The sequence below is a fragment of the Nitrosopumilus sp. b2 genome (genome assembly GCF_014078535.1).
GTDB classification, from domain to species: Archaea; Thermoproteota; Nitrososphaeria; order Nitrososphaerales; family Nitrosopumilaceae; genus Nitrosopumilus; species Nitrosopumilus piranensis.
The window spans coordinates 224,059-277,004 of record NZ_MU078705.1 but is presented as its reverse complement, the minus strand read 5'-3'; the positions used below and the strand labels follow the sequence as shown (position 1 = coordinate 277,004).

Genomic DNA, 52,946 nt, shown 5'->3' with positions numbered 1-52,946 from the left:
GTGTGGTTTTTCAGATATTTTTGCCATAATTCTAAACGTATTTTCAATCTCTACAATGCAAAAATACGCTTCATTATGCACTGAATACTCCAAGATTTTGCCCATAAAATCTCCTTTTTTTAGAGACACTGTTCCCATGCAATTATTACAAAACTCCGCAGGAGGCCATACAATTTTTTCACATACAGTACATTCTGGAATGAAAAATTTTCCTTGAGCAATCTCTGATTCAAAATTCATTTTTCCAACACCAAAACAGTTGAAGATGTTGCAGCAGCTGACATGTTGTGTACTAATCCTACTTTAGCATTTTCAATTTGTCTATTTTTTGCATTTGATTCTAATTGTTGAGTAATTTCTATTGTTTGTGCAATTCCTGTTGCTCCAAGTGGATGTCCAGAACCTATCAATCCCCCTCTGGGATTAATTTTGTAATCTTTTTTGTCATACAGTTCTTTAACCAAATTTAATCCCTCTCCATTTTTTGAAAAACCAATTGCTTCTAATGCCATTGGTTCACATACTGAAAATGCATCATGTATTTCTGCTACATCAACATCTTGAATTTTTTTATTTGCCATCTGTAATGCTGTGTGACTAGCTATTTTTGTTGATTCCATTGAATTAAACGATTCATTTTTTGTAAATCCTGCTGATGTTGTTTTTTGTCCTATCCCTGAAATCCATATTGGTTGATCAGTAATTTGTTTAATCATCTCATCTGATGCTAAAATGATTGATGCACTGCCAGTACATGATCTTGAGCAATCAAGTAATTTTAGATCACCTGTGATTATTTTAGAATTAATCACATCTTGTATTGAATATGTTTTTTTTGATATGGCATTTGGATTATTTTGTGCCTGTGCATGGTTTTTTACAGATACTAAAGCTAGTTGTTCATCAGAAACAGCAAACTGTCGTTTATAGGAACTTGTAAAAATTGATGCCCAAAATATTGGATGTTTAAATTCTCCACGAGAATTATCCCATTCTAAAATCTGACCTGGACTGTCATATCTTTCAGCCCCGCTTACTAATACCATATCTGCAAGACCTGAGGCAACATATGAAAATGCAGACACTATGGAATTTGTGCCTGAATTACACAAATTTTCTACTGAATGAGCAATTTTTGGTTGAATGCCCATCATTTCTGACAAAATAGGTGAGAGGTATTTTGAATTATTATTTGTCGATACTAGTACTGCATCAATGCTGTTTTTTGAAATTTTTGGGTTGTTTTCAAGCAGAGATTTTGTAGATTCAAAAAGTATGGATTCTATTTTTTTATTTTCTTTGGTAAAAGGGGTAATTCCATATCCTGCAATTCCTACTTTTTTCATTGCTACTCATCCAAAAATGTTTTTTGTAATAATCTAAATGATTCCATAGTGTCATCTATTGGATTGAATTGAATAATTGGTAAATCAATCCCTGTTTCTTTAAATTCATCAAGTTGTTTCTTACATTCCTCAGGTGTTCCACATATTGTAAGTTTTTGTAACATGGAATTTGAAACTAATTCATGATTTGATGAAAAACCAGATTTTTTGAACTCTTCATATATGTTTGATGTCTCATTTTTGAATCCATTTTTTGCTAAAAACTCTCTATACACTTTACCTACAGATATATAAAATGCCAATGTTTTTTTTGCACGTTCAATTGCCTTTTCAGAATTTTCTGAAACACATGTGATTATTTGACACGTAACATCGATTTTTCTTTTTGACTGCATTTTTGTAATAGTTTCTTTCATTTCATTTTTTGGTCTAAGATAAAAAATTACTCCATCTCCAATACTCCATGTTAAATTTACCATCTTTTCATTAACTGCTGCAATGTAGATTGGAATTGATTCTCTTTGTGGTTTAATTAGTAATCTAAAATTTTTTAAATTGAAAATGTTTCCTGAATAAGTGATTGCTTTTCCAGATGAGATTAGTCTAATTATTTCCACATATTCTTTCATTCGCTCTAATGGTTTTTCAAATTTGTATCCGTGAAAAGTTTCTACTATTGGGAGACTGCTAGTCCCAAGACCTAGGATCAGCCTTCCATTTGATATGGTGTCTACTGTGACTGCACCCATTGCAATCGCTGCAGGACTTCTAGAATAGATGTTGATAATTGATGAGCCTATTTTTTGAGTAGATGTTTTTCCAGAAACTGCGGTTAACATGGAAAAATTCTCCATTCCCCATGTTTCAGGCACCCAAATTGTCTCTGTTTGAGTATTAGACATGATTTTGGCACAATTTAATATCTCATTTACTGAAAGCATTGAGCCCAAACTGCATGCAATACGCATGAAGACCATACGATGTTTGGATATTCTAGTGTTCTGTTTTAGCATTGGGTTAATTTTCCTTGAGGCGCCGTATTATCAGAAAATCCCTAAAATACAACTTGATGAGTGAACAAGTATTTGTACAAAAACCATCTTATGAATCCAATTTTTGGAATGACGCTACAAAATATGCCTCTGCTAGCAAAGATGAATCCTTTGTTGAAGAAGTGGCATACATGATGGTTACATTGCACAGAACTGGTGCCTAAATTAAAATTTTATTTTATTATTTTCTTTATTTCTAGCGCACATTCTTCCATGTCTTTGAATGAGTCTACTGAATACCATTTTGCATTTTTGAATTTAACTGTGTTTAGTATACCTTTTTTTGCATATTTTGGAAAAACTGTTTTTTCAATATCTCCTATATCTGGAAGTTCTTTTAGGACTTCTTTTTGTAAGTGATAAATTCCTGCATTCATCCAAGTATCTGAAATTTCTTTTTTTTCTCTGAAATTCAAAATTTTATCATCATCTGTTTCTAAAATACCATATTTTGTCCTTAATTCAATTGCAGCAATTGCATTTTTCTTTTCTCTTAATTTCTTTAAATCAATGTTTGTAATTGTATCTCCATTTAATACAAAAAATGATTTTTCTTTAATCATCTTTCCAGCTTTTTTAATTGCTCCTCCGGTACCTAAAGGAGTTTTTTCTATAGAGAATTTGATTTTGATTCCAACATCTTTCATATTCAAGTGATTTTCAATCATTTCTGTCTTATATCCTGTACAAATAATAACCTCATTAATTCCAAATTTTTTCAAATATCTTATTTGCCATTCAATTATAGGGACATTTTTTATTGGAACTAGGGGTTTTGGCACATAATCTGTTATTGGTTTTAGACGTTTTCCACGACCGCCAGCTAAAATTATTGCTCTCAATAAAACTATTCTATCTATACAGTATATGAAAATGTCTACTCTTGTTTTTTTGATTCATTAGATTCTACAACTGCATCCATTTTTTTTGCAAATTCATTGTAGATTTTTTCTAAATCTTTTAAAGGTATTTCAGTTCCTAAAAGTTTCATAGTTTTATGCCAAGACTCGATATATTTTTCATCATCAAATCCTTTTCCTAATGTTTCTGCAATGGAATTGAGTCCTTCGGTTTTACCTAGAGCATAAATTGCTATCTCTCGTTCAGTTAGCATCGTTTTCACTTTCTGTCATATAGTAGTGTAGTTCAGTGTAACACTCTACACAATATTCTTCATAGTCTGTATGATCACAATCATATACTTTTTTTACATCATTGTTACATTTAGCACAAATTGGCATGATGTTCTCAGTTAAGATTTTGCTATTTTAATTCCACCTAAAGCCAACTGGATTATTGCAGGGGCAAACAACATTGCAGTAGATGCAACAGGATCTCTGTCTGAGGCTTCTGCTCCCGGGGCAGGATTTGCTAAAACCACAATTCCACCTATAATGATCAAAATTCCTGAGATAACGATCATGACTCCTAATCCTTTTGATGGTTCTTTTCTAGAAATAAAGAATGCAATAATTGGTAAAATTAATGCAGGTCCACCTAAGCCAATACCTCTTTGCATGTGATCAAGTGGTAAAAATCCGTTATCGCTATCTGAAGACATTGCAACTGCTACATCTGCCGCATAAATTACAAGTAATGCTATTGCGATTCCTGTAATAACTAGTGCAGCACTTAATGCCATAATGATTTTTTTTCTTCACAATTAATAAACTTAGTTAGACTGATTGTACTACTGCCCTAGGTTTAATGGATTCTAATTTTTTGAGTAAATCTTCAATTGATTCATTGTTAGTTGAAATGAGATTAAAATGACCCAATTTTCTCATGGGTTTAGAAATTTTCTTACCATACATTTTAAGAAATAAATTTTCATCAAGAATTTCTAATGGTTTGTATTCTCCTTCAAATGATTTTGTTCCCAATATGTTATACATGATTGTTGGACGTAAAAGTTTGGTGCTACCAAGTTCTAATCCCAAAATTGCACGCAAATGTTGTTCAAATTGAGATGTTTCACTTGATTGTAAAGTATGATGTCCAGAATTGTGTACTCGTGGAGCAATTTCATTAATTGCTATTTGATCATCTTGTGTTACAAACATTTCTATTCCAAATACCCCTGCTCCTTTTAACACATCCATTGTTTGATTGGCAATTTTTTCAGCCTTTTCGGTTACATCTGAAGAAACTCTTGCAGGGGCAATTGTCTCACGTAAAATGTTTTCTTCATGGATATTTTCAACTAGAGGGTATGTTTTGATTTGACCTTTGGTATTTCTAGCTGCAATTACTGATACTTCCATTTTAAATGAAACAAATTTTTCTAGCATTAATTTTTGGCCCTTGAAATAATCAAATGCTTTTTCTACATCATTTTCAGAATTTATTTTAAAATTACCTCGTCCATCATATGCATCACGTCTTGCTTTTAGTAATGCAGGAATTCCAAATTTTTTCAATCCATCTCTCACATCATCGGTATTTGAGATTTCTATAAATTCTGGAACAGGAATATTGTGTTCTTTTAGAAATGTTTTTTGTAAAAATTTGTCTTGAATTGTATGTAGTGTTTCTGGCGAGGGATTTATCTCAGCATTTTTTTCAACGGATTTTAGTACATTACTGTCTCCCGACTCAATCTCATATGTAATGATATCTGATTTTTCAGAGAGCTCAATTATGGCTGCCTTATCTTTGAAATCTGCAAGTATTTGCTCAGCTCCAACTTGGGTAGCGGGGCAATTTTCAGTTGGATCTAGCACTATGATTTTTGAAACATGTTCTGGCATCTTTTTAGCTGCTTCAGTAATCATCATTCCAAGCTGTCCACCTCCTATAATCCCCAGAATTTTTGTCATTATCGTATTCAATATTTATCGAACAAATATAGCTAATGCTGTTTTGTTTTTCCTATTCTTTTTGTAACAGTTATTGTTAATTACTCTCTAGTTTTTTCTAATACTGTGACATATTCAAAAAAACCATTAGTTGGAATAATTATGGGATCTAGTTCAGATAGCAGAATCATGAAAGGTGCGGCTGAAATTTTTGATGAATTTAAAATTAAGCATGAAGATCAAATAATTTCGGCACATAGAACTCCTTCCAGATTGGCAGAATATGCACAACATGCTGAAAAGATGGGATTTAAAGTAATAATTGCAGGTGCGGGAGGAGCTGCACATTTGCCTGGAATGATTGCATCTCATACAATCATTCCTGTGATTGGAGTTCCCATTTTAGTATACAATGACAAGCACCCAAAGAAAACAGATGCCGCAAAGTTTTCCGCATTTGGGGGTTTAGATTCACTATTGTCCATCACGGAAATGCCTTCAGGGTCACCAGTAGTTTCTGTGGGAGTCAATAAAGCTGGAAATGCTGGAATTTATGCAATGAAAATTCTTGCAAATGAATTCCCTGAATTAAAAAATAAATTGAAACAACATAAATCTGATCAACACAAATCAGTTCTTAAAGAATCTGAACAATTGAAAAAACAAGGCTTATCAAAATTTACTAAAACTAAATTCAAATGATTCAAGTTAATAATGTGAATTGAACATCCTTCTTTCGTAATGCCTCAATTAAGGCATCCGCTTGCTCTTTTCCTTGAGTTTCTAGATTCATAGTAACTGCTGCAGAACCAGCATTAACATTTGAGCTTAATCTATCATGAACGACTTCAACGATGTTTGCATTGGCAAGGGTGATTTCATCCACAATTTCTTTGAATGCTCCTGGTCTATCAGGCAACAAAACTGATAATTTTAATAATCTACCCATAGCAGCTAGTCCCTTATCAACAATTTGGCCTAATAGATACATGTCTACATTACCTCCTGCTAAAATCGCAACAACTTTTTTTCCTTGTGCCGGTTTTTTAGAAATTAGATATGCCAGACTTGCAGCGCCAGCTGGTTCAACCACAAATTTCATTCGTTCCATTAATAAGAACATGGCTTTTGTAATTTCAGTATCATCTACTAAAACAACCTCATCAACCAATTGGTTAATTACACTAAATGTTAATTGTCCCGGGATTTTTACAGATATGCCATCTGCTATAGTTCTTGCACCTCCGGTTGCAGTTATTGAACCTTGTTTAACTGATTCATACATAGATGGAAATGATCTTGATTGAACACCTACTACTTTAACATCAGGATTTTTTTCTTTAATGGCAATTAATACCCCAGCTGCTAGACCCCCACCACCTATTGGAAGATAAACCTCTTCTACATCTGGTAACTCTTCAAGTATTTCTAATCCGATGACTCCTTGTGCTGCTATGATTTGTGGATCGTCAAATGCATGTATCATAGTTGCACCTGTTTCATTTGCTATCTCTTTTGCTTTGGCAGATGATTCATCATAGTTAATTCCCTCTAAGATTACTTTTGCGCCATATCCTTTTGTTGCTGCAACCTTTGCAGGAGAAGCATTTTTTGGCATAACTATAGTACATGGAATTTTTTCTAATGCCGATGCGAGTGCAACACCCTGTGCATGATTTCCGGCAGATGCAGCTACTACTCCATGTTTTTTTTCATCATCAGACAATGATTTGATTTTATAGTATGCTCCACGAATTTTAAATGATCCAGTTTTTTGCCGAAATTCTGCTTTTAGAAAAATCTCTGAATTTGTAAGTTCACTAAAAGTAGGAGAATGAATTAAAGGAGTCTTTTTTATTTCATTTCCTCGCATAGAGTTTGCTTTTTTTATCTCATCATATGTTGGGTTCATTGGAAATGTTGCTAAGAAAACGATGTATTTGACTTCTTCTATACAAAAATTATTTTTTTAGTCAAATTTTATACGTAAATTTCCAGGAATGCCTAAATACTTTAGAAATCCCGTTGAAAATATATCAAGGAATCAGAAACTCCCCTTTGAGAAAATTTTCTCATTTTCTGGTTCCTTGATCTTTATGAATTTATGATATCTGAAAACTCATCTAATCTTTTTATGATGTTTTCTTTTGTAGAGTTCGACATTTTTCGCGGATCAAATAACCCTTCTTTAGTATTATTTTTTACAAATTCTAAATCAAATGTACATAAACATCCTTCTTCACCTGTAACGAGTTTTGAATCATCAATTAATGTCGGAGTTGTTTGATATGTTTCAACTAAAAGAGAATCTAATTCATTAAATAATTTTGTCTTTTTTTCAGACAGTTTTTGAAAATCAACACCTGATTGTTTTTCAATTTCGGCGAAAATTTTTTCCCTAAACTCATCATTTTCATAAAACACTTCAAATAATTTTTGATGATCAAAATCCTTGTACCCCATCTCTTTTAATTTATCTAAAACAAATTGATCACTATTATCTGAAAACTCTTGTTCTTTGTTTTTTGTCATATCAATTATCTCTGCTAACTCTTTTTGACAATCAATTACTCTTTGAACTGGTTTGTAATATAGCAAAACATGAAATTGTATTGAAATGTGTCCTGAAATTAAATAATTTCCTTCCATGATTTCAAATTTCATAAAAATCCTTCTAATGTCTTCATTATTTGATATTGTAACATCTTGAATAGACCATTCCTTTAGATTTTTACTTATATTTTGAAAATAATCCATCACTAGTTTAGGATCAAATGTTTTTTGTTCAGACACGGTAGAGTCTCCTAACATCACTTTAACATCGATCATTTTTGTCATATCGGAAATTTTTGATAGAAATGATTTTTGGATTGATTCATTTTTTTGATTCAAAAGTTGAATAAATTCATTTGGAGATCTTGTTCCTAAACGCACAAGAATTACCAAATTATTGTTCTCCTTAAACCTTCATCAATCTCTAAATACAGAATAAGGTGATTCTAGGCATGAGGGATTCCGATTTCAGGTGTCATGATTGCAAAGGAGAGATTGTAGAGTATTATCATGAAGGATATAAGGGAAAGAGAGGAAAATGTCTTCAATGTGGGCATGAATTCCCACTAGAATAGGTGATGAATATTGGAAGAAAATAATGTCGAAAAAAAGTCAGATTCTAATAACAAGAAAGAGGTAGTAGATATGCTACTTAGTTCTGCATCTGAAAAAACATTGGATTCAGAATCTATGATTTTAGAAACCCAAAAACGAGTTTGGGGGGCATTAAAAAAAGGATACCAGTATTCTGGAGTTGCAAATGAATCTGATAAATTTTTACGAAAAAATGTATTTTCAAAAGTGGATTTAGTTGTAATCTATGTTGATCTTGTTGGTTCAACTACCATGACTTTAGAAATGCCTGAAGAAAAAATTGCGATAATAATTAGCTCCTTTGCACAAGAAATGGCAGCAGTAATTAGACAACATGAAGGATATGTCTTAAAATTTGTAGGTGATGCAGTTATCGGATATTTTGATGCTCAAAGTAACGGATTGCTTGCATCAGATAGTGCTGTTAATTGTGCAAAATCAATGATTTCAGTTATTCAAAAAGGAATTAACCCAATTCTTAATCAATATGATTATCCAGATTTGATGGTAAAGATTGGAGTGGATTTTGGACAAAACATGGTGGTAAGATATGGAGCTGATGCTGAGCATTCACATGTAGATTTAATGGGGCCTGCCATGAATATTGCTGCTAAAATTCAAAATATGGCAAAACCTAATCAAATTTTGATTGGCAATGATGTGTATCAAAGATTACACCCAAATCTTCAAAGAGACTTTGTGAGTGTTGTGTGGAAAAAGGATGAATGGAAATATCGTTCCAGAGTAACTGGGGAAATTTACAAAGTTTATGAATTCAAAGGATAGTCTGAAATTTTTATTCATACTGTGAAATTGTCAGGACATTCTACATGTTCATAATGATGTTCTGTGAATTTTTCTTGAACCACGTAGATTACTATCTTATGTAGTTCCTTTTCTCCAATGTCTTTTTTACATCTAAGACATGTCTTTTTTGATTCGACCATGCGTACCTGCGATCTAAACTGGGAATCTATAAGGATCTGCGATCAACTTGAATTGAGCAAAAACGACTCAGATTTTACTAAACGGTATATCAAATGCCTAAAGCAAGGCAGAAATATAGCAAATTCAAACCAATCTCATGGAAAACTCAGTGAATAAACATCTTCAAGACCTGTATGGATTGAATCCAAATATTCCTCATATGGCATTACAATTTCCTAGATTACCACCTGGATTGACACATCCAATGTTTAAGATACATGAAAATCCAGTAAAAGAACAATTTTCAAGAGATGTAGAAACAGTTAGTCAAAAGCTTCAAGGATTCCAACATATGTATCAACAATATGCAGCAGGGTTATTATCAGGTCATCCAATCATCCCTCCAAGCCATCCATTATACACTAAACAAAATTCGGTGCAAACACTAAAAGCTGAAAACGATAAATTGCTTAAAGAAAATACCGAATTAAAGAAAAAATTAGAAAAAAAATCTAAAAAGTAAAATTGAAAATGTGGCAATTCATATGTTGCAAATGGTAAGAATCCTTATTAATTCCAAATCCAATTTTTAATATGGGCAAAACTCCTGCAGATAAATGGAAAGATACTGTAGTCAAATATCGAAAACAATGTCAACGAATCCTAAAAGTGTCAAAGAGCATAAGATATGCAGGTGTAATCAATGTATATGGTAGAACTCTAGCTGGAATGGTACAACCAAATCTTAAACCTCTATTAAAATCTGAACAAGTAAAAAATGAATTTTTTATTCTTTCAACTTTGATGTCTTTGCGAAAAAATACTGCAAGTACTGTTGGAAAATTAGAACATGTTATTTTACAACATCAAAAAGTAACAATTGTCATTTTGCAAAAAAATGACATTACCTTTTATGTTTCTATTAATAGAAAAGAAAAAGGCTTAGAAAAAATTATTTCTTCAATAAAGAAGATAGTCTAAGCAGGTGTAAATCCGTGGTATCCGCCAGTTTGTTCAGCTTTATCTGAGAAACTTGGCTCAAACAAGGAAATCAAATAATCATCAGGATCTGAAATTACAGCATTTTTTCCTGCATCTTTTTCAACAATTTCACGATGGATTTTGACTCCTTTTTCTCTTAATTCTTCAACTGCGGATTTTACATCTCCAACTAGAAAACCGATTGTGATTCCACTTTCAAGAGCATTTCCATGTTGTTCTGTTATGGAAGCTGGATGGAGACTCAGTAAAGCTCCTGAAGTGCCCAAATCAACCCATGTTCTTCTCTGATTTTTTATTGGGAGTCCAATAATTTCATTGTAGAATTGAACTGATTTGTCTAGGTCCTTTACGGCCAAAATCACATTTCCAACTTTTTTAATATTCACAGATATGCTACCTCGAAGTTCTTTAAATTAATTGTCATTGAACTTCGACCATGGTTTCAGTTCGTTCAACTCCGTTGATTTTTTGGATTTGGTTGGCAACTTCTTTAATTTGTATTAATTGGTTAACATCAATAATAGCGACTGCATCAAATTGACCACTAGTAGGAAATGAATCAGACACTGAATTGATCTTACGTAATCTTGCCGCAATTAATTTTTTGGGAGATTTTACTAAAATTATGGCCCTTACCATCCCAGATTTACCTCCACCTCAATTAGAGTTTCAGTAGTTACAATATCTTTGATTTTCTTGAAATCTATTACCATGTTATTGATGTCTTCGATTCCTCCTTGTAAAAGAACACTAATGTCTGCACGACCTGTTACTACCATAATCTGTTTGACCACCTTTCTTTTCTTTTTTAGAATTTGGACAACAGAGTCTACTTTTCCTGGTTTTACAGTAATTAGACATAATGCACGCATACAGGTACTATGTTATTGAATCGGATAAAGATTCCTAGTCAAATGCTTCCTGAGACCTTGCTTCTTCTAAATATGCACGTCTTTCTTCATTGACTTTTTCCTGATCAATTTCAATATCATCATCTACTATAACTATCCCCATATCTCCAACAGGTTCATCTTTTTTGGTTTTTGATTTGGTTGCTTTAGCCTTAGATTTTGTAGTTTTTGCCTTAGCCTTTGATTTGGTTGCTTTAGCCTTAGATTTTGTAGTTTTTGCCTTAGGGTTTTTTGATTTAGTCTTCTTTACAGATTTTTTTTCAGCCATGAATGTCGAAAATCTAGAGGTCGCCTTATTTTTAAATATTTTGTAGAATTGGTTTTTTGGGGATTTTGTACAAATATTTTCCGATCAACCAAACTTTTTGTTAATGGTAGATGAAAGTAGCCATCTGAGTCAAAAATTTACTTTAAGATCAATTTATCAAAAGTATCTTAATCATTAATTTTGGGAGGTGAAAGAAGATAGCAACGTTAGCAGATTATGCAACTATTGGCGATTCAGTCAGCTTGGCAAAAATTGGCGATAAAGCGTTTACCATTACATTCATTGAAGATTCAGATTATACTCAAGGAGACATAATCACAAAAGGAGTAAAGATTACCACTAAAGAAACTTTTGAAGTTGAAGGTAATTTTGTAAATAAATTCCATACAACAAGAGTAGCAATTGTTAAAAAATTCAGTAATGAGAAATTACGTTCAGATGTAAATAATGGAAATGCTTTGGGACCAGTTAAATGCGTCTCTGAAAAATCCGCTTCTGGAAAGAGTTTTTATAATTTAGTAGATATATGATATTTTAAAAAAATCATGATCACCATACTTAATATTTTTTTTAATATTAAAACAGTGCCGGGCGGGATTTATGAAATCACATGAGTACTCTAACATTTCAAAAAAATTAAAAAAATTTTTTGAAAAATTGAATTTTTTGCAAAACGTGTTCAGTGCCACTACAGAGTATCCCAACGCCACAGTAAATTCCCTGATAGGGATTTGAACGGAAACAATGGTTTCAGACTATCATGTCGATAAAAATCATGGTCAAAGATACATCAGAAAAAACATTGATTATTCCCGATATTCATAATGATTACAATACAGCAAAAAAATTATCTCAAGAAAATCCTCACAAAATTGTATTCTTGGGAGACTATTTTGATGATTTTGGAGATAAAGTACAAGATGCAACAAACATTGCTAAATGGCTCAAAAAATAATTACAGCAAGAAACCAGGATTCATCTGATTGGAAACCATGTTCTGAGTTACATGTCTGACAATCACAACCACTCATACATTTTACTTGTTTGCAATCTGAACACATCTGTCTATGGTTTCATACTGGTGCTGTATTCATAATTTTATTGTCTGTTTCAGACTTTTAACACTTTGATAATTTGTAATCTGTAGTTAGACTATGAAAGTTCTCAAGTTTATCTAAAATGAAAACCATATGATAGTGTGAAGGTACTTGTTCTATTAGTTGTTGTTTTACTTGCATTCGGAGTAATTATCGAAGCTAGTGCATATGGAAACTATCAACTAGAATCAGAATATGAATACCTGCTTGTTGAATCCGACAAAGAATCTTATGTGATTGGTGAGGTGATAAACATTACGGGCGCGGTTGAGAAATACCATGAAAATGAATCCGTCCAAATAATCCTTTATGCTCCTACTGGAAAGATAGTATCGCTGCTGAAAACGGATGTCAGTCCAGAGAAAAATTTTTCAATATTTATTGATACGGCTGATTTCAAAAAAACTGGCGTATATACTATTAAATCTAATTTCGGACGGTATTCTGAAATCGCAGAGATTAGCTTTGTAATTAATTCGTATGAGAAACCTAACCTCAATCAAAATATTGGCGTCAATACTGATATTTTTACAACAAATTCTGAATCACAAGAACTTATTCCAGGATGGGTTCGTAGTACTGCGAAATGGTGGTCATTGAACCAAATATCTGATTTTGAGTTCATTGAAGGCATCAAATATCTGATAAAGCAAAAGACAATTGATTTTCCAAAAGACGTATCCATGAAAGGTAAAGACATGCGAAAAGATCTTGCAGAGATTAGAAAAAACTCTGAATGGTGGAGTGATGGCCGTTTATCAAATTCTGAATTTTTAAAGTCACTTCAATATTTACTTGATGAAGACAGCCCAAAAAATCCAGCTACTCTTTTTATTACTCCTAAAAATTATCGTTTTGGCCAACCTGTCACAATTACTCTGATTGATCCTGACTTGAACTTGAACAGTAACCTGCAAGATATTTACCTGGTCGTAAATAATCCTAATTCTCCATTTGTTGATACCGTTGGGTCCGCTAGTGGTGGAATCTTATTAGAAGTTAGAATCAAAGATGTGAGGTATCAAAGATGTACCGTTGATGGCATAGAACATGGAGGATTGGCATCTACAGGGTTTACGCTTGTTGAAACAAGTCCAAGTTCTGGAATATTTGAGGGCACCTTCAAAGTGCCAACTAAAATCTGCAATAAATCAGGTACTGAATTAATTTCTTCTGGAGGGGGAAGCATTAGTCTGCGCTATCATGATTTCAGAGATTCTTTTGGCCAACCACACGTTCAACAGACGCGATAATTTGGATTTCATACTCCTATACAAGATTACGAAAATTTAGAATAATCCATTATTTTTCATGTAAGGGCACTAATGTGATATTACAATGCCGGGGGCGGGATTTGAACGCGCGACAGCCCGGTCTTCAGCCGAGTGCTCTCCCAGGCTGAGCTACCCCGGCACTCAAAAAATGTTGCTGGTTGAGGAATTAAAGTGTGTCCATCCGTCTAGATTTTCATAATAGTATTTTTCTAATCCCAAATACATTATGTTTAATCCAAGTTTTTAATCCAACATAATCAAACGTATTATCGTATCTCTAATTTTTCTAGAATTTTTTCTTTATTGCCTAGTAATTTTTTAACTATTTGTTCTATATCTGCATCAATGTCAGTACTGATTAAAATTAATGTTTTATCAGATAATTCAATTGTTGCTCTCTTTACTAATTTATAGACAGTCATAGTGTAAACTGGAGATCCTAATTTTGAAGATAATTCCTTACGCTCGTTCCATCTTCTCAGTGCGTTTTGGAGAGATTTTTTTGTTTCTTCTTTTGTCATATAACTTTCTAAACCCCATTTCATCTGTCCATCTAAATGATCATGATGATATATGCCGATAAATCTAATTTGGGAACTAATTTTGAATATGAAATTATAAAAATCTAGAGAAAACTTCATTGTTGTTATCTAGAATTTTTACATTAAAGAAATTATATTGTAAATATTGACAAAAAAGTCACGGGTTTTTAATAATTTTGTTGACTAAACTGCATTTTGGTTTTTTCTTCATTTAGTGTAAACATTATGTTCTGAAATTGGCATTTCAGTTATTTTTTCGACCAAGATACCGTTTACAGTATTCATTTGATTAACATTTGATATTATGTATGGGGGGAATGTTAAAATAAAATTTTGATTCAAGGGATGGTTTAAGGTTAATTTTTTTTTAATAATTCATTATTTTTGGGATTGTATAATGGTCTTTTAGAGTATTATCATAATCAATTATTATCATAAATGTATGTTCACCACATCTGCATCCCAAAAAGAATCCGTTGCAAGAGTTATTGCATTTCATTCTCTATGGTTTCCAGAGGATGTCCTTTTTCCCCTGTCTTTTATTGATTAGACGACCTAGAACAAAAAACAGATCAGATAATCGATTAAGGTAAATTAAGCAATTAGTGTTAATTTCATCTTTTTCTGCAAGATCTACTGTTAAGGTTTCAGCTCTTCGGACAATTGTTCTCGTAAATTGTAATTGAGCTGCCGGAATTGCCCCCCCTGGCAAAACGAAATTTGTCAAAGGCGGTAATTCTAATTCGAATTTATCAATATAATGTTCTAATTCTTGAATCATTTCCAGTGTAACTCTATTTTTTACATCATTAAGATTGGGATTTGACAGATCAGATCCTACAACAAACAAATCATTTTGAATTTTTGTAAGACAATTAAAAATATCCTTATCTACTGAATTTGCTAAAACAATTCCTAACGCAGCATTTGTCTCATCTACTGCCCCATAGGCAATAATTCTGGGATGAGATTTGGATATACGCAAATTTCCTTGAATACCAGTATTTCCATCATCACCTGTTTTGGTGTATATTTTCATATGATGGTATAATCCAACTCAACTATTATGTTGTTCGAAAATCTCAAAACTCTTTAGGAGAATACTTTGTATTAACTTACAATGATAGAAGATTTTTTAAAAATTGCTGTAAATCTGAAAAACGTACCACGGCAGGGATGGATAGACAAATTATCAATCAACAACCCTGAATCTGTTGCAGATCATACGTTTTCTATGAGTATTATAGGAATGATAATATCTGATTTAGAGAATCTAAATTCGGAAAAAATTCTAAAAATGATTTTATTGCATGATTTGGCTGAATCTAAAATTGGAGATATTGTTCCAGAAAAAATAAACGAAAAAGAAAAAGAAAAACTAGAAAACTCTGCATTTGACGAAATTATCCAAACTTTGCCGGATGCAACAAGTTCACAGTATTTTGATATGTGGAGAGAGTATCAGGAAAATTCTACTGCAGAAAGTCAAATTGTTCATCAAATTGACAAGTTGGAGATGGCACTTCAAGCAAAAATGTATCAATCTCAAGGACTTTCTAAAGAAAAACTGGACACTTTTTTTGAATCTGCAAAAAAAAGCATAACCCATCCAAGATTAAAAGAATTATTTACAAAGATTGTAGAGAGTAATTGAATGTCAGAATCTGAAAAAGATGAATTAATCGAAGCACAAAAACAGATTATTGGAATATTATTTGAAGTGATTAAAAGATTACAAGCCAACAGTGATTTAGATGAAGAGTATTTTGAGTTAATTACAAAAGAAAAAAAAGATCAATCAAGATTAGATGAGATTCTAAAAGAACGACAAGAAAATGCAAAGATTGTAGGTAGACTGTTAGAACAACTCGAAACCTAATGACCGCAACTACAATCATCATCAGAAAGTATTCTTAGATGAGCAGTTTGTTGGTATTTGTCTTGAACATAGTTTGAAAGATTTGCAATTCTTACCCGAGATTCTTTATTTTTCCAACTACCTTCATTTTCAAACCAGAATTCAATCTCATCAACATCATATCTCTCTCCACTTTCAACTAGCCCTTTGAATATTGATTTTATTTCGTCAACTTCGGATTCAGATAATTTTGATTTATCCTCAATCATAGTTGTAATTTCATTTAATTTGATTATTACATTATTTGTAAGAGGCATCGATTTGTTTAGAATAATATTCTATAACTATCTTTTGTGGCAATACTGTTTTTATAACAATTAGATACTTTGCCAAATATGCAATATTTTCAGGCATTAAAGCTTGGCCAAAAAAGAGTAGCAGAAGCAAGAGAATATCTCAATAAGTTAACTGATGGAAAAGCAATGCCAGCATTGGCGTTAACTGATACAAAATCCAATGTTTGGAAGCCTGTAGGTGAAGAAAATCTTTATGCATTTGTAGATGAATCAGCAGGGTTTGTTTTAACAGATAACAGCGGTTACATCTTGGCTTTAGTTGATAATAGCGGAGCATCTAAAACTATTGTTCAAGGAGTTACTCAAGAACAAAAAGAAAAGTTAGAAAAAATGTTCCAGTCAGATAATATTCCAAAATTTGAGGGAAAGGTAATTCTTCCTGTATAATTTTAGCCTCAAATAAAACGTAAAGCTTTAGTTATGATTGTGTCAAGAATAATAAAATGAGTAAATTTTCTCAAGAGATCGAAGTCAGTGGCCATTTGATTGACTCGTTAATTTTAACCAAAATATTTGATAAAATTATGGATTTGCAAGGTGAATTTCAAGTACAAGAAATCAGTATTGGGAAAAGAAAAAAAGATCAGTCCTATGCAAGATTGCTAGTCAAAGGAAAAAACCAAAAACATCTTGATGAAATTCTGCAAACAATTTACAGAGAAGGAGCAGTATCTAAAATCCAAAAGGAAATTAAATTAAAAAGATCTCCAAAAAACTATGTAATGCCCGATAATTTTTACAGTACTACCAATAATCACACCCAAGTTTTTCACAAAGGCAAATGGATTCAAGTAGAAAATATGATGATGGACAAGTGTATTGTTGTAAAAAACAACAAGGCATTTTGTGTTCCTGTAAGGGATGTCAAAAAAGGTGATCAAATCATCGTAGGTGAAGATGGGGTTAAGATTAATCCTCCTGAAAGACCTCGAGAGGGCTCCAACGTCTTTGAATTTATGGGAAGTTCAAGTTCTAGTGAAAGACCAACGCAACATATTGCAAAAAAAGTAGCAGACGACATATACAATACAAAAAAGAATGGGGGAAAAATCGTCATAGTAGGAGGTCCAGCAATTGTTCATACAGGTGCATCTGATGCAGTATCTGAGCTAATCAGAGCAGGATATATTGACGGAGTACTAGCAGGTAATGCTTTGGCAGTACATGATATTGAGTATGCTACTTTGGGAACATCACTTGGAATGAATGTTCATGATGCAACTCTAGCATATCGTGGTCATAGAAACCATATGGATGCAATTAACTCTGTTTTCAAGGCAGGATCTATTGCAAATATGGTAAAATCAAAAAAACTTACCAAAGGGATCATGTATGAATGTGTAAAAAATAAAGTCCCATTTGTTTTGGCAGGCTCAATTAGAGATGATGGTCCACTGCCTGATGTAATTACCGATGTAGCACAAGCCCAAAGAGAATACAAAAAAGTTCTAAAAGATGCAAAGATGGTCATAATGATCTCAACCATGCTTCATTCAATTGCAACTGGAAACATGCTACCTGCAAATGTCAAAGTCATTGTTGTTGATATCAACCAGCCAACCGTAACAAAACTTATGGATAGAGGAACATGGCAAGCACTTGGAATAGTTTCAGATGTAGGAGCATTCTTGCCCATGGTTGCACAACAAATTAGAAAAAAGAAATAATCAAATATCATGTTTTGAAGTTTTTTATCTAAATTTATGCTTCATCTTATATTAGGCAGAATTTAATTTCATTTTTAAACCGTAAAGGTATGCTTAGACCATCTCTTTTACAATAAAGACATTCTTCAAATTTGCCCACAAAATTAGATTGTTTTTAATCCAATTATCAGAAACAAATCTTTAGAGAAAATTCAGGTAAGACTAGCTAAAGGAGAGATAACAATAGAAGAATTTGAAATGCTAGAAAAAAAATTGAAAAAGATTTGATGTTTTGTAAAAATACAAAGTATTAGAGCGCGAGTAAATATTAACTGATTTTTGGAATTTCCTCTAAAATGTTGGGGTTTTCTAGAGAGGATAAATCACCCATGTCCATTCCCAAAAGTTTTGATTTTAAGAGCCTTCTCAGGATTTTACCAGTTCGAGTTTTTGGTAAATCACTTAATTGGAAAACAAATTTGGGTTTTGCAACTTTGCCTATCTTGTTTCCAATATAATCTGAAATTTCAGATTCCAAACCAGAGTTAGTTTTCTTGTCAGATACAATAAAAACAACAATTGCCTCACCTGTTAAATCATCAGGAATTGCAATAGAGGCAGCATCAGAAATTTTTTCATGTGAAATTACTGTGTGTTCAATTTCAGCAGTACTCATTCTGTGACCTGAAACATTGATTACATCATCAGTTCTTCCTCTCATGAACCAAAGATTATCATTATCAGCAAAAACATAATCGCCATGAAACCAAATGTTATCAAATCTAGACCAGTATGTTTCAATGAATCTCTGATCATCATTTAACAATCCTCTAGTCATTCCAGGCCAAGGGGATCTTATCACCAAATATCCATTTTGGTTTTGAATAGAATTCCCATCATCATCAACTACGTCAAGATTCATTCCAGGAACAGGTATTCCTACGGTAGATGGCTTAATATTCATTCCAGGAAGTACAGACAACATTGCACCACCAATTTCAGTGCCACCAGACAAATTCATTATCGGTATTTTTTTCTGACCAATTTTTTCAAACAGCCACCACCAAGAATCTTCATCGAGTGGTTCACCAGTAGTTGGAATGTTTTTAATTTTATCAAGAGAGTAGTTTCTCAAAGGCTCCTCGTTATTTTTTTTAAATAATCTTGTTGCAGTGGGGGAAATTCCAAATATTGTAACATCATATTCAGATAAAATTTTCCAGACTCTGTCAGAATTTGGGAAATCTAGCGCACCATCATAAATTACTGCACTGCCCCCCATAATCAGCAAACCATAAACATTCCACACTAAACCTGTAATCCAACCAATATCTGCAGGCCAAAACAGCACATCCCTAGGCTGTAAATCTATCAAATATGCTGCCTGATGACCTGCAAAAACAGAAAAACCTCCATGAACATGTACAACACCCTTTGGTTTACCAGTAGTTCCAGAAGTATACAAGATAAAGAGAGGATCTTCAGAATCCATTATTTCAGTATCACAGTTTGAATTTTGATCTGAAACTAATTCATCATAAAAAACAATATTTTCAGACTTTTCATAGACATCAACATCACCATATTTTACAACAATTATTTTTTCGATTTTTGTTTGAGATGTTGCTTTTTGAACAATTTCTTTTTGAGAAATTGATTTTCCTTTTCTAGTAAATCCATCAGTGACAAAAAGAATCTTTGCATTACAATCTTGCAATCTAACATGTAGAGATTCTGTGCTATACCCAGAAAAAATTACTGTTTGAATTGCACCAATTTTTGCTGATGCTAAAATTGCCAATATTGCTTCTTCAACCATTGGAAGATAAATTGCAACAACGTCACCTCTCTTTACACCTAGAGATTTTAGACCATTTGCAAGTTTTGATACTTTATGATCTAATTCTAAATAGGATATTTTTGATATTTTTCCACCTTCTGAAATAAAATGATATGCAGTTTTGTCTGGGGATATTTTTGCAAATTTTTCAACAGTAGACTTGCAGATGTTTGTCTTTCCATTTACAAACCACTTGGACCACATTATTCCTTTGGAGGAATCTAATGTTTGTGAATACATACTATCCCAAACAACTCCAATATCTTTATCGACTTCTTGCCAAAACCATTCTAAATTGTTTTTTGCTTTTTCAGATAATTCAGATAATGAGTTGATATTATGTTTCTGCATAAAACGAAAAATATTTGATTCTTCAATTTGTTTTTGTGTTGGAACAAATTCAAAATTAGACAAGATTCAATTGTTAAAATGATATTGAGTGTAAAAAGATTTCAGATTAAGATATGTCAATTCCTAGTCGTCTAGCACATGCAATCGCAGCTTTTCCTTGGTCTTCAGTAATTCCTGCCTTTTGAAATTCATCAGTCCAAGTGGTTCCAGTAAATTGAGTATTTTCACGGTAATATTCCCTTAAAATTACGCCTATTTCTTCATCTAGTCTCCTCCTAATTGCCTCAGTCATGCCTGCCTGAAGGATTGTTGCATCAGAAGTTGCCAATATTTTGATAAATTCAACATTCTCAAGTGAAAGCATAGTTATTCAATTTTCTTTTTTAACAGTTCCAATGTCATTTTGGGATCTGCCTTGCCTTTTGTTTTTTGCATAACTTTTCCTACAAGATAGTTAATGGTTTGAGGATTTGTTTTTGCTTGCTCTACTGCTCCTGCTTCTTCAGATATTACTTCATCAATAGTTTTTGTTAACTCTGATTCATCAGAAACATTTCCCAAATCTAAATCAGAGATTACTTGGGCCAAGTCTTTTCCGGTTTTTACAATTTCATACAATGCATTTTTTGCAGAATTTCTTGAAATTTTTCCAGATTGTATTGAATCAGCTAAATCTCTAAGATGATTAGGTGTAATTTTTGAAGATTCACGTTTTTCTCTTGTATCTACTAACCCCATCAAATCAGTGGTAATGATATTTGCAATCTCTTTTGCGTTTGATTCTGTATATGATTGTTCAAATAAATCAGAATAGAATTTATCTGATGATAAAACATCAGCGACTTGATTAGGGATATGGTGGTTAGAAACATATCGTTCTTTTTTAGAACTAATACTTTCAGGCATGTTAGATTTTAATTTCTCAAAAGTTTCTGAATCAATTTTTACCCAAGGAATATCTCCTTCTAAGAAATATCTATAGTCAAGTGCTTCTTCTTTTGAGCGAGACGATATTGTGATTTTACGTTTATCATCCCAATGACGAGTTTCTTGAACAATCTCAATATCACGTGCATGTAAGCTCTCTTGTCTAGTTATTTCAAAATGCACCGCTTTTTCTAAATCATGAAATGAACCGATATTTTTTATCTCAACTTTTTTTTCGCCTTCAATTGAGACATTGGCATCAGCCCTCATTGCACCTTCCAAACTAGGATCAGATATTCCCAAATTCTCAAGTAAATCAGACAAAATATTAAGAAATTCTCTTACTTGTTTTGGATTCTCAAAGTCAGGCTCTGTTACAATTTCTACTAAGGGTGTGCCTGCTCGATTATAATCAACTAATGTTATCTGATTCTTAGATGAATTTCCTTCGTAAATCAATCTACCAGGGTCTTCTTCTAGTTGGATTCGAGTAATTCTGATTTTCTTATCTCCAACCATGACAGAACCAGCACCACCAATACTAGTATCGCCATAGATGTTTAATTGAGTAATTTGGAAATTTTTGGGCAAGTCTGGATAAAAGTAATTTTTTCTAAAAAATGCAATTTTCTCAGGAGTTGAACAGTTTAGAGCCATCGCAATCATTGTTGCTTTTTTTACTGCTTCTTGGTTTAAACGAGGTAAACTTCCTGGCAAACCCATGCATATTGGACAGATGTTAGTGTTAATCTCATATGAACGATAATTTGCCTTACATGGACAAAATAACTTGCTCTCAAGATTTGTTAATTGACAATGAATTTCAAGCCCTATCTTAGTCATATTGGAACCTCAGGTAATTTCACAGTACTTTCAAGTGCAAATGCTGCTTGCAATAGTGATTTGTCTTCCATGGTATTTGCCATGATTTGCATTCCAATTGGTAAACCATTTGAGACATCAAAGGGTACGGAGATTGCAGGTATGCCAGTAAGATTTGCAGTTACGGTATTAATATCAACTAAAAATAGTGCAATAGGATCATCAATCTTTTCTCCAATCTTAAATGGTAATATTGGAACAGTGGGAGCTATAAGATAATCATATTTTTTAAATAACTCTGTAATTTCTCTAGTTAGTTTTTGTTTTACTTTGAGTGCTTTGAGGAAATACTTTCCTGCATGTCCTGCTGACGGAACAAACCCTCCGAGAATCATTCTTCTAGTTACCTCTGGTCCAAATTTTGTTCTGGCCTTTGAAATATAGGAATTAAACTCGTAACCTTCCACTGGAAAATCATAACCATATAGCAAGTTGTCATATCGTGCCAAATTACTTCCAGCCTCTGTTGCAGTAATTGTATAGTATGCGGCAACAGAGTATTTTACCATATCAAGTGAGACATACTCACAAGTAGCACCCAACCCTTCAAATTTTGAAACAGCATTTTTTGTAGCAGATAATACTGCAGGATCAATTCCATCTCCAATCATCTCTTGAATTATGCCAATTTTTTTACCTTCAATTCCAGCATCTATACCAGATAAGTAATTTTGATTTGAATTGGATATGGTTGTATCATCATTAGGATCTTGTCCAGAAATAATATCAAGCAAAAACGCTGTATCTTTTACAGTTCTAGTCATCGGTCCGATTTGTTCTATGCTGTTAGCATAAGAGATAAGTCCAAACCTGCTAATCAAACCGTATGTTGGCTTGTATCCCACAATGCCACAAAAACTTGCAGGGTTTCGTACAGACCCACCAGTATCAGAACCAAGAGACGCAACACATTCCAGTGCGCCAACAGATGCACCACTTCCGCCAGATGAACCTCCAGGAACACAATCAAGATTCCAAGGGTTGTGCGTAGGTCCATATGCACTAAATTCAGTTGTCAACCCCATTGCAAATTCATCCATGTTTGCTTTTCCAATAAATACCGCATCTTGTGCCTTAAGTTTTGAAATTACAGTTGCATCATAGGGCGCAATAAAGTCGTGCAACATTTTTGATGCACACGAAGTTCTGCTATCTTTGATGCAAATATTATCTTTAATTGATATTGGCATTCCAAAACATCCACCAACATTTTCACCAGATTTTATTTTCTTATCTATCTGCCTTGCACGTTCTACTGCATCTGAATTAACATCCAAAAATGCATGTACTTTGTCATCAATTTGGTTGATTCTTTCAACTGTTTTTGCAGTAAAATCTTCAGCAGAAATATTTCCATTTTTAACTTCTTGCACATACTCTAAAGCAGAAATTTTCAGATTCAATTATACCATCTTTGGGGCTCTAACGTAGGTTCCTTTATAGTGATTTAGTTTTTCAATTAGTTTATCAGGATATGGAATGTGTTCATCTTTTCTCAAAGAGGAAATAGAAATATCATCCATAACAATCTCTTCACCTTCAACTCCTGCTGAATCTAGAATACCAAAATAATCAATCATCGTATGGACTTTGTCAATGAATTCCTTATGATCATGTACATCAATTTTCATCATCTTTGTTACAATTTCAATTTCTTCTTCACTTACCACAACAATTCACCTAAAGTGCTAATTTTTATCCACATATTCTAAGGTTTTTGAGTCTGATCGAGTAAATTGTGCCCAAAAATCAACACAGAACTGCTTCATTCTTAATTCAATTTGAGATTGAATTTCTTTGATATAATGCTAGTGATTAACATTAGAAACTAATTCAAAAACTATGGAGTTAGTCTATCGACATCTCGTGGATAAAATGTAACATCACGAATGTTTTCTGTTCCAGTAAGTGCCATAATTAACCTCTCAAGACCAATACCGCATCCAGCATGTGGAGGTACACCATAATCAAAAGCACCAAGATGATATTCAAATGCATCAGTGTTCATACCTTTGTTTTTCATTCGCTCAGCTAATTCATCTCTTTTTTCTATTCTTGTACTGCCAGAAGATAATTCTAAATCACCAAACATCAAATCAAAAGATTCGGAAATTTTTGGATTAGACTTACTATCCTTAACATAGAATGGTTTTGGTGCCAAAGGCCAGTCTTTGATAAAGTAAAATCCTTCTAGCCCGATTTTTTTAAGGTTTGATGGATACAGATCATCACCCCATTCAGTTTTAGCTCCTGCCTTTTGCATTCTATCAACCAAGTCATCATATGAATATTGAGGAATGGATTCTGGTAATGATGGAATAGTAAATTCTGTGTCAGGATTGTTTTTTGCATATTCACTAACAGCCTTGATTGAAATTTTAACAATCTCTTCAATTCTAATCATGACATCATTGTAATCTACAAATGCCTCTTCTAAATCAATAGATATTGCTTCAGCTAAATGGCGATTAGTTCTAGAAGGCTCTGCTCTAAAGATTGGTGCTATCTCAAATACTTTTTCAAAGCTCATCGTTAATTGTTCTTTATACAGTTGCGGACTCTGAGCTAAGAATGCCTCTTTGTTATAGTAAAATATTGGAAACAATGCAGCACCACCTTCAGTAGCTGTTGCTATCATTTTTGGAGTATTGATTTCAACAAAATTCTGAGTATTGAAATATTCTCTAATGGATTTTAAAACTAAACTTCTAGTATTGAAGATATGTTGCAAAACCTTTCGTCTAAGATCAATTGGTCTTACCTCAAGTCTAGTATCAATATTTTTGACAGTCTTTGCAATAGGCTCAAAAGGAGGTATTTTTTCAACCTCAGAAAACACTCGAAGTTCTGTTGGAACAATTTCATATCCACTCGGGGATTTCTCAGAAGATTTTACTTTGCCAGTTATTGCAATTGAGGAATGTGCTTTTAGAGAAGATATCTTTTCTCTAATATCATCTGGACAATCTCCTTTCTTTGCAACTACAGAAACATCACCATTTTTATCTCGGATCGTGGCAAAACTGATGTTGCCATGTCCTCGAATAGTCAAAACCCATCCCATTACTGTTACTTGTGTACCATCCATTGAGGAGTTAATTTCATCAGAATAATGTGATCTACGTAATGTTCCTAATTCAGTTTCAATCATAATTTACATTACTCAATTGGATGGTGTAATTAATTTTTATATAATTTAACTAATGAACACATTAATTTTCATAATGCTTATAGCCAGCACTAATTCCACAACAAAACAAGATGGACATACTAATGGGCATTGTAATAGCATTTATCATAGTCGTAGCAGGATTTGTAGGATATCATGCCTCCCAGCAGGTAGATGATGCAGAAGGACACGACATGAAACTAGAAATTCAATCAGCCAATGAGAATGAGAATTCCCTTCAAATTCAAAATTTGAACTATCAAAATCCATCACCTAAACTAGTTTTACATTAAATTACCAGTAATTTTTACAAATTTTATGACTCTATCAGATAAAGAGAAGATTGTTGCAGTTATTTCAAATGGAATTGCAGTATTTTCATTGTTGCAAGAAAGAGAAGAGATTCCAAAAAATACAACCATGTATGATTTTGTTTTAAAAGTAATTCCTGAAGATATAAAATCAGAACTTAGTGCAGAGTTGATAGATGAAGTATTCCAATATGTTACATCCGCACATAGTTCATAAAGTACAAAATACTAGAATAGGCATAAAATGACCTCGATTGCAACATTAGGCTCTCACTGCTCACTTCAGGTTCTCAAGGGCGCAAAAGATGAAGGGTTAAAAACAATTCTAGTATGTGAGAAAAAACGAGAGAGGCTTTACAAAAGATTTCCATTCATTGATGAATTGATCATAGTTGATAAATTCAAAGAGGTTATTGATGAAAAGTGTCAATCAGTTCTAGAGCAAAACGATGCGGTGCTAATCCCACATGGAACATTAATTGCACAAATGAGTTCTGAGGAAATAGAATCAATCAAGACACCAATTTTTGGAAACAAGTGGATTCTAAGATGGGAATCAGACAGAGAAATGAAAGAAAAACTCATGAGAGAGGCAAATTTACCAGTTCCAAAACCAGTTACAGATCCAAAAGACATTGAAAAACTCTCTATTGTGAAAAGACAAGGTGCCGCAGGAGGAAAGGGTTACTTTATGGTGGCAAATCAAGACGACTATAATACAAAAAGAAATCAACTGATTTCAGAAGGAATCATTTCAAAAGATGAAACACTATACATTCAAGAATATGCAGCAGGTGTTTTAGCTTATTTACAATTCTTCTATTCACCATTAAAAGAAGAGTTGGAATTTTTTGGAGTTGATCAAAGACATGAATCAGATATCGAAGGACTAGCTAGAATTCCATCAGAACAACAACTAAAAAATAACAAAGTGCCATCTTTTAACGTCATAGGAAATAGTCCATTACTTTTACGGGAATCACTTTTAGATGATGTGTATACAATGGGGGAAAATTTTGTTGAAGCTGCAAAAAGAGTTGTCCCACCTGGAATGAATGGTCCGTTTTGTATTGAAGGAGTATATGATGAAAATGCAAAATTCACATCATTTGAGTTTTCAGCAAGAATCGTAGCAGGAACTAACATCTACATGGATGGGTCTCCATATTATTCATTATTATTCAATGAGAACATGAGTATGGGTAAAAGAATAGCAAGAGAAGTAAAGACTGCTCAAGAATCTAACCAACTAGATAAAATTACAACCTAAGATTACGTATTTTTTGCAGTTACTTCCATTCCATGTTGTGATTTTATGATAAACTTGTCTCTAATCTTGACACTAATCCAATCAATAATTAATACAACTACTAAAACTACAAGCATAAAGATTGCAGCTTTTCCATATTCAAAGAATTTAATATAATTAATAATATAAAATCCAATTCCACCAGCACCAACCAATCCAAGAATACTTGTTTGACGTACATTGTAATCAAACATGTAAAGCATTTGACTTAAAAGATGAGATGCAGATTCTGGAATTACAACATATCTGATTAATTGCCATTTTGATATACCTATAGAACTAACTGCATCCATAGGATCAGAATCAATTGTTTCAATTGCTTCGTATTGTAATTTTGCTACAAATCCAATTGTATACATAATAATTGCAAGAACACCTGCAAATGGGCCTAATCCAACCATTATCACAAACAAAATTGCCCATAATATTGAAGGGAATGTACGAATAGCAGCTAATAATGCCCTAATTGGGGCATAGATATATTTGCTATTTAGATTTCTTGCAGCAAGCATACTCAAAGGCAATGCAATTGCAACACCCACAATTGTTCCAATAAATGCCATCTGAACTGTTTCAAACATTGCCCAAAGAGCTGTTGGCACATATTTTGGTTCAACTACAAGCATTTCTTCAACTACAATTGCAATATTTGGCAATCCTTGAACAAAATCAACAGGATTTGCATCCACATTGTAGGATGCAACTACTACCAAGGCAACGATTATTCCAATGAGAATATTATTTTTGGGTGTCATCAGCATACATCTCCATAATTTCTTCAGTAGTCATATCCCCCGTTTGAAAATCAACAATAGTATCACCCTCAACACCTATCTCAAGAATTTTTTGTCCTTCTTTGATAACAGCAACACGATTTGCATATTCTAAGGCAAGTTGCATATCATGGTGTACCATTATTGCAGTGAGATTCATTCTCTTTTGAGCATCTGCAATTAAATCCATAATTTCACGAGCAGTTACATGATCCAACTCTGAAACAATTTCATCTGCTAACAAGATAGTGGGTTTTTGCATTAATGCTCGAGCAATTGCAACTCTTCTCTTCTCACCACCACTTAACATGTAGGCCTTTCTTTCTTCTTTACCAGACAAACCAACTTGAGAAATAATTTTTTTGGCATCGTGAATCTCAGATTCTGGAAAATTTTTTAGAAAAGATTGGATTTTCCCTATTCTAGGTAAAGAGCCAATCAAAATATTTTCAAGAACAGTACTATTTTTTACCAATCCAAGGCTTTGAGGAATATATCCAATTGAATGCATCATTTTTTTGAATTTTTTATCATTCATGTTTGGTGTTACATAATCAATTTTGATAATCCCTTTACTGGGAACCATCATGCCATTCAATAGTTTTAACAAAGTGGATTTTCCAGAACCCGATTGTCCTACTATGGCATAATTTGTACCTCTGTCAATTGACATGTTAATTCCTTCCAATGCAAAGTTCTTAGAATCATAAGATGTCCAAACATCATTCATTTGAATAATTTTCTTTGTAGAGATTAATGAAAAAGAAGGGTTTTTGGTCATCTGAATTTGAATCATTTTCAGAATTCCTGTTTTTATTTGCTCTTGTTGTATTTGTCTAGAATCAACTGATCAAGTCCTGTTAATGCGTTGATGAATTCTCCAAATTCGCCTATATGCATCGTAGTTGTTGTTGGAACTAGTGCTTCAGCACCATACAAATCCCTCAAAATGGAATTGTGCTCATCATAGTTTAGTTGTATGAGAGCATCAACTAGTGCATTTTTGGTAGAGTCTGACATATCAGCACTTACCATAAACACATGTGATGGTACTGGTCCAATAGTTGTTATCGGACGTAATTTCTTTTGATCCTCTAATTCAAGATACTTTTGTGGGGCGATATCAGAACCAAATGCAACATCAACATTTCCATTTAGTAATAATTCTAATGCTGCTTTGTATCCTCCTGCAAAGGTATAACTTTCAAAGTTTTTTGCCAATGCAGATTCTAGTGCAACTATATCGTCACCTTCAATTGTTACATGTCCATCAGTTACCAAAGTTCCCATTGGTCTAACAAAACCAGAGGAACCAGTAATGCTAGTAAATGCAACTTTTTTGCCAACAGTATCTTCAATTGATTGCAAAGAATCATTGTCTGCCAGGGTCCAAACTGTTGCCTGGTAGTTCACTTTTCCTTTAACAAGTTCTGCCAAAACTGCTTCTGCTCCTGTTCTTTCATGAGTGATCCATGCAGGACCAGTATCCATAAAGGCAGCATCTATGTGACCAAACCTCATTCCTTCAATAATGGTCTCATAGTTTGTTGGTACAACTACTTCGACATCAACACCTAACTCATTTTCAAGGAATGCCTCCAAGGCTTGTGCTTTTGGAGTTAATTCATCAGCCTTTTCGACTGGAATGAATCCTATTGTTAGTGTGTCAACATCAACAGATTTTGAATCAGATGAAACATTGATGATTCCATTTTCAATTAGGAATTCAATTCCATTTAGAAAAGTGGTATCATCTACAGCACCTTCGGCCCACCAACCAGCATTTGTTTTAATCCAATCAGGAATAGAACTCTGTGCTTGTGCAGTCTGGCTCAAAGGAATTGTTGCTATGCCAATAGCTACAAATGCAACAATAATTGCCATGGTTGTTTTTTGTTTCATGATTTCTAAAAAAATTAGGAGTAGCTAAATTATTTAAACTGAATTTTCATTCCAAGAAATCATTCCAAATCTCTAGAATAAGAATATCTATAGGTTTGATTTTGGATTGGTAGTGTTAGGATATAGATTCAAGCTGGGCTCTAGATCATCTAATGTAATCTCAACTTTTCCAATTCTACTACGATACAGTTTAATTTTTTTACCTTCAGGTGAAATTACATACTTGTCCACTTCAGCTAAAGCAAGAACTTCAAGATTGGAGAGTGTTTTGTATACTGTTGAAAGAGAAAGTTTCAATTCATCTGCAATTTGCGTTGCATCTTTTGATTCATTTTTTACAGAAAACAATACAGCTCTTGTGCAAACATTGCTTAGAGATTCAATAATTTTTTGAGTGATATCGAATTCTGATAATTGAATAATGTTGGGTTTGGACATTCATATCACTTGTTTGGTAGTAACACAAGAACAGGTTCAGGTTTTTTAATAGAAATATCTGCTTTGCTGATTCTACTTCTATAGACTTTGTATTTTCTACCTTTATCAGACAACATCCATTTTTCAACTTCAATTAGAGTAAGTTCTTCAAGGTCAGATAATTTTTTGTATACAGAGCTAAGAGGGATTTTGAGTTTGTCAGAAAGTTCTGCAGCTGTATTTCCTTTCTTAATAATAGAAAATAGTATTGCACGAGATTCTGAATCAGCTAGTGCCTCTATTACCTTTTGAGTGATATCATATTTTTTTAATTGCGGTAAAGTCAATTTTCTGGACATATTGTTGCAAAATTATTTGGTGTATTTAAAACTAGATATTTTATTCTCATTCTAGAGATTTAGAATAACTAGCTGTATGATTGAGGGGTTTCTTGTTTAGTTAAAAGTCTATTCCACAATAACCCAAGAATTATGCCAACAGATATCCAAAATGATGTTACTCCAAGAACAGACATTATCCTAAATTCATTGACCAAATTCATAGGGGCTGTAATCTCATCAGGGTTTTCTGGCATTGCAAGAAATACTGCAGAAATAAAAACGCCATAACCCAGTAACGCAAGGAGTTTTTTGTTATTTTGTAGTTTCTTTGATAACTGATAAAATCCCACGGCCCCAAATCCAGAAATAGCAATAAATGTCAAATACAAAATTGCACGCAATACAACGGTTTCAGTATCACCCACTGTTGGAGGGTTTGCAGGGTATTTGAGAAAGGGTATAAAATAAAGAGTAAGCCACATGATGCCAGCCAATACAAGTGATTTTTTGACATCATTACTTCCAGGTAATGAATTTCTAGACAATGTAAAAACTATTCCAAACAAAGAGCCAACTGAAACACCTAGAATCACTCCAGCAAGAATCTGTCCACCTTTTTGCCAAGTTCGATATCCTTCATATTCTACCCAAAACTCAGGGGTGTCTTCTTCTTCACCAGTTGCAAATAGATTTTGGTTTTCAATTCCAATTGCTTGATCAAGATATGGTTCTACAATTGCAAAATTAACAGTTCCATGAACAAAACCTGCAAACGCACCTGAAATTAAGACAATTATGATAAAAAGAAATGTTTTCATGATTAAAGACCTCTAATGACAAGGAAATCCAGCAGCGTGTCTCATATCATGAGTAAGTTCATGGATGTAAAGATCTGTAAATGCTTGCTCACCATAAACTAGACTAAAGATGTGTCCTTGATCAAAGCCTACAACAAACAATCCGGCTGCAAAGATAATTCCTAATGCAAGTAATGCAAGTTTAGGTACGCTTGTTTTAGACACATTAATTTGTCTTGTTTCAGACATGAGATTAGCATCAGTTGAGCGTATTTAAGCTCTTGGATGATTTATCCAATTTATAAATAATAATACAAAAGGAAAAAAACTGAAAAAAACTATTCAAACATTACAAAACATAGTATCAAGAAAGGGATCTAGTAAAATACTCACATTTAGTATTCCGCATGTATTCAAAGCCCTTCAATTATTATCAGAAGAAAAATTTGTAAGCAGAGCTACATTGGGAAAAGAAATCCATCTAGGAGAAGGTGCAGTAAAAACACTTGTTTTGCATCTAAAAGAAGCAGGAATAATTGAATCAACAAGATCTGGGAATTTTCTTACAGACAAAGGGGAAAAAATTACTTTGCAATTAAAAAAAATTATTTCAAATGAATGTAAGATTGAGAAAAATGGATTGACCAAAAGCAAAAACAATCATGCAATTATTCTCAAAAAATTCTCTTCAGTAATAAAAACAGGATTAGAACAAAGAGATTATGCGATAATGTATGGCTCATCAGGATGTATCACATTGATGTTTGAAAACAATAGATTTGTCTTTCCAGGGGAAGACAAAGACTGCCTTGCATCATACAAAAAAATCAAACAAACGCTTTTAGAAAAATTAAACCCATCAGAAGGAGACATAGTTATTATTTCATCATCAGATGATCCCTTTGTTGCAGAAATATCTGCAAAAAACTCCGCATTGTGGACAATTGCCACAAGTTAAACAAGATTTTTACATGTATTACAAAAAAAGATGGTGTGAGTAAATTCTATCTTTTAGTAATTCCTATTGTAATAGGCATTATTGCAGGCAGTTTTCTAGCATTCTATACAGAGTCAGAAGACAATTCTAAAAAATTAACACCATCAAAACTAATCGAAAACGGGTCACCCGTTATGGGTAAGAATAATGCACCTATCACCATTTTAGAATGGGGGGATTATCAATGTACATTTTGTTACAAATTTCACCAAAACACATTGGATGTAATTAATGAGGATTTTATCAAAACTGGTAAAATTAAACTTGTATTCAAAGACTTTCCATTAAATGGACCAGATTCACTATTGGCTGCTGAAGCATCATATTGTGCTGAAGATCAAGGAAAATATTGGCAATATCATAATGAACTTTACAAAAATTGGGGAGGAGAAAGAACAGGATGGATTACAAGAAATTCATTAGATAGTTTTGCAATAACTGTTAATTTGGATTTAGACATGTTCAACAAATGTCTTGATGAACACAAATATCAAAACAAAGTAAATGAATTGTATGAATTTGGTCGAGAGATAGGAATTGATGCCACACCTTCATTTTTAGTATTCAATGATGAAAAAATTATCAAAATTAGAGGAAATCAACCATTGGAGGTATTTCTTAAAACATTTGATGAATTATGATTAGAAAACCCAAATCAATCAATCAAAATTAATATCCGCATAGTTTGGAGAAAGCACAAATGGGCAAAATAAAGATAGAAAAACAAGATTCTGTTAAAATCTATAAAATTAGAAAAACATTGGAAGAGTTATCAAAAAAGTCTGGTCGCGGAACAGAACTAATCACAGTATACATTCCCAAAGGAAAGCAACTTCATGAGATTATTGGAACACTTCAACAAGAACAAGGTACAGCAGACAATATCAAATCAGATCTTACTAGAAGTCATGTTGTAGATTCTTTGGGGAAAGTAGTTCAGAGATTAAAACTCTACAAAAAAACACCTGAAAGAGGATTAGTGATGTTTTGTGGAGCGTTACCTCCAGAAGAAGGCGGTCCATTAGGAAGCGAAGTTGTCAAAGTTTGGGAGATAGACCCACCAAAAGATTTGAATCAATATCTGTACAGATGTGATGACCATTTCCATGTCGACATTTTAAAAGACATGCTCAAAGATGACAATCTGATTGGGTTTTTAGCAATTGATGCAAAAGATGCAGGTTGGGGATTGCTACATGGGGACAAAATTGAAGTACTTGCCCAAACAGGTTCAGGAGTTGCAGGAAAACATAGACAAGGAGGACAATCTGCAAAGAGGTTTCAAAAATTAAGAGAAATGGAGCTGACATATTATTTTAACAGAGTAGCACAAACAACAAGAGAATATTTTATTGATATCTATCCAGTAAAGGGACTTGTCATTTCAGGTCCAGGACCTACAAAAGAAGATTTTATCAATGGAAATTATCTAGAATATCGATTACAAAACAACATCATTGCAACAATTGATTCATCATATTCAGGGTCAGAAGGAATTAGAGAAGCATTTGCAAAGTCTTCAGATATTTTGGGAAACTTTAGACTAGTTGAAGAAAAAAAACTAGTTGAAGACTTGTTCAGAGAGATTAACGGAAATACTGGAAAAGGATCATATGGATTAAAAGAAGTAATCGAGTTTCTAAAAAATAACGTAGTAGAAACCTTGATCATTACAGATAATACAAATTTGCATAGAGTAGAAGGAAAATGTAAACGCTGTCAACACATGCAAGAAGAAATTGTTGAAAGGCCACAAGTAATCCCAAAAAAGACAGAGTATTCTAACAACCCATGTCCTGGATGTAAAGCCATGGAAGTGGAGGTAAACGAACAAGATATTGTAGACTATCTAGAATTACTTTCATCAAAGACAGGTTCAAAATTAGAAGTGGTGTCAGGAAGTGCAGAACACGGAAATATGCTTGCAAGTCTTGGAAAAATTGGCGCGATTTTAAGATACAACCCAGGGCACGCTAAATAGCACTGCGAATCTTTTTTGCAAGCTCTGAGAGTTCATCATCAGTTGATATTTGTCGTTTAGTCCAAATTGTTCCCTTGTGATTATACCTGGGAATTATATGTATATGCACATGAGGAATTATTTGTTTTGCAGCACGTCCATTATTTTGACCAAGGCTAAACGCATCAGCCCCTGTAGCAGTTAGTATAGCCTTTGCAATTTTTGGGACCAAAGAAAATGCTTTTCCAACATCTTCAGAGGCCATGTCAGTGATCCTTTCATGATGTTCGCGAGGAATTACCAAGCTATGACCCACATCGATTGGGTATTTATCCAAAAATGAAACGTGAGAGTCATCTTCGTACAAAAAGTGGCCATCAATCTTGCCATCTAAAATATCACAAAAGATACAAGTCATAAATTCAGCAGTTTGTAATTTTATTTATTATTTTTTAGAAAAAAATACTTTGAGAAAAGAGTTTATCGAATGGTTAATTAGGGCAAATTTGAGAGTTTGAACATCCTATGGGCAGAAAAGAGAGACGAGCACGTGAACAAAAACGTGAAAACTATGCTACAAAACATTCAGCTGAGCAAAGAAAAAACACCCTAATTGCAATTGGTGTCTTTGCAGTAATTGCAGTAATTGTAGGGTATGCCGTATGGATGTTTGTCACAATGGATCAAAGTACTGCTCCAGGTGGGCCAGAAAATGCAGGTGCGTTAGGCAGTGATCATGCACACGCTGCAATTGCAGTAAGAATATTTGGAGATTATTTCGACTTTTCAGCCCCAGCATATCAAATCAAATCAAGTTGGATTCACTTTGAAGGAAGAGATGGTTCCACAATACACAAACATGCAACAGGAGTTACACTAGGATATCTATTTGAGACACTATCATTAGGTCTTGATGACAAATGCTTTGTTTTCCAAGATGGGCGAGAGTTCTGTACAAATGAGGACTATTCTCTGAAATTCTACTATAACGGAAAACAAGTTCCAGATATCAGAGATATTGAAATTATGGAAGATGACAGAATTTTAGTTTCATATGGTGGCGAAACACCTGAAGAAATCAAAGGTCAATTAATTGAGTTAGAAAACCAAAGAATAGTCAAATAGAATTCTAAGATTCTTCTTTTGTTGTAAACTGTGCCATTTTATCAAAGAACATGTAAAATCCACAGCGAGCACATCTTAATACAGTAAGTTCTGTTGTGAGAAATTCTTTGTCTTTGAATCTACCACCAAGTTTAACATTTTCACCTGCAATTTCGGCTTTGTTACTTTTACAAACTGGGCATTCAAGTGCTTTTTGCTCCATGGAATCCAACTAAACAATTACAATTTAAACTCAATGAAAATTTTTGAATTGACTAAATCAACAAAGTCTAAATTATAGCAATCAAGAATTCAATATTATGGAAATTTCTAGCAGAAACGTTGTAGAAGGAACTTCCCGTGCACCACAAAGAGCAATGTACAAAGCTATGGGATTAGATGACAATGATTTATCAAAGCAGTTCATTGGAGTATGCCATACAGGAAACGAAGCAACACCATGTAACATTCATCTTCCCAGATTAGCATTAAAAGCTAAAGAAGGTGTCTCAGATACAGGTGCAACACCTAGAGAATTTTCAACAATTGCTGTAAGTGATGGAATTGCTATGGGACATGAAGGAATGAAATCTTCTTTGGTTTCTCGTGAAATAATTGCAGATTCTATTGAATTAATGGTAAGAGCCCATCAATATGATGCACTGGTAGGAATTGCAGGTTGCGATAAGAGTCTTCCAGGCACAATGATGGCAATGGCAAGACTAAACATCCCATCAGTATTTGTTTATGGAGGAACCATCATGCCAGGAATGCTAGATGGAAAAGAACTAACAGTTGTAGATGTCTATGAGGCAGTTGGCGCATATGATGCAGGTCAATTATCATTAGAAGGACTCAAAAATATTGAAAATACTGCATGTCCAAATGAAGGATCTTGTGGAGGTATGTTTACTGCAAATACAATGGCATCAATATCAGAAGCTATTGGTCTTGCATTACCTGGCAGTGCCAGCCCTCCAGCAGAAGATGATAGAAGAGAAAAGATGGTATATGATACAGGAGTGGCATGTGCAAAATTATTACAGATGAATATTAGACCTAAAGAGATTCTTACTTTTGAGGCATTTGAGAATGCAATTACCATGTTAAATTCAGTTGGGGGTTCAACTAACGGAATTTTACATTTACTTGCACTTGCAAATGAAGTAGGTATCAAATTAACATATGATGATTTTGAAAGAGTGAGAAAAAAGACACCACATCTAGCAGACATGAAGCCTGGTGGAAACTATGTAATGAATTCACTTGATAAAATTGGTGGAATCCCATTTGTACTAAAGAAGTTACTTGACAAAGGACTATTACATGAAAATTGTATTACAGTTACTGGAAAAACTATCAAAGAGAATTTAACTTCAATGAGTATGCCTGAAGCAGATCAGCAAATAGTAAGGTCAATAGAGAACCCAATACATACAGTAGGTACTGCAGTTATACTCAAAGGCTCACTTGCACCAGAAGGAGCAGTGATAAAAACTGCAGGTGTAGAGATGACAAAATTTACAGGAAAAGCACGGGTTTTTGATAGAGAGGAATTTGCATTTGAAGCCGTAAAAAAAGGAGAAATTGACGAAGGTCATGTTGTCGTAATCAGATATGAAGGACCAAAAGGAGGTCCAGGTATGAGAGAGATGCTAGCTACAACTGCAGCACTAGTAGGTCAAGGATTAGGAAAAAAAGTTGCAATGGTAACTGATGGGCGATTTTCAGGAGGAACAAGAGGATTCATGGTAGGCCACGTAGCACCTGAGGCATATGTGGGAGGACCAATAGCACTAGTAAAAGATGATGATGAAATCACAATAGATGTTGAGACTAATCTAATTGAACTTCACGTATCATCTGAAGAATTGGAAGATAGAAGAAAACAGTGGAATCCTCCAAAACCAAATTACACAACAGGAGCTTTGGCAAAATTTGCAACTCTAGTTGGTTCAGCAGCAGAAGGCGCAATCACCAAAGCTAATCCATAGAAAGTCTTTTCAAATCAAATTTTTCTTGTTCCCTAGTTAATGAAATAATATTTGTCCTTGTCAATTAGATATAACCGAATTTTTGGCAAAATGTGTTTGTTTTTTAATATTTACCAAAAACTTTGAGGCACTCATATGGCAACAAAATGATATCAATCAATTAAGGATTTGAGAGTGTCAGGATAGATGATCAATTTGTCCACAATCTTTATAGATCAGCGATCAAAAATTAGTTCAGAGATAACAGAAAAGAAAATGAAATTATCATATTGTTAATTACTGTTATCTACTACAGGTTACCAAATAGTAATTGTTTTATCCGTATTTTCATGCCTACTTTTTTAAAAATAGATGATTCTTGAGCAAAAAAAATACTGATGTAATTTACAGATTACAAATCATGATTCAATTAAGATTCAACTCAGTGGTCTATTTACCATTTTGGGCACCTAAAAAATAAAAAATCTTTCAGTCATTTTGATAAAACTGAAAGTATGGGCATTGCATCCCACTGATACATGTGATGTACCAGTACATCTCCACATACCTTAGAGTACTCATCGTAGAATTTTTTTGCCTCTTGCTCTGTTGCCTCAAACACTGCCATTCCGCTTGGCTTGCCACTAAAAGAGCCAGACCACATAGTTCCATTAGAGGATTGCCAATTATCTACTAGGGAAATAATTTGGGGGCGAATCCTATCAATATCTTGTTCAGAAGCATCATCACTGATTGAGCTTACTATAACCCATGGTTTTAGTTGATCAGACATAATGTGTTATCTGCAAATTATAAATTAAAGATAGAGATGGTTGTAATAGCATAATACAATTTGATATGTCAAAACTTTAGAATAGCATAATAAAATAATCATCTATTTTATTACAAATACTTTATATCAAAATATGTTCAAGCCATGTTTTCTTACCCTGACACTTTTTTGCAAGCAAGGTTTGAATCAAAGAAAGCATTAACGCAATTCAAGGTTCATCCACATGGAAGTTGCTATTGGCATAACTTCGAATAAACTGTGTTAATGTTTTCTTTGTTAAAATCAAGTTTCATTTTAGAATCATATTCTAGATGATGAGAGTCTCTAGTTTTTTTATATCCCATAAAAATTTAAAATCGCTTGTGGCAAAAAAACTCAGACCGTTGCTAGTAGAAAAATATGATATTTCACATAAAATTTTCAATGAATTAATAAATTTAGAATCAAGACATATTTTATTTTCAATTATAAAAAAACCAAAGAGAATACAAGAAATAGCAAAAGAGTTGAAGATTCCCCTAAGTTCAGCCTACAAAAGAGTTCAAAGTCTCAAAGACTGCTCATTGATTTTAAAAAAATCAGATTTTGCAGAAAATGGACACATAGTCACATATTATCAAAGCATGATAAAAGATGTCACAATCACCATCAAAGAGTTCGAGCCATCAATATTATTTACTAAAAATCCAAATTTGAAAAATGAGTAGACAGTCATCTCTGAAAATTTGTAGTTTATGTGGAGGAATTTTCACAATTCACTATACAAAATACAAATACAAATGTCCAAAATGCAAAGGATTGCTGATCCCATAATGGCTTGTAGAGGAATTTGTGAAAGGTATCGTTCTGAGAGTAGAAGATACAGTCAAGGGGTCAAGAGATGCACAAATTGTGATGCATATCTAGAATTTGAGGGAGTTCAGTGCCCATGCTGCAGAACACACCTACGTGCAAAAAGAAAAACCAGGGGATGCAGAAGTTAAATAAGAATAAGCAAAAATGAAAATCCCTGTTCAAAAATAAATAATAATTTGTATAATTCTAAACTTGTAAAATATTCAATATTGTTAAATCAGATAATCGAGATTAATCATTTGAAATGATCTTCATTAGTATGATCAAATTCAAGAAAAAAACAAAAGATGTAGTGGAATCTGGAAAAGAAATTATGAAAAATCCCCCTTCAGGAATAAAGATAGTTGGAACATACTGGACTCTTGGAAAATTTGATGCCGTATGGATCTACGAAGCACCATCTGAAAAAGATGCAATGAAGCTTAGCGTTATGGCAAGTGAAGTAATGCGTTTTCAGACAATGACTGCAGTTTCACGAGATGATGTAATGAAACTGTTAGATTATTAATCATGAAAGTATAATTTGTCATAATTAACAATCACAAATGTATCCTGTTCCAAGTTTTGGATTACAGATTTTGCAATCTAGCAAACACTTGTTTTCAGGACAATAATTGCAAAATTGTTTCTTTTTAGTCACTAGTTTCTCTCCTTCTCTAAATTAGAAAAGAGTTGTTACAAATTTTGCCCACGTGGATTGAACAACTATTTTTAGGATAAAATTGGACGTATCAGATAGGAAAATGCTTATCTGAATTGAATTCATGAAATTCTGTTATGGGTTTGTTGGGCAGATTCAGTCGTACATTTGACAAGTATGGATATGATCTAGATGGGTATGACAAAGATGGGTATGATAGTAGCGGGTACGATGTGCTAGGATATGATCACCCAGATTACGATAAAGAAGGATACAACAAATTCAATAGAAAGAAAAACGAAATATACAATGATTAAAACAAATTTTTTGTTTGAATATATTCAACAAAAATGTAGATCCTCACATCTAGTCTATTTACTGAATCTATAGAGATTCACCTACTACAGGTTTTCTATTCCTAAAACATCATAGTAAGATTTTGGAATCATTTGTTGTGCCTTAAAAAAGACGTTATTTACTGCAGCATCAAGCACATATGTTCTTGCCCAGTCATCCTCACTTCGAATAGAACGCCCAAATCCCTGTAGTAGTTTGGTAAGGGTTTGAGAAGTATACCAAAGAGGGAATTTATCCATCTTGGCTTTTGTACGCTTTTCTTTATAATTTGGATATGGAACCTTTGCAATTATTTGAAAACGAGAAAGGTCATCTTTGAGATCAACACCCTCCCACAATGAAGAGGATAACAAGACCCCTGTAGGATCAGAGGCATGCTCAGATATCACTTCATCTTGGGTTTTCCCATCTTTATTCTTACTATGACAAATCCTTATTCTTCTAGTGTTTTTTGGAGACAGATATCTTAAGATTTTGTGACATCTTGGAATAGAAGACGTAAGAATCAATCCACATTCATCAGAGTGTTCATCTAAAATCCTATCAATTGTTTTGATTACTTCTAATTCATCTTCTTCTGTGGAACCATAGCTTAGTCGTCGAATATTTAGCAAGTCAATTTTTCTATGTTCAATAGGAAACGGAGATTTAGGAGCATCAACAAATGCAACATCATCTTTGTTCAACCCCATATTTTCACAAAAACTGTTTTTATCAATTGTTGCAGACATGAAAAGCTGATATTCTGTTTCAAAAAAAGTATTTGCAAACTTTGAAACATCAATTGGTTTTACAGATATTGTTCTAAAATTTCCATTTAAATCCCTAACAGGATCATTTACAACAAAATTATCTTTATCAGATGCAATATCAATTTTGGCCTGTGCGGCTCTATCACAACGTCGTTCCAATCTTGAAATTAATTCATAGTCAGGTTCCTTTTCAAATGATGGACTTTCTTTGATGTCTTTAATTTTTTTAGCATAAGAGTATGCAATATCATCAGTTAAATTTATCATAGAATCTAAATCTGTAAAATCATATCTGTCAACATTAAGATTACATTCATCTACTTGGCCACTAAAAATATCGAATCCTACAAACTGAATAATTTGATCTTCAATTTTATGGGCCTCATCAAAAACTGACACTTTACGATCTAGATAATCTTCAAATAATTTCTTGTTGAATTTCATAATTTGAAAAAATGCATGATAATTCCAAAGTGAATGCTTTGAAACCAGAGCATCGTATTTTTGAAGATAGTAATGGCAAGAATCAGAATCCTGGGTATTTTCCTCAACTTGTTTTATTGTAGGCTTGAATTTACAAACCTCAACTACTTCTTTGCCATTTTTGCTAGTCCTTTCCTGACACTCTCCTTTCTCACATGTCAGGCCCCACCTCATTGCCCTTCTAGAATTATCGACTTTTTCAGCAGACATTAATTTTAGACAAGGAAAATTTGATTTGCCCTTTACAGGTTTGAGAAAAGGAATGTCTTTGATGTATTGATCTTGAAGATGTTTTGATGCAGTTACAGTAAAAGAACTATCAAAATGTTTGGAGATTGTTGCACCCACAAGAGACTTGCCAACCCCTGTAGGAGCACACAAAATAATTTTTTTATGTCCAGAATTGAACTGCTCTTCAATATCAGAAAGTATTTCCTTTTGAATATTTCTAGGAACAAATTGTTGAGGAAATTTTTCTAAAAGAGACAGGATTAATCTGGATTCTCCTTTATATTAAAAGCATGAAGGTTCTTGTAATATCTGAATTATAGTAATCTAGTTTAATATCTAGTAAATACATCATAGATCATGGAATTATTAGATGATAAGATGAGAGTATGGCTAGAGAGCGCAAAATTTGTAAAACCAAATCCAGGCGTATATGTTCTATACAACAGAAACAAAGACCCAATCTACATCGGAGAAAGTAATAATCTGGAAAAAACATTCACAAAATATGTTGACACAGATTTTGAAGGAAATGAATGCAAACAAAAAACTCAATTTTATCAAAGAGTATTCTCAGATAATTCAAAAGAACTTCAATTACAATTGATTGATCAATTTAGAAGTGAGACAAATGAATTGCCCACATGTAATTCAGAGATAAAGATAGAGACACATTAAAAAATCCAAATCCCAATCAAAAACTATTGAATAAAGGGCATATGGACATCATACTATTTGAGACAAAGATTTGTTCATTTGACCTGACAAAATAATGATTTCTCAGAATTCATCAAGCTTAGACCATATTTAAAAAATTATTTACAAATAGATATGTCCTAATATGGACAGCACACCCATTTTTAATCTACATTCAAAGACGTTAGTCTGCAAGATTTGAGTCCAATTGAAAAAACAAGATTGTAAGAAAAATCCAGAATTTCATTTTACTGCATACTGAAATACGAATGAATTAGCCTTACATTGGAGAAAACAATTAATCTAAGAATGTAGTAATTTAGAAATGCATCAATGCTATTACTGTGAACAGATTTTTGATTCAAAAGAGGCACTTTATGACCATGTAGAAGTGCATTCAGATACGGAAAGAAATAAGGAAATAATGGATAGAAAAAAGAAATCAGAAAAAAAGTAATTTTAGCCTCAATTAAAAAAAATAGAGTAAAGGTAAGAATTAATCACATTTAGGTGGTGATATAACAACTTGGTTTTAAAAAAATATGGATTGGGTTGAGGCATTATTAAGAAAATCATGCGAAAGAACATTGACCAAAGAAGAGGTTCTTCACAGTTTATTTCACATGATTGAAGTTAATGAAAATACTTTGAATCAAATTCAATCAGACAAAAGGGATTTTGGGCCAGAGTTAGAGGAGTTAAAACAAACAGAGATTCGAGACTTAGATTTTCATTTAAAATATTACCGCAGTCTGGTAAATTACATAAACTCAATTCAAGAAAACAAGATTTTTGAAAAGTCACACTAAGATTAGTCAAAACCAGTACGGATAACTAATGTTAACGGAAAATTTCTAATAATTCTAAATCAGAAGCATAATCAGAGTCTTAACTGTTCAAATTTTAAATTATATTCAGACTGTATTTCTAAATTATTACCAAAATCAGTAACTTTATCATATTTCTTAATACGTTCATCTAATATTTTTTGTATTTTTTCAACTTCTTGAGCAATTAATTTGCCAGAATCTTCTTTTGCAAATTGTTTTCTTTGTTCTTCATTTTTTCCTCTTGTTTGAAATTTCTTTCCTTCAAATTTCATCTGCAGTGCTGAAATATTTTCACGTCTAACTAATTCAGCCAAATCAAAATGCCCTTGTTCATGTTTTAGCAAACGATCATTCGCCTCAGATATTCTAACAGAAGACAATAGGGGGCAGAACTCTACAGAAAGATCAATATTTTGTATAAAAAATAGTACTTCACTACCCAGTTTTTCAGAGTCAACTATCCAAGTAAAACCATATTTTATCACACTGTGAGAATCTTCAAAAGTTGCAGGGTTATGTTCTGCTTTGAAATCAGACCATTTCAGTGAGTAGTTCTTTGACCAAGACAAAGTATTATTTTCGCTCATTTTCTTGAGGATGATTTAGATATTTTAGAATAATTAGATTGTGATTAGGAATTTTTTCCATCTCGTCCACTGAATTTTCCAATAGGTTGAGAGGTTTCAAATCCAAGCCACGAATAATTTTGAGTTTCTTGTGATCTGTGATAGTTTTGATGGTCTACTAATTGTGAATCCCCCCAGTCACCATCATGGAGGAATGGACATTTTTCATGTCTATTGTTTTTCTGGACGCCTTTACATGTGATTAACAAACATGTATCATTAAGTTTTAGAATTGAAAAATTTTTTGTTAAAAGTGGGGTGTATTTGACGGCATGATTCTAGGAATATAGTCAGTTAAGGCAAACTTAGAACGCCATCAAACGGATGACTCAATATATCTAACGTGAATTCAGACTAAAAGAAAGTGTATGTATTTTTTAAATATGCATCAAAAAATGCTCCTAGGCTCAGATTTATGAGCACAAAGTGGATAATTTTTTCAACCCATTTTGATCAATATGCAAGACATGTTTTATTTTAAGAATTTTTGGGAATACAAACCATTACAAATATTGGAAGCAAGGTTGTTTGCCTGTTTGATATCTGGCTGTAACTCCCAAAGAGTCGATGCATAAAAGATATCAAACTTGCTTGCTTTCCAAATCCAAACTATTAATTTTAGATAATTTCTAGCATAAATCATGAATAACAGGTTTTATGTATGCATGGGAATTTCAATAGTTGCACTAGCTGTAGGTTTCATAATTTTGTTTAGTTAAATTTGATTAATTTTTTTAATTGTCTAAATCAATTTTTGCATTGTTTTTTTATTTTATTAATATTTTAATAGTTAAGGTATTGCCATAGGTGTAGCTGGATTGTTGATAATAGCATTAACGCAACACGACATTGATTATCAACTTTTATCTGTGGCCTAAGTCAATTAGGATGAGAGTTTAAGGTATAATCAAATTTTTCTTTTTCAGAAAATAGATTAAAATTATTTTTTTCTAAATCTAAAACATCACAAAATGCTGGACAAATATTATCAATTGAAAACAGTTCTTGACATTTTGGACATTGTATTACAGAATGAATTCCCCAATCACATTCAATTTCATCAATTATTTCAAAATTAACTGATTCGTTACAAACACATTTGATTGTATTATGAAATTTTTGTGGATTCATGTAATAATGCATTCAAAATTAAATATAATTTATTACCAGTCATAAAGTTGTAATAGTATGACTGAATGCCCAACATGCAAACTTTCAATGGAATCACATTCAACATCAGAATTGATGGAATGTTGTATGAAACAAGTCGGAGATGAATATACAGAAGGGCAAGAGGGGATCTGCCCTAATTGCAAACACGAAATAACAAAGCACAAAGATAAAGAGCTTGCAGAATGCACTATAGAGTATCTAAAGTCAGGAATCAAATAATCTAGGTAAGATTAAACTACAGAAAAAGTGGAAAACATCTATTGAATCAGACAACTAGAGCATTAATTGCAAAATTTTCTCCAATGTGGACTAACAAGCAGGTGTGGGAATTTGATCAGTTAAATGAAGATTTAAGATTTGATGCTATTTATGTCAAGCCTCTAAACTATGATGAAAAATTATGGAAATCAAAATCAGCCCATCTTGATGTGAAGATAAGAGATATGGTAGTTAGAACATTTGATCATATGATTGACGGAGAAGAATTATGGATTTCAAACAAGAATCAGAGAAATATTGATGAGAAATACGTACCTTATCTAATGGCCGTAATGGCAGATGTAATGATTGAGGAAGAAATCTGTTTGAATTTTAAAATTGATAATGGTTGCTTTGTAGTATCAATTGACTCAGATGCAGATGTAATTGATTGCAAAGAATTCTTTGAAGAATTTTACCACCTCGCAACAGGCTTCAATTACGATACAGACACTGGTATTCCCCAGGATGAAACAGAAGCTGAAATGTACCTTACAAGACTTCAAGAAGAATTTGATGAGAATATGAAAGGAATCTTAGGAGACAAATATCTGCCAGGAAATAATGATCCAGATACAATTAATGCAAAATGATGTATAGCTAAAATACTAGATTATTTTTTAATCAAATATTGTCTCAAAAAAAGCCATTTAGAAAATTTACGAAAAAAAGACCTTCACTAACTACTGAGCAAAAGGTTGAAAAATTTATTTTGAGAAATTCAGAAAATGGATTTTTTACCAAAGTCACAACAATACCCTACAAATTTGAAATATCGGAGAGTAAAGCATGGGATGTTATTGGCGAATTACTATCAAATGGAACAATTGAGTCAGTTCATGATGAATTTTCAGGAGAAATGAAATTGTGCAAAGTAGGTCAAACGTACTCCATAATGAATTCAGAACAAAAAAGAAAAAGACAAAAAGCAAATAATTTCAAAAATAAAAAATAAAAATTTGCATAAAATTAAACAAATACTTATTTTCAGCAAACCATTCTAAAAACTCATGGATGATGAAAATTTACCTGCACAGTGTCATCCCACAATAAAACCAAAAAAGAAAAAACAAGAGATAGTCAAAAATGATACAGTGTAAATTATGTGGTACACCCTTAGGGAAAGAGCCGACAACAGAGGAATTAGAAAAGCATTAGAAAAAACATCATGGTTGGCATTGGGAATCCAATAAAGACAAATCCCCACAAGAGGCATTATTGAAAAAAAGAGACTAGTAACGTCTTGGAATAGTGGTCGTTTATAGCATGCCTAGACCACTAATCGAAGGCGTCAATACAATTATGGGCTCGAGATATAAAAGAGACAGGAGGGAATTTTCAAACATTTGTTTAAAAAAAAATTCAAATTAAAACTAATTTACATAATTTTTAGCAGACAACTTATCAATTTTGAATGAGATATAACAGCATGAGAGATGACTTTGCAGAATATACCAAATGCATAACTTGCGGCGTTCCATTACTACATTGTGACTGCAATTGTCCATATTGTGGAAAAAGAGAAGCGTGTGAATGTGAGATATCCGCACTAAATGTTACGTCCTAATTTCTCTTTTTGTTTTAAAAAAATAATTTTTGAGCTAGATGCTGCGAAAAAATTCACTTTTGACTAGTAATAGAAATTTGGCAATTAAGACACATGTCAGTAATAGAGGCATATGATATCAAGGCACGAAAAAAAGTGTCAATGAAGAACCCACAACCATACCTTATGAAAAATGGTTCATGGGCACTAAAAGGAACTAGCGCGGAGACTGGGATCAAATTATTCAAGATTGTTGGAAGAACAAAACCATCAATTAACCAGTCAAGATTTGAAGCATTCAAAAATCTGTTTACGAGCAGAAAATGTGAATGTGACAAAGATTGTTAGTTCATCATTTTTTTCTAAGAATATAGATTATTAGAAAGAATTAATGTGAGATTTTTTAAAGGATTTTATGTCATTTGAAATTGATTGGCGAAAAAATTTTTATGGCATATCATGGGCTCATGAAAAAGATAGGATAGTAGTATCAATTGTTTTTGAAGATAAAGATGAAGCACTTGAAATCTCAAAAAATATTGAAAATTGGAGTGAAAAATTTACCAGATTGACGATTATTGAAAAAGAAGAAGATGAATTTGCAATTTGTTGTTATCAAGATCCTCAAGTTTCAAAAAGCGATAAACACATTGGGCTATTTAGAACTGGGATGAGGCAAAGTAGCGGATACAATCAAGTAAAACCAATAATTGAGGAAAAAGCTCCTCTTTTACAAATTGCGTATGCAGCTGATGCAATAGACATTACCACTTATGAAGAGATTTCAAAACTCATCCCAATAAGAAAATTCAGGATCATAAACGAAAAAGAATTGAAAAAACAAGAATACTATTATGAAAAAATGTCAAATTTAGAAAATTAAAAGTGGTAAGATTCAAAAAAATTTGAATCGCCACCACATGGTCGGGTAAGAAGTTTTACTGAGATTAAATATAAAGAATCACTACTGATTTGTTCATATTTTTAATACTGATAATTCATTCATTCTTGTTAAATAGAAAATTACTCATACCAAATCATGGAAAATAACAATAACAATTCATCATGGGAAGAAGCAATTGGGCTTTCATGGTTAATATCCGAAGACTGATATGCCTGAATTTCTGTGCAGTCAAAATTACTAGGCTAAAAAACACAGTCAAAACAACTTAGAGAAAACTCTAATCATTTTTTTAAATTCTGGTAAACATAAATTTCATAATTAAGATGAAATATCATGCACTGTGACGATAAAAGAACATTATTTGTCTTAAAACAAGGAATTGAGGAGACATGGGAATCACTAAAAAAATCAGATTTTACTGATGAGTATTTAATAAAAAAACTCAACAATGAGATACAAGAGTATTTTGATTATAGAAAATCATCATAATTTTTAGAACTTTTTAAGTAACATTTTGATATATAGTATTGTATGAATTTTGAAAATCTCTTAAAGAGAATAATGGATTCAGATGTAAACATACGACATAGTATAGTCACAGATAATGAAGGAAACATACTTGCTACAAGCCACAGAGAAAGCGTGACAAACTATCTGTCACAACAAGAAACAGAAGCATCTTTGAAAAGAGCCGCACAAGCATGGAAAGGAAGAAAAGAACTCAGTTCAAAAATTGGAAAGGGGTTGTATGCAGTAGCTGCATTTGAAAAGATTACAAGAATGACATTTCCTTTAGGAGATGACAACCTAATCTTTGTCAGTATGGGTTCAGATACGGTAAGAAAAGATGTTCATGAAGGTGGTCAGAAACAAATTGTTGAGCATGTTCTAAACATACTTAGTCGTGATCCAACCAAGGCATAATCTGAATAAGGAAATTGTCAGCAATAGAACATACCAAAGAATGTCAATACCGAATGGATAATGATATGCCACATACTAATTGCTATTGTAAATGCCACAAGATCATTATGGCTGATTCAAAAAATTTAGAATCAAGAACCTTTTGAGTCAGAATTAGGTTCAAAATTTTCAATAATTTCAGTAACGCGCATAAGAATTGTTTCTTTTATCTTCTCCTGGGTCATGCCAGAGGTGTGCATCAGTTTCATTTGATCAAGTAAAGCAAAATGAACTCTACCTTGCAGGTAATCAACTATGCCATAGCCTTGTTTTGGGAATTCTGTAACAAACAAATCATGTTCAAAAGAATCTCCACTAGTTTCAACCATAAAATAATTTGTTTAAAACCAGTTATAAAATTTCCAAATACTCATTAAACTCCACACAAGATTCAGCACATGACAGAGTTTATCCATAAGCCATATGACAAAATCTATGTTCGAGATATGATAAAATTGGATCTTGATGATCTAATTGGAATGATGTCATCTCTAGAGTCAGCTAATGCATATTGGGTTGATGGTGTGTTGTTTGCAAGCTTTGCAATGACAGAATCTGAAGAGCTGGCAAAAAAAGAGATGCAAAATGAAATGTATCTAGATAAAATAATTTTTGCAAAATATGAAAACTATTCAAAAACAGTCAAATCATCTACAAACCTTGAGATCGGCATTCTAAATATGAACAAAAGTAAATTATACAAAGATTTGATCGCATGGCTAAAAATTCAATCAGTCTGGAATGAATAAAAAATTAGGACTGGGTCCAAGAAGGATATCCGCCTTCCAATGTTACTGCAATGAATCCCTCTTTAATTAATTCATCAGCAGCAAGATTTCCTCGATAACCAGACCACAATAAGTACAGATTTTCTTTCCTCGAAGATCCTCAATCTGCTTCTTTTTTGCATTTCTAATGCTCAAACCTAAAGGCATGTGAATGGAACCATCAATTTTTCCACCCTCAAGTTCATCATCTTCTCTCACATCAATAACTACAAAATCATTTTTCTGAGATTTTAGCGCAGATGCAGTTATTTTTTCAGCCATATTGATAATTTACATACGTCAAATTTGTATGTATATGATTTGATAACAAGATAGTTAACATCAAAATTAACGTTGCCAGTTTTAAATATTGTTCATGCAGCATAGAATTATGACTGAAACTACAGACATTAAAGAAACAATATTTGATTTTATTAAAAACAGAGCAGAAATTAATGAAACAACTGCAATACGACATATTCATAGAAGATTTGGCATTTCAGAGGAAGAGGTAGAAAAAATTCTTGATGAGTTTGTTATTAAAAAAAAGATAAAGAAAATCTATGACGAAGAATATCAAGAAAATAGATTCACAGTAGAGACATCAAATCAATCTTTTTAAGAGAACAACTAAAAGAACAATTATGATGTTTAAATCTGAAAAATCAATCAAAGAGTACCTCAAAAAATTACCAGATGATACAATAATCAAATACTATCTGGATGTAGAATACAGTCCATTTCCAATATTAGTGATTGAAGAATATACACAGCGATTCAAGAGAAAAACAAAAGATGAGATTATCAAAGATTTAAAATATCAAGCCAGACTAGCCCGCAAAAAAACTCGAGAATTGGGGAAAATGGCAAAAAAACGAAAGCTTGTAGATGATGTAACCAAACAAAAATCAGAAGAGATCATAAATCACGCAAAAAAGAAAGGGTTTGAGATAGGTAAAATAATTTCAAGGAAAAAAGCAAATTTGGAGACACAGATTAAGAAAACAGCAAAATCAGGCACAGTTAGAAAAAGGATTTCAAAGAAAATAAAAACCTCAACTCAAAATCATCTTGATGAATTAGAAAAACTTGGGAAATTAAGGAAACAAGGATTAATCACTGCAAAAGAATTTCAAGAAACTAAAAAGAAGATATTATCAAAGATTTAGAATAAGATATCCCATATGCCATAACACCATCACAAGACTGAGACAATAATCAGTAATATCTAGCAATAGATTTTTTCACATCAAATATCTTAGCGTGGAATAAATGCAGATGCCCAATACTGGGTTATTTTTCTATTAAGATCAACAAATGCATCTGCATTATCATTGAGTTTTTTTGCATAGTTTTTTCCATACTCAATATTGCTGATAGTAATTTTATGCAATATTGAACGAAATTGGATTGTCTCATCAGCGATGTTTTCAATAATATCTTTGGTAGCATCAGGTAATTTAGAATCAAGCCCAGATGTGGTTAGGAATTCTTTTTGAAGAGAAAGATTAGAATTTACAAAATTCTTCCATACTTTATAATATTCATTTTGCAAATCAAATAGTGTTTGTTGAATATGGGGAACGTTTTGTTCAAGTTCTAAAAAATATTTTTTACTAATTTTTTCAAATAATTCAAAATCACTATGTTTGGGTTTATCACTCATAATTTTATTTCCAGTTTAGTTGATTTAAACTAGTAGATATAAAATTTGACATAAAATTATTTTAAAAATGCCAATGCCTTGACAATGTCAGTCTTGCTAATTATGCCGATAATATTATTGTGACCAGACAAAACACCTGCACCGTTGATGTTTTTATCCAAGAGAATTTGTCCAGTTTTTGCCAAATCATCATCATAACTCACAGATACAATATCCTTACTCATTATTTCATCAATTTTTGTACTGCCCCCAAATCCAGAATCAGAAACAAATCCTTTTCTTGGAAAAATTACTGAGATGAGAGGATCACTGTTATCAAGAACATCATCTTGCTGTCCTAATTTTAGTGCCAGATTAAACAAATCACGAAAAGTTACAATTCCAACAGGAGTTTCATTATGATCACGAATAATTACACGAGAAATTTTGTCATCAATCATTTTGAGTACAACTTTGTAAAGAGGAGTGTCTGAATATTGCCACGCATAATACGGAGACATGTATTCACCCACAGTCTTTTGATTAGCATGTATTTTTGTAAAGAATCTCACTAGATCTGTTTTTGTTATGATTCCAGACACCTCATTATTTGTAGTCACAACCAAAGAACCAATGCCCTGTCTAAGCATAAGTTCAGCACATTCTGTCAATTCCGTTTTTTCATCAACGCTAATTATTTTTTTATAAATTTCAGATAATGAGATGTCATTGAGTTTTCTTTCAGAATTATCAGTAAGAAGAAACAATCCAAGATCTTTTTCAGACACTAAACCGGTAATTTTGTCATTTTGAGTAACAAGTAATCTACTTTTTTTCTCATCAATGATTTTTTTAAGTACATCATCAAGATTTGACTCATACTTGATGGTTCTAGGAGAATGCATGTAATCCTTAGCATATTTCATAATTTCAAAAAGTCAATGAGTAATAAAAAATGCAGTCTAATTACCAACAATGAAAATCAATTATGGGTTGAAAATGAAATGAATATACACTAGAAGATTACACAAAAAAGCCTAATGATTACATTTGAAAATAGAGTCCGTTATGAATACAAAATCAAGACTGCCAAAGTGGATACTCTTGTAAAATCAATTATGACTCATAGAGAACCAAAAAGTCAAGAGGCAATAGATGCATCAAAGTTTCTAGATGTATTAATTTCTGAAATAGACCGATTTTATGAAGAGAACAGTGATCTTTTATCTAAAAAAGGAAAACGCCCACATCCACGTTCACGCTTACCAGAAAACAAAGAGTGGAATGAGAATGTGGAAAAATATTATGAGAAAAATCCTCGTAAAAGACCTAGAAAATAAAAAACTATTTCTGAAATTCCATAATCATTCTAATTTTTGGAAATTCTAAAACTGCTTTTATGTATTAAATTCATATTATAACCTAAATGGATGATGTTCCAAATCACAGACTCCTAGAACATTCTTAAGTAGAGTTTGCAGAATTGGAACAAAAGATCAAATTTGTTGAGGAATTAATTAAAGAGATTGATGAGTAAATTATCAAAAATAACTATCATCACAACATTTGACAAAATTATGGTTATCTACGATTCCAGATAGATTGAGCCTAGAAATTCTCAAATATTGTTATCTAAAAAACATATCATGGAAAACCCAACTAAGATAAATTCAGTCTATTGGGATGAAAAAACAAAATCATGGCAATACAAAGTTGTTCCTGTTGAAGAATATCACGGATATACAGAATGCCAACATTGTAGAAGACCAATGTCACACAACATAAAGAGTGAAGGGGAATTCAAAGTAGTCTATGTAAAGTGCGGATGCGCAAGAGAGTAATTAACTTCCACTTGACATGTAGATTAAAACTCCAGATAAAATCACAATCAAAATTGCTGGGGGAACCCATGATTTCATGAGATCATCTCATTGTTTAGATAGTATTTTTCTATTCTTTCATTCATGGGCTCAACATAATCATCACATGTTTTAATGAATTCCTGACGAGTGTTTTTTTCACTGCTTACAAGAATTACTATTTGGTTAATTTTTTCTCCCGTAACTTCTTGAAACATTTTGGCATAACAGGTAGTTTGTAGGTAATATTCATACATGTATTCATCAACTTGGGGTTTTCTTTTTGTCTTATAA

Annotated in this window: 80 protein-coding genes and 1 tRNA gene (2 of these 81 only partly in view); 38 read left to right on the top strand and 43 right to left on the bottom strand. The window is 32.8% G+C overall.

The genetic code is table 11. The features are described 5' to 3' along the window. The 3 genes in view from C6989_RS09510 to C6989_RS09500 are tightly spaced (at most 2 nt apart) and all read right to left on the bottom strand, a layout consistent with a single transcriptional unit that may run on beyond the window. On the bottom strand, window positions 1-240 hold the 5' portion of the coding sequence (locus C6989_RS09510) for a hypothetical protein (protein WP_182126987.1). Its footprint begins 69 nt before the window's first position; only the first 240 of its 309 coding nucleotides appear in the window; its start codon is at window positions 238-240; its stop codon lies beyond the left edge, outside the window. Then, window positions 237-1,346: a thiolase C-terminal domain-containing protein gene (locus tag C6989_RS09505; protein ID WP_182126986.1), complete on the bottom strand. Its 1,110-nt coding sequence runs from the start codon at window positions 1,344-1,346 to the stop codon at window positions 237-239. Before C6989_RS09505 ends, C6989_RS09510 begins: the two co-directional genes overlap by 4 nt. Before the next feature lie 2 nt (window positions 1,347-1,348). Further along, window positions 1,349-2,314, bottom strand: a complete 966-nt coding sequence (locus C6989_RS09500; protein ID WP_182127053.1) for an LLM class flavin-dependent oxidoreductase — start codon at window positions 2,312-2,314, stop codon at window positions 1,349-1,351. A 101-nt stretch (window positions 2,315-2,415) separates the two neighbouring features. Between C6989_RS09500 and C6989_RS09495 the strand changes: the two genes are divergently transcribed. After that, window positions 2,416-2,562, top strand: coding sequence for a hypothetical protein (locus C6989_RS09495; protein ID WP_182126985.1), 147 nt, complete (start codon window positions 2,416-2,418; stop codon window positions 2,560-2,562). A gap of 9 nt (window positions 2,563-2,571) precedes the next feature. Here C6989_RS09495 and C6989_RS09490 read toward each other — a convergent pair whose 3' ends face one another. The 4 genes from C6989_RS09490 to C6989_RS09475 form a co-directional block, all read right to left on the bottom strand. After that, a complete protein-coding gene (locus C6989_RS09490) occupies window positions 2,572-3,240 on the bottom strand; it encodes a nucleotidyltransferase family protein (protein ID WP_148703389.1) in 669 nt (222 codons plus the stop codon). 35 nt (window positions 3,241-3,275) lie between these two features. Next, a complete protein-coding gene (locus C6989_RS09485) occupies window positions 3,276-3,512 on the bottom strand; it encodes a hypothetical protein (RefSeq protein WP_148703388.1) in 237 nt (78 codons plus the stop codon). A 138-nt stretch (window positions 3,513-3,650) separates the two neighbouring features. Continuing rightward, window positions 3,651-4,040 (bottom strand): hypothetical protein, encoded by a 390-nt coding sequence (locus tag C6989_RS09480; RefSeq protein ID WP_182126984.1) that lies wholly within the window; start codon window positions 4,038-4,040, stop codon window positions 3,651-3,653. 34 nt (window positions 4,041-4,074) lie between these two features. After that, window positions 4,075-5,217, bottom strand: a complete 1,143-nt coding sequence (locus tag C6989_RS09475; RefSeq protein WP_182126983.1) for a 5-(carboxyamino)imidazole ribonucleotide synthase — start codon at window positions 5,215-5,217, stop codon at window positions 4,075-4,077. A 105-nt stretch (window positions 5,218-5,322) separates the two neighbouring features. On the opposite strand from C6989_RS09475, the gene purE reads away from it, so the two are divergent. After that, entirely contained in the window at window positions 5,323-5,898 is a 576-nt protein-coding gene (gene purE, locus C6989_RS09470) for a 5-(carboxyamino)imidazole ribonucleotide mutase (RefSeq protein ID WP_148703385.1), read from the top strand. A 1-nt stretch (window position 5,899) separates the two neighbouring features. On the opposite strand, the gene ilvA is transcribed toward purE, so the two are convergent. Then, a complete protein-coding gene (gene ilvA, locus C6989_RS09465) occupies window positions 5,900-7,108 on the bottom strand; it encodes a threonine ammonia-lyase (RefSeq protein ID WP_182126982.1) in 1,209 nt (402 codons plus the stop codon). Between the two features lie 182 nt (window positions 7,109-7,290). Further along, window positions 7,291-8,130, bottom strand: coding sequence for a hypothetical protein (locus tag C6989_RS09460; RefSeq protein WP_148704160.1), 840 nt, complete (start codon window positions 8,128-8,130; stop codon window positions 7,291-7,293). A gap of 71 nt (window positions 8,131-8,201) precedes the next feature. Here C6989_RS09460 and C6989_RS10295 point away from each other — a divergent pair, with 71 nt between their 5' ends. Both C6989_RS10295 and C6989_RS09455 read left to right on the top strand, forming a co-directional pair. Beyond that, on the top strand, window positions 8,202-8,324 hold the full coding sequence (locus C6989_RS10295; RefSeq protein WP_255464691.1) for a hypothetical protein: 123 nt from the start codon (window positions 8,202-8,204) through the stop codon (window positions 8,322-8,324). Between the two features lie 70 nt (window positions 8,325-8,394). Beyond that, window positions 8,395-9,129: an adenylate/guanylate cyclase domain-containing protein gene (locus C6989_RS09455; protein ID WP_237087754.1), complete on the top strand. Its 735-nt coding sequence runs from the start codon at window positions 8,395-8,397 to the stop codon at window positions 9,127-9,129. Window positions 9,130-9,143: 14 nt separating this feature from the next. Here C6989_RS09455 and C6989_RS09450 read toward each other — a convergent pair whose 3' ends face one another. After that, on the bottom strand, window positions 9,144-9,290 hold the full coding sequence (locus C6989_RS09450) for a hypothetical protein (protein ID WP_182126981.1): 147 nt from the start codon (window positions 9,288-9,290) through the stop codon (window positions 9,144-9,146). 137 nt (window positions 9,291-9,427) lie between these two features. Between C6989_RS09450 and C6989_RS09445 the strand changes: the two genes are divergently transcribed. Further along, window positions 9,428-9,793 carry a hypothetical protein gene (locus tag C6989_RS09445; protein ID WP_182126980.1) on the top strand — a complete coding sequence of 122 codons (366 nt, stop codon included), beginning with the start codon at window positions 9,428-9,430 and terminating at the stop codon, window positions 9,791-9,793. 71 nt (window positions 9,794-9,864) lie between these two features. Next, a complete protein-coding gene (locus C6989_RS09440; protein WP_148703381.1) occupies window positions 9,865-10,251 on the top strand; it encodes a hypothetical protein in 387 nt (128 codons plus the stop codon). Here the strand turns inward: C6989_RS09440 and C6989_RS09435 are convergent. From C6989_RS09435 to C6989_RS09420, 4 genes are read right to left on the bottom strand one after another with little or no spacing between them, the layout of a single operon-like run. Further along, complete coding sequence (locus C6989_RS09435) at window positions 10,248-10,658, bottom strand: VOC family protein (protein WP_148703380.1); 411 nt, start codon at window positions 10,656-10,658, stop codon at window positions 10,248-10,250. The genes C6989_RS09440 and C6989_RS09435 overlap by 4 nt on opposite strands. Window positions 10,659-10,692: 34 nt before the next feature. Further along, window positions 10,693-10,911 carry an Lrp/AsnC ligand binding domain-containing protein gene (locus tag C6989_RS09430; protein ID WP_148703379.1) on the bottom strand — a complete coding sequence of 73 codons (219 nt, stop codon included), beginning with the start codon at window positions 10,909-10,911 and terminating at the stop codon, window positions 10,693-10,695. Further along, on the bottom strand, window positions 10,905-11,144 hold the full coding sequence (locus tag C6989_RS09425; RefSeq protein WP_148703378.1) for a hypothetical protein: 240 nt from the start codon (window positions 11,142-11,144) through the stop codon (window positions 10,905-10,907). The genes C6989_RS09430 and C6989_RS09425 overlap by 7 nt, the downstream gene beginning before the upstream one ends. Before the next feature lie 34 nt (window positions 11,145-11,178). Then, window positions 11,179-11,451 carry a hypothetical protein gene (locus tag C6989_RS09420; RefSeq protein WP_148703377.1) on the bottom strand — a complete coding sequence of 91 codons (273 nt, stop codon included), beginning with the start codon at window positions 11,449-11,451 and terminating at the stop codon, window positions 11,179-11,181. Window positions 11,452-11,693: 242 nt separating this feature from the next. On the opposite strand from C6989_RS09420, the gene C6989_RS09415 reads away from it, so the two are divergent. The 3 genes from C6989_RS09415 to C6989_RS09405 all read left to right on the top strand — a co-directional run bounded on the left by C6989_RS09415 (window position 11,694) and on the right by C6989_RS09405 (window position 13,801). After that, on the top strand, window positions 11,694-11,981 hold the full coding sequence (locus C6989_RS09415) for a hypothetical protein (protein ID WP_182126979.1): 288 nt from the start codon (window positions 11,694-11,696) through the stop codon (window positions 11,979-11,981). Between the two features lie 230 nt (window positions 11,982-12,211). After that, window positions 12,212-12,406: a hypothetical protein gene (locus C6989_RS09410; RefSeq protein ID WP_182126978.1), complete on the top strand. Its 195-nt coding sequence runs from the start codon at window positions 12,212-12,214 to the stop codon at window positions 12,404-12,406. Between the two features lie 243 nt (window positions 12,407-12,649). Next, entirely contained in the window at window positions 12,650-13,801 is a 1,152-nt protein-coding gene (locus tag C6989_RS09405) for a hypothetical protein (RefSeq protein ID WP_182126977.1), read from the top strand. Window positions 13,802-13,887: 86 nt separating this feature from the next. On the opposite strand, the gene C6989_RS09400 is transcribed toward C6989_RS09405, so the two are convergent. The 3 genes from C6989_RS09400 to C6989_RS09390 form a co-directional block, all read right to left on the bottom strand. Continuing rightward, window positions 13,888-13,961 (bottom strand) — tRNA-Phe (locus C6989_RS09400). 127 nt (window positions 13,962-14,088) lie between these two features. Then, window positions 14,089-14,463, bottom strand: coding sequence for a hypothetical protein (locus tag C6989_RS09395; protein ID WP_220462865.1), 375 nt, complete (start codon window positions 14,461-14,463; stop codon window positions 14,089-14,091). 403 nt (window positions 14,464-14,866) lie between these two features. Continuing rightward, the gene (locus tag C6989_RS09390) at window positions 14,867-15,403 is read right to left on the bottom strand and encodes a cob(I)yrinic acid a,c-diamide adenosyltransferase (RefSeq protein WP_182126975.1); all 537 of its coding nucleotides are present in this window, start codon (window positions 15,401-15,403) and stop codon (window positions 14,867-14,869) included. 81 nt (window positions 15,404-15,484) lie between these two features. Here C6989_RS09390 and C6989_RS09385 point away from each other — a divergent pair, with 81 nt between their 5' ends. Both C6989_RS09385 and C6989_RS09380 read left to right on the top strand, forming a co-directional pair. Next, window positions 15,485-16,018 carry an HD domain-containing protein gene (locus C6989_RS09385; protein ID WP_148703371.1) on the top strand — a complete coding sequence of 178 codons (534 nt, stop codon included), beginning with the start codon at window positions 15,485-15,487 and terminating at the stop codon, window positions 16,016-16,018. Further along, entirely contained in the window at window positions 16,019-16,243 is a 225-nt protein-coding gene (locus C6989_RS09380; RefSeq protein WP_148703370.1) for a hydrolase, read from the top strand. On the opposite strand, the gene C6989_RS09375 is transcribed toward C6989_RS09380, so the two are convergent. Then, window positions 16,240-16,539, bottom strand: a complete 300-nt coding sequence (locus tag C6989_RS09375; protein ID WP_148703369.1) for a hypothetical protein — start codon at window positions 16,537-16,539, stop codon at window positions 16,240-16,242. The two genes, C6989_RS09380 and C6989_RS09375, sit on opposite strands and share 4 nt — an antisense overlap. A 78-nt stretch (window positions 16,540-16,617) precedes the next feature. On the opposite strand from C6989_RS09375, the gene C6989_RS09370 reads away from it, so the two are divergent. Both C6989_RS09370 and C6989_RS09365 read left to right on the top strand, forming a co-directional pair. Next, window positions 16,618-16,965 (top strand): hypothetical protein, encoded by a 348-nt coding sequence (locus C6989_RS09370; protein ID WP_148703368.1) that lies wholly within the window; start codon window positions 16,618-16,620, stop codon window positions 16,963-16,965. 56 nt (window positions 16,966-17,021) lie between these two features. After that, the gene (locus C6989_RS09365) at window positions 17,022-18,245 is read left to right on the top strand and encodes an ornithine cyclodeaminase, nickel-pincer nucleotide-dependent (RefSeq protein WP_148703367.1); all 1,224 of its coding nucleotides are present in this window, start codon (window positions 17,022-17,024) and stop codon (window positions 18,243-18,245) included. A gap of 307 nt (window positions 18,246-18,552) precedes the next feature. On the opposite strand, the gene C6989_RS09360 is transcribed toward C6989_RS09365, so the two are convergent. The 6 genes from C6989_RS09360 to aspS form a co-directional block, all read right to left on the bottom strand. Next, entirely contained in the window at window positions 18,553-20,478 is a 1,926-nt protein-coding gene (locus C6989_RS09360; RefSeq protein WP_182126974.1) for an AMP-binding protein, read from the bottom strand. A 43-nt stretch (window positions 20,479-20,521) separates the two neighbouring features. After that, the gene (locus C6989_RS09355) at window positions 20,522-20,785 is read right to left on the bottom strand and encodes a hypothetical protein (protein ID WP_148703365.1); all 264 of its coding nucleotides are present in this window, start codon (window positions 20,783-20,785) and stop codon (window positions 20,522-20,524) included. After that, a complete protein-coding gene (gene gatB, locus C6989_RS09350) occupies window positions 20,782-22,185 on the bottom strand; it encodes an Asp-tRNA(Asn)/Glu-tRNA(Gln) amidotransferase subunit GatB (protein WP_182126973.1) in 1,404 nt (467 codons plus the stop codon). The genes C6989_RS09355 and gatB overlap by 4 nt, the downstream gene beginning before the upstream one ends. Next, on the bottom strand, window positions 22,182-23,627 hold the full coding sequence (gene gatA, locus C6989_RS09345) for an Asp-tRNA(Asn)/Glu-tRNA(Gln) amidotransferase subunit GatA (protein WP_182126972.1): 1,446 nt from the start codon (window positions 23,625-23,627) through the stop codon (window positions 22,182-22,184). The genes gatB and gatA overlap by 4 nt, the downstream gene beginning before the upstream one ends. Next, complete coding sequence (locus C6989_RS09340) at window positions 23,628-23,894, bottom strand: hypothetical protein (RefSeq protein WP_148703362.1); 267 nt, start codon at window positions 23,892-23,894, stop codon at window positions 23,628-23,630. 170 nt (window positions 23,895-24,064) lie between these two features. After that, window positions 24,065-25,375 carry an aspartate--tRNA(Asn) ligase gene (gene aspS, locus C6989_RS09335; RefSeq protein ID WP_148703361.1) on the bottom strand — a complete coding sequence of 437 codons (1,311 nt, stop codon included), beginning with the start codon at window positions 25,373-25,375 and terminating at the stop codon, window positions 24,065-24,067. 122 nt (window positions 25,376-25,497) lie between these two features. Between aspS and C6989_RS09330 the strand changes: the two genes are divergently transcribed. Genes C6989_RS09330 through C6989_RS09320 form a run of 3 tightly spaced genes read left to right on the top strand, consistent with a single transcriptional unit; the run spans window position 25,498 to window position 26,974 of the window. Next, entirely contained in the window at window positions 25,498-25,686 is a 189-nt protein-coding gene (locus C6989_RS09330) for a hypothetical protein (protein WP_182127058.1), read from the top strand. A 25-nt stretch (window positions 25,687-25,711) separates the two neighbouring features. Further along, window positions 25,712-25,921 carry a hypothetical protein gene (locus C6989_RS09325; protein ID WP_148703359.1) on the top strand — a complete coding sequence of 70 codons (210 nt, stop codon included), beginning with the start codon at window positions 25,712-25,714 and terminating at the stop codon, window positions 25,919-25,921. A gap of 27 nt (window positions 25,922-25,948) precedes the next feature. After that, window positions 25,949-26,974: a formate--phosphoribosylaminoimidazolecarboxamide ligase gene (locus C6989_RS09320; protein WP_182126971.1), complete on the top strand. Its 1,026-nt coding sequence runs from the start codon at window positions 25,949-25,951 to the stop codon at window positions 26,972-26,974. Between the two features lie 2 nt (window positions 26,975-26,976). On the opposite strand, the gene phnE is transcribed toward C6989_RS09320, so the two are convergent. The 7 genes from phnE to C6989_RS09285 form a co-directional block, all read right to left on the bottom strand. After that, window positions 26,977-27,768, bottom strand: a complete 792-nt coding sequence (gene phnE / locus C6989_RS09315) for a phosphonate ABC transporter, permease protein PhnE (RefSeq protein WP_182126970.1) — start codon at window positions 27,766-27,768, stop codon at window positions 26,977-26,979. Then, a complete protein-coding gene (locus C6989_RS09310) occupies window positions 27,752-28,582 on the bottom strand; it encodes a phosphonate ABC transporter ATP-binding protein (RefSeq protein WP_182126969.1) in 831 nt (276 codons plus the stop codon). The genes phnE and C6989_RS09310 overlap by 17 nt, the downstream gene beginning before the upstream one ends. 17 nt (window positions 28,583-28,599) lie before the next feature. Beyond that, a complete protein-coding gene (locus tag C6989_RS09305) occupies window positions 28,600-29,688 on the bottom strand; it encodes a phosphate/phosphite/phosphonate ABC transporter substrate-binding protein (RefSeq protein ID WP_237087625.1) in 1,089 nt (362 codons plus the stop codon). Between the two features lie 87 nt (window positions 29,689-29,775). After that, entirely contained in the window at window positions 29,776-30,126 is a 351-nt protein-coding gene (locus tag C6989_RS09300) for an ArsR family transcriptional regulator (protein WP_148703355.1), read from the bottom strand. Window positions 30,127-30,131: 5 nt separating this feature from the next. Next, entirely contained in the window at window positions 30,132-30,464 is a 333-nt protein-coding gene (locus C6989_RS09295) for an ArsR/SmtB family transcription factor (RefSeq protein WP_014963261.1), read from the bottom strand. Window positions 30,465-30,532: 68 nt separating this feature from the next. After that, on the bottom strand, window positions 30,533-31,264 hold the full coding sequence (locus C6989_RS09290) for a CbtA family protein (RefSeq protein WP_182126968.1): 732 nt from the start codon (window positions 31,262-31,264) through the stop codon (window positions 30,533-30,535). 12 nt (window positions 31,265-31,276) lie between these two features. Continuing rightward, window positions 31,277-31,492, bottom strand: coding sequence for a CbtB domain-containing protein (locus C6989_RS09285; RefSeq protein WP_148703353.1), 216 nt, complete (start codon window positions 31,490-31,492; stop codon window positions 31,277-31,279). A gap of 214 nt (window positions 31,493-31,706) precedes the next feature. Here C6989_RS09285 and C6989_RS09280 point away from each other — a divergent pair, with 214 nt between their 5' ends. The 3 genes from C6989_RS09280 to prf1 are packed head-to-tail and all read left to right on the top strand — an operon-like array spanning window position 31,707 to window position 34,221. After that, window positions 31,707-32,201 carry a DUF4443 domain-containing protein gene (locus C6989_RS09280; protein WP_255464690.1) on the top strand — a complete coding sequence of 165 codons (495 nt, stop codon included), beginning with the start codon at window positions 31,707-31,709 and terminating at the stop codon, window positions 32,199-32,201. Window positions 32,202-32,236: 35 nt separating this feature from the next. After that, entirely contained in the window at window positions 32,237-32,881 is a 645-nt protein-coding gene (locus C6989_RS09275; protein ID WP_182126967.1) for a DsbA family protein, read from the top strand. Between the two features lie 59 nt (window positions 32,882-32,940). Then, complete coding sequence (gene prf1 / locus C6989_RS09270) at window positions 32,941-34,221, top strand: peptide chain release factor aRF-1 (RefSeq protein ID WP_148703350.1); 1,281 nt, start codon at window positions 32,941-32,943, stop codon at window positions 34,219-34,221. Here the strand turns inward: prf1 and C6989_RS09265 are convergent. Continuing rightward, window positions 34,214-34,618, bottom strand: coding sequence for an HIT domain-containing protein (locus C6989_RS09265; protein ID WP_182126966.1), 405 nt, complete (start codon window positions 34,616-34,618; stop codon window positions 34,214-34,216). The genes prf1 and C6989_RS09265 overlap by 8 nt on opposite strands. Window positions 34,619-34,725: 107 nt before the next feature. On the opposite strand from C6989_RS09265, the gene C6989_RS09260 reads away from it, so the two are divergent. Next, a complete protein-coding gene (locus tag C6989_RS09260; RefSeq protein WP_182126965.1) occupies window positions 34,726-35,325 on the top strand; it encodes a protein-disulfide isomerase in 600 nt (199 codons plus the stop codon). 4 nt (window positions 35,326-35,329) lie between these two features. Here the strand turns inward: C6989_RS09260 and C6989_RS09255 are convergent, their stop codons facing one another. Beyond that, on the bottom strand, window positions 35,330-35,527 hold the full coding sequence (locus tag C6989_RS09255) for a hypothetical protein (RefSeq protein WP_148703347.1): 198 nt from the start codon (window positions 35,525-35,527) through the stop codon (window positions 35,330-35,332). 97 nt (window positions 35,528-35,624) lie between these two features. Here C6989_RS09255 and ilvD point away from each other — a divergent pair, with 97 nt between their 5' ends. Next, window positions 35,625-37,298 carry a dihydroxy-acid dehydratase gene (gene ilvD / locus C6989_RS09250; protein WP_148703346.1) on the top strand — a complete coding sequence of 558 codons (1,674 nt, stop codon included), beginning with the start codon at window positions 35,625-35,627 and terminating at the stop codon, window positions 37,296-37,298. 472 nt (window positions 37,299-37,770) lie between these two features. On the opposite strand, the gene C6989_RS09245 is transcribed toward ilvD, so the two are convergent. Next, complete coding sequence (locus C6989_RS09245; RefSeq protein WP_148703345.1) at window positions 37,771-38,070, bottom strand: hypothetical protein; 300 nt, start codon at window positions 38,068-38,070, stop codon at window positions 37,771-37,773. Between the two features lie 362 nt (window positions 38,071-38,432). Between C6989_RS09245 and C6989_RS09240 the strand changes: the two genes are divergently transcribed. The 3 genes from C6989_RS09240 to C6989_RS09230 all read left to right on the top strand — a co-directional run bounded on the left by C6989_RS09240 (window position 38,433) and on the right by C6989_RS09230 (window position 39,882). Next, window positions 38,433-38,777 (top strand): helix-turn-helix domain-containing protein, encoded by a 345-nt coding sequence (locus C6989_RS09240; protein ID WP_182126964.1) that lies wholly within the window; start codon window positions 38,433-38,435, stop codon window positions 38,775-38,777. A gap of 392 nt (window positions 38,778-39,169) precedes the next feature. Beyond that, on the top strand, window positions 39,170-39,433 hold the full coding sequence (locus tag C6989_RS09235; protein ID WP_148703344.1) for a GYD domain-containing protein: 264 nt from the start codon (window positions 39,170-39,172) through the stop codon (window positions 39,431-39,433). Window positions 39,434-39,702: 269 nt separating this feature from the next. Then, entirely contained in the window at window positions 39,703-39,882 is a 180-nt protein-coding gene (locus tag C6989_RS09230) for a hypothetical protein (RefSeq protein WP_148703343.1), read from the top strand. 84 nt (window positions 39,883-39,966) lie between these two features. Here C6989_RS09230 and C6989_RS09225 read toward each other — a convergent pair whose 3' ends face one another. Then, entirely contained in the window at window positions 39,967-41,649 is a 1,683-nt protein-coding gene (locus tag C6989_RS09225) for a helicase C-terminal domain-containing protein (protein WP_255464699.1), read from the bottom strand. 96 nt (window positions 41,650-41,745) lie between these two features. Between C6989_RS09225 and C6989_RS09220 the strand changes: the two genes are divergently transcribed. Then, entirely contained in the window at window positions 41,746-42,063 is a 318-nt protein-coding gene (locus C6989_RS09220; RefSeq protein ID WP_148703341.1) for a GIY-YIG nuclease family protein, read from the top strand. A gap of 560 nt (window positions 42,064-42,623) precedes the next feature. Then, window positions 42,624-42,890 carry a hypothetical protein gene (locus C6989_RS09215; RefSeq protein ID WP_148703340.1) on the top strand — a complete coding sequence of 89 codons (267 nt, stop codon included), beginning with the start codon at window positions 42,624-42,626 and terminating at the stop codon, window positions 42,888-42,890. A 71-nt stretch (window positions 42,891-42,961) separates the two neighbouring features. Here the strand turns inward: C6989_RS09215 and C6989_RS09210 are convergent, their stop codons facing one another. The 3 genes from C6989_RS09210 to C6989_RS09200 all read right to left on the bottom strand — a co-directional run bounded on the left by C6989_RS09210 (window position 42,962) and on the right by C6989_RS09200 (window position 44,668). Further along, a complete protein-coding gene (locus C6989_RS09210; protein ID WP_182126963.1) occupies window positions 42,962-43,498 on the bottom strand; it encodes a hypothetical protein in 537 nt (178 codons plus the stop codon). Window positions 43,499-43,542: 44 nt separating this feature from the next. Then, window positions 43,543-43,746 carry a hypothetical protein gene (locus C6989_RS10290; RefSeq protein WP_237087623.1) on the bottom strand — a complete coding sequence of 68 codons (204 nt, stop codon included), beginning with the start codon at window positions 43,744-43,746 and terminating at the stop codon, window positions 43,543-43,545. A gap of 670 nt (window positions 43,747-44,416) precedes the next feature. After that, window positions 44,417-44,668, bottom strand: coding sequence for a hypothetical protein (locus tag C6989_RS09200; protein ID WP_148703338.1), 252 nt, complete (start codon window positions 44,666-44,668; stop codon window positions 44,417-44,419). Window positions 44,669-44,725: 57 nt separating this feature from the next. Between C6989_RS09200 and C6989_RS09195 the strand changes: the two genes are divergently transcribed. From C6989_RS09195 to C6989_RS09165, 7 genes are all read left to right on the top strand, one after another. Further along, a complete protein-coding gene (locus tag C6989_RS09195) occupies window positions 44,726-44,929 on the top strand; it encodes a hypothetical protein (RefSeq protein ID WP_148703337.1) in 204 nt (67 codons plus the stop codon). Between the two features lie 41 nt (window positions 44,930-44,970). Continuing rightward, complete coding sequence (locus tag C6989_RS09190; protein WP_182126962.1) at window positions 44,971-45,561, top strand: hypothetical protein; 591 nt, start codon at window positions 44,971-44,973, stop codon at window positions 45,559-45,561. A 38-nt stretch (window positions 45,562-45,599) separates the two neighbouring features. Next, a complete protein-coding gene (locus tag C6989_RS09185) occupies window positions 45,600-45,923 on the top strand; it encodes a hypothetical protein (protein ID WP_148703335.1) in 324 nt (107 codons plus the stop codon). Window positions 45,924-46,628: 705 nt separating this feature from the next. After that, a complete protein-coding gene (locus C6989_RS09180; RefSeq protein WP_148703334.1) occupies window positions 46,629-46,862 on the top strand; it encodes a hypothetical protein in 234 nt (77 codons plus the stop codon). Between the two features lie 67 nt (window positions 46,863-46,929). Then, entirely contained in the window at window positions 46,930-47,397 is a 468-nt protein-coding gene (locus C6989_RS09175; protein ID WP_148703333.1) for a hypothetical protein, read from the top strand. A gap of 354 nt (window positions 47,398-47,751) precedes the next feature. Beyond that, window positions 47,752-47,907 (top strand): hypothetical protein, encoded by a 156-nt coding sequence (locus C6989_RS09170; protein WP_182126961.1) that lies wholly within the window; start codon window positions 47,752-47,754, stop codon window positions 47,905-47,907. Window positions 47,908-47,949: 42 nt separating this feature from the next. Then, on the top strand, window positions 47,950-48,342 hold the full coding sequence (locus C6989_RS09165; RefSeq protein WP_237087622.1) for a hypothetical protein: 393 nt from the start codon (window positions 47,950-47,952) through the stop codon (window positions 48,340-48,342). 131 nt (window positions 48,343-48,473) lie between these two features. Here the strand turns inward: C6989_RS09165 and C6989_RS09160 are convergent, their stop codons facing one another. Next, window positions 48,474-48,710 (bottom strand): hypothetical protein, encoded by a 237-nt coding sequence (locus tag C6989_RS09160; protein ID WP_148703332.1) that lies wholly within the window; start codon window positions 48,708-48,710, stop codon window positions 48,474-48,476. 69 nt (window positions 48,711-48,779) lie between these two features. Between C6989_RS09160 and C6989_RS09155 the strand changes: the two genes are divergently transcribed. Continuing rightward, window positions 48,780-49,130, top strand: a complete 351-nt coding sequence (locus C6989_RS09155) for a hypothetical protein (RefSeq protein WP_182126960.1) — start codon at window positions 48,780-48,782, stop codon at window positions 49,128-49,130. A 66-nt stretch (window positions 49,131-49,196) separates the two neighbouring features. On the opposite strand, the gene C6989_RS09150 is transcribed toward C6989_RS09155, so the two are convergent. Beyond that, window positions 49,197-49,430, bottom strand: a complete 234-nt coding sequence (locus C6989_RS09150) for a rhodanese-like domain-containing protein (RefSeq protein ID WP_255464689.1) — start codon at window positions 49,428-49,430, stop codon at window positions 49,197-49,199. 109 nt (window positions 49,431-49,539) lie between these two features. Between C6989_RS09150 and C6989_RS09145 the strand changes: the two genes are divergently transcribed. Continuing rightward, window positions 49,540-49,770 (top strand): hypothetical protein, encoded by a 231-nt coding sequence (locus C6989_RS09145; RefSeq protein ID WP_148703329.1) that lies wholly within the window; start codon window positions 49,540-49,542, stop codon window positions 49,768-49,770. A gap of 22 nt (window positions 49,771-49,792) precedes the next feature. Then, window positions 49,793-50,317, top strand: coding sequence for an SHOCT domain-containing protein (locus tag C6989_RS09140; RefSeq protein WP_182126959.1), 525 nt, complete (start codon window positions 49,793-49,795; stop codon window positions 50,315-50,317). Window positions 50,318-50,406: 89 nt separating this feature from the next. On the opposite strand, the gene C6989_RS09135 is transcribed toward C6989_RS09140, so the two are convergent. Continuing rightward, a complete protein-coding gene (locus tag C6989_RS09135; RefSeq protein ID WP_182126958.1) occupies window positions 50,407-50,814 on the bottom strand; it encodes a hypothetical protein in 408 nt (135 codons plus the stop codon). A gap of 56 nt (window positions 50,815-50,870) precedes the next feature. Further along, window positions 50,871-51,719: a CBS domain-containing protein gene (locus C6989_RS09130; protein WP_182126957.1), complete on the bottom strand. Its 849-nt coding sequence runs from the start codon at window positions 51,717-51,719 to the stop codon at window positions 50,871-50,873. A 114-nt stretch (window positions 51,720-51,833) separates the two neighbouring features. Here C6989_RS09130 and C6989_RS09125 point away from each other — a divergent pair, with 114 nt between their 5' ends. Both C6989_RS09125 and C6989_RS09120 read left to right on the top strand, forming a co-directional pair. Continuing rightward, window positions 51,834-52,133, top strand: a complete 300-nt coding sequence (locus C6989_RS09125; RefSeq protein ID WP_148703325.1) for a hypothetical protein — start codon at window positions 51,834-51,836, stop codon at window positions 52,131-52,133. Window positions 52,134-52,439: 306 nt separating this feature from the next. Then, window positions 52,440-52,634, top strand: coding sequence for a hypothetical protein (locus C6989_RS09120; protein ID WP_182126956.1), 195 nt, complete (start codon window positions 52,440-52,442; stop codon window positions 52,632-52,634). Between the two features lie 74 nt (window positions 52,635-52,708). Here the strand turns inward: C6989_RS09120 and C6989_RS09115 are convergent, their stop codons facing one another. Continuing rightward, window positions 52,709-52,946: the final stretch of a PD-(D/E)XK nuclease family protein gene (locus C6989_RS09115; protein ID WP_182126955.1), read on the bottom strand. The gene runs 434 nt beyond the window's last position; the window shows 238 of its 672 coding nt (coding positions 435-672); its start codon lies off the right edge, out of view; it ends in the stop codon at window positions 52,709-52,711.

What these genes read in the sequence shown, in the direction of transcription:
- C6989_RS09455 (WP_237087754.1), top strand. Translation starts at nt 8,395, where the DNA reads ATGCTACTTAGTTCTGCATCTGAAAAAACATTGGATTCAGAATCTATG.
- ilvA (WP_182126982.1), bottom strand. Translation starts at nt 7,108, where the DNA reads ATGAACCCAACATATGATGAGATAAAAAAAGCAAACTCTATGCGAGGA.
- C6989_RS09120 (WP_182126956.1), top strand. Translation starts at nt 52,440, where the DNA reads ATGGAAAACCCAACTAAGATAAATTCAGTCTATTGGGATGAAAAAACA.
- C6989_RS10295 (WP_255464691.1), top strand. Translation starts at nt 8,202, where the DNA reads ATGAGGGATTCCGATTTCAGGTGTCATGATTGCAAAGGAGAGATTGTA.
- C6989_RS09380 (WP_148703370.1), top strand. Translation starts at nt 16,019, where the DNA reads ATGTCAGAATCTGAAAAAGATGAATTAATCGAAGCACAAAAACAGATT.
- C6989_RS09325 (WP_148703359.1), top strand. Translation starts at nt 25,712, where the DNA reads ATGACTCTATCAGATAAAGAGAAGATTGTTGCAGTTATTTCAAATGGA.
- prf1 (WP_148703350.1), top strand. Translation starts at nt 32,941, where the DNA reads ATGGGCAAAATAAAGATAGAAAAACAAGATTCTGTTAAAATCTATAAA.
- C6989_RS09130 (WP_182126957.1), bottom strand. Translation starts at nt 51,719, where the DNA reads ATGAAATATGCTAAGGATTACATGCATTCTCCTAGAACCATCAAGTAT.
- C6989_RS09300 (WP_148703355.1), bottom strand. Translation starts at nt 30,126, where the DNA reads ATGTCCAAACCCAACATTATTCAATTATCAGAATTCGATATCACTCAA.
- C6989_RS09265 (WP_182126966.1), bottom strand. Translation starts at nt 34,618, where the DNA reads ATGACTTGTATCTTTTGTGATATTTTAGATGGCAAGATTGATGGCCAC.
- C6989_RS09255 (WP_148703347.1), bottom strand. Translation starts at nt 35,527, where the DNA reads ATGGAGCAAAAAGCACTTGAATGCCCAGTTTGTAAAAGTAACAAAGCC.
- C6989_RS09295 (WP_014963261.1), bottom strand. Translation starts at nt 30,464, where the DNA reads ATGTCCAGAAAATTGACTTTACCGCAATTAAAAAAATATGATATCACT.
- gatB (WP_182126973.1), bottom strand. Translation starts at nt 22,185, where the DNA reads ATGACTAAGATAGGGCTTGAAATTCATTGTCAATTAACAAATCTTGAG.
- C6989_RS09235 (WP_148703344.1), top strand. Translation starts at nt 39,170, where the DNA reads ATGATCTTCATTAGTATGATCAAATTCAAGAAAAAAACAAAAGATGTA.
- C6989_RS09125 (WP_148703325.1), top strand. Translation starts at nt 51,834, where the DNA reads ATGATTACATTTGAAAATAGAGTCCGTTATGAATACAAAATCAAGACT.
- C6989_RS09305 (WP_237087625.1), bottom strand. Translation starts at nt 29,688, where the DNA reads ATGAAACAAAAAACAACCATGGCAATTATTGTTGCATTTGTAGCTATT.
- C6989_RS09135 (WP_182126958.1), bottom strand. Translation starts at nt 50,814, where the DNA reads ATGAGTGATAAACCCAAACATAGTGATTTTGAATTATTTGAAAAAATT.
- C6989_RS09215 (WP_148703340.1), top strand. Translation starts at nt 42,624, where the DNA reads ATGGATTGGGTTGAGGCATTATTAAGAAAATCATGCGAAAGAACATTG.
- C6989_RS09375 (WP_148703369.1), bottom strand. Translation starts at nt 16,539, where the DNA reads ATGCCTCTTACAAATAATGTAATAATCAAATTAAATGAAATTACAACT.
- C6989_RS09390 (WP_182126975.1), bottom strand. Translation starts at nt 15,403, where the DNA reads ATGAAAATATACACCAAAACAGGTGATGATGGAAATACTGGTATTCAA.
- C6989_RS09210 (WP_182126963.1), bottom strand. Translation starts at nt 43,498, where the DNA reads ATGAGCGAAAATAATACTTTGTCTTGGTCAAAGAACTACTCACTGAAA.
- C6989_RS09150 (WP_255464689.1), bottom strand. Translation starts at nt 49,430, where the DNA reads ATGGCTGAAAAAATAACTGCATCTGCGCTAAAATCTCAGAAAAATGAT.
- C6989_RS09170 (WP_182126961.1), top strand. Translation starts at nt 47,752, where the DNA reads ATGCACTGTGACGATAAAAGAACATTATTTGTCTTAAAACAAGGAATT.
- aspS (WP_148703361.1), bottom strand. Translation starts at nt 25,375, where the DNA reads ATGATTGAAACTGAATTAGGAACATTACGTAGATCACATTATTCTGAT.
- C6989_RS09245 (WP_148703345.1), bottom strand. Translation starts at nt 38,070, where the DNA reads ATGTCTGATCAACTAAAACCATGGGTTATAGTAAGCTCAATCAGTGAT.
- C6989_RS09285 (WP_148703353.1), bottom strand. Translation starts at nt 31,492, where the DNA reads ATGTCTGAAACAAGACAAATTAATGTGTCTAAAACAAGCGTACCTAAA.
- C6989_RS09320 (WP_182126971.1), top strand. Translation starts at nt 25,949, where the DNA reads ATGACCTCGATTGCAACATTAGGCTCTCACTGCTCACTTCAGGTTCTC.
- C6989_RS09385 (WP_148703371.1), top strand. Translation starts at nt 15,485, where the DNA reads ATGATAGAAGATTTTTTAAAAATTGCTGTAAATCTGAAAAACGTACCA.
- C6989_RS09145 (WP_148703329.1), top strand. Translation starts at nt 49,540, where the DNA reads ATGACTGAAACTACAGACATTAAAGAAACAATATTTGATTTTATTAAA.
- C6989_RS09200 (WP_148703338.1), bottom strand. Translation starts at nt 44,668, where the DNA reads ATGAATCCACAAAAATTTCATAATACAATCAAATGTGTTTGTAACGAA.
- C6989_RS09175 (WP_148703333.1), top strand. Translation starts at nt 46,930, where the DNA reads ATGTCATTTGAAATTGATTGGCGAAAAAATTTTTATGGCATATCATGG.
- C6989_RS09485 (WP_148703388.1), bottom strand. Translation starts at nt 3,512, where the DNA reads ATGCTAACTGAACGAGAGATAGCAATTTATGCTCTAGGTAAAACCGAA.
- C6989_RS09430 (WP_148703379.1), bottom strand. Translation starts at nt 10,911, where the DNA reads ATGGTAAGGGCCATAATTTTAGTAAAATCTCCCAAAAAATTAATTGCG.
- C6989_RS09155 (WP_182126960.1), top strand. Translation starts at nt 48,780, where the DNA reads ATGACAGAGTTTATCCATAAGCCATATGACAAAATCTATGTTCGAGAT.
- phnE (WP_182126970.1), bottom strand. Translation starts at nt 27,768, where the DNA reads ATGACACCCAAAAATAATATTCTCATTGGAATAATCGTTGCCTTGGTA.
- C6989_RS09220 (WP_148703341.1), top strand. Translation starts at nt 41,746, where the DNA reads ATGGAATTATTAGATGATAAGATGAGAGTATGGCTAGAGAGCGCAAAA.
- C6989_RS09440 (WP_148703381.1), top strand. Translation starts at nt 9,865, where the DNA reads ATGGGCAAAACTCCTGCAGATAAATGGAAAGATACTGTAGTCAAATAT.
- C6989_RS09195 (WP_148703337.1), top strand. Translation starts at nt 44,726, where the DNA reads ATGACTGAATGCCCAACATGCAAACTTTCAATGGAATCACATTCAACA.
- ilvD (WP_148703346.1), top strand. Translation starts at nt 35,625, where the DNA reads ATGGAAATTTCTAGCAGAAACGTTGTAGAAGGAACTTCCCGTGCACCA.
- C6989_RS09410 (WP_182126978.1), top strand. Translation starts at nt 12,212, where the DNA reads ATGTCGATAAAAATCATGGTCAAAGATACATCAGAAAAAACATTGATT.
- C6989_RS09365 (WP_148703367.1), top strand. Translation starts at nt 17,022, where the DNA reads ATGAGTAAATTTTCTCAAGAGATCGAAGTCAGTGGCCATTTGATTGAC.
- C6989_RS09310 (WP_182126969.1), bottom strand. Translation starts at nt 28,582, where the DNA reads ATGATTCAAATTCAGATGACCAAAAACCCTTCTTTTTCATTAATCTCT.
- C6989_RS09450 (WP_182126981.1), bottom strand. Translation starts at nt 9,290, where the DNA reads ATGGTCGAATCAAAAAAGACATGTCTTAGATGTAAAAAAGACATTGGA.
- C6989_RS09140 (WP_182126959.1), top strand. Translation starts at nt 49,793, where the DNA reads ATGATGTTTAAATCTGAAAAATCAATCAAAGAGTACCTCAAAAAATTA.
- C6989_RS09260 (WP_182126965.1), top strand. Translation starts at nt 34,726, where the DNA reads ATGGGCAGAAAAGAGAGACGAGCACGTGAACAAAAACGTGAAAACTAT.
- C6989_RS09480 (WP_182126984.1), bottom strand. Translation starts at nt 4,040, where the DNA reads ATGGCATTAAGTGCTGCACTAGTTATTACAGGAATCGCAATAGCATTA.
- C6989_RS09160 (WP_148703332.1), bottom strand. Translation starts at nt 48,710, where the DNA reads ATGGTTGAAACTAGTGGAGATTCTTTTGAACATGATTTGTTTGTTACA.
- C6989_RS09495 (WP_182126985.1), top strand. Translation starts at nt 2,416, where the DNA reads ATGAGTGAACAAGTATTTGTACAAAAACCATCTTATGAATCCAATTTT.
- C6989_RS09445 (WP_182126980.1), top strand. Translation starts at nt 9,428, where the DNA reads ATGGAAAACTCAGTGAATAAACATCTTCAAGACCTGTATGGATTGAAT.
- C6989_RS09290 (WP_182126968.1), bottom strand. Translation starts at nt 31,264, where the DNA reads ATGAAAACATTTCTTTTTATCATAATTGTCTTAATTTCAGGTGCGTTT.
- C6989_RS09370 (WP_148703368.1), top strand. Translation starts at nt 16,618, where the DNA reads ATGCAATATTTTCAGGCATTAAAGCTTGGCCAAAAAAGAGTAGCAGAA.
- C6989_RS09505 (WP_182126986.1), bottom strand. Translation starts at nt 1,346, where the DNA reads ATGAAAAAAGTAGGAATTGCAGGATATGGAATTACCCCTTTTACCAAA.
- C6989_RS09475 (WP_182126983.1), bottom strand. Translation starts at nt 5,217, where the DNA reads ATGACAAAAATTCTGGGGATTATAGGAGGTGGACAGCTTGGAATGATG.
- C6989_RS09425 (WP_148703378.1), bottom strand. Translation starts at nt 11,144, where the DNA reads ATGCGTGCATTATGTCTAATTACTGTAAAACCAGGAAAAGTAGACTCT.
- C6989_RS09230 (WP_148703343.1), top strand. Translation starts at nt 39,703, where the DNA reads ATGGGTTTGTTGGGCAGATTCAGTCGTACATTTGACAAGTATGGATAT.
- C6989_RS09395 (WP_220462865.1), bottom strand. Translation starts at nt 14,463, where the DNA reads ATGAAGTTTTCTCTAGATTTTTATAATTTCATATTCAAAATTAGTTCC.
- C6989_RS09180 (WP_148703334.1), top strand. Translation starts at nt 46,629, where the DNA reads ATGTCAGTAATAGAGGCATATGATATCAAGGCACGAAAAAAAGTGTCA.
- C6989_RS09500 (WP_182127053.1), bottom strand. Translation starts at nt 2,314, where the DNA reads ATGCGTATTGCATGCAGTTTGGGCTCAATGCTTTCAGTAAATGAGATA.
- C6989_RS09420 (WP_148703377.1), bottom strand. Translation starts at nt 11,451, where the DNA reads ATGGCTGAAAAAAAATCTGTAAAGAAGACTAAATCAAAAAACCCTAAG.
- C6989_RS09165 (WP_237087622.1), top strand. Translation starts at nt 47,950, where the DNA reads ATGAATTTTGAAAATCTCTTAAAGAGAATAATGGATTCAGATGTAAAC.
- C6989_RS09330 (WP_182127058.1), top strand. Translation starts at nt 25,498, where the DNA reads ATGGGCATTGTAATAGCATTTATCATAGTCGTAGCAGGATTTGTAGGA.